Origin of the sequence: Sporosarcina cascadiensis (genome assembly GCF_009650995.1) — a bacterium.
Classification (GTDB): Bacteria; Bacillota; Bacilli; order Bacillales_A; family Planococcaceae; genus Sporosarcina; species Sporosarcina cascadiensis.
In genome coordinates, this window is record NZ_WHVV01000003.1 from 1 (window position 1) to 56,751 (window position 56,751).

Sequence of the window (56,751 nt, forward strand, 5' to 3'; positions counted from 1 at the left end):
GTGGATAGGTCTGGGGTGGAAGTGCGGCGACGCATGCAGCTGACAGATACTAATCGATCGAGGACTTAACCTATTATAAAAAGTAGTTACTTGAACTACCCAATGTCTTTTATTCAGTTTTGAGTGAACAATGAAAAATTTTTCTAAAAACGTTTGACAATTTCACTCAGTTTGGTATAATAATCATGGCTTTAAAAACAGTCTAGTGACGATAGCGAAGAGGTCACACCCGTTCCCATACCGAACACGGAAGTTAAGCTCTTCAGCGCTGATGGTAGTTGGGGGTTTCCCCCTGTGAGAGTAAGACGTCGCTAGTCTGTAACACAAGCTGTAAACCTTGTGCCACAAACCAATTATAATTATTCCGCAGTAGCTCAGTGGTAGAGCAATCGGCTGTTAACCGATCGGTCGTAAGTTCGAGTCTTACCTGCGGAGCCAAATTGGAGAGCTGTCCGAGTGGCCGAAGGAGCACGATTGGAAATCGTGTAGGCGGTTTGCGCTGCCTCAAGGGTTCGAATCCCTTGCTCTCCGCCAGATTTACACTCTCATATACATTATTGCACGGCCCCTTGGTCAAGCGGTTAAGACACCGCCCTTTCACGGCGGTATCACGGGTTCGAATCCCGTAGGGGTCACCATTTCAAGACAATTATTACTCACGTAATGCAAAGCTTATCGCAGCTTCTGTAAAATTGGGAGAAGCGAGCATTACAAGAAAGCAATTGAGAGAAAGAGGGAGCGTACCTAAGTACGTGACTGATTGAGCGATTGCAGCTAACGCAGTAATGCGAAGCTTATCGCAATTTTACCCAGGAGGATTAGCTCAGCTGGGAGAGCACCTGCCTTACAAGCAGGGGGTCGGCGGTTCGAGCCCGTCATCCTCCACCATTTTTCTGAATAGCATTATCGCGGGGTGGAGCAACGAGCATTACGAAGAATGCGAGTAACACCGACAGCGAAGCGTAAGGTGTCCCTTATACTGGATGCGTAGAAGAAAATGCATAGTAAGCATTAATATTATCGCGGGGTGGAGCAGTGGTAGCTCGTTGGGCTCATAACCCAAAGGTCGCAGGTTCAAATCCTGCCCCCGCAACCAATGGTCCCGTGGTGTAGCGGTTAACATGCCTGCCTGTCACGCAGGAGATCGCGGGTTCGATTCCCGTCGGGACCGCCATTTATTTTTTTACATACGCTTTGTATTAAGCGAAGTTCTTAAACATAGCAAATGTGGCTCAGTAGCTCAGTCGGTAGAGCAAAGGACTGAAAATCCTTGTGTCGGCGGTTCGATTCCGTCCTGAGCCACCATTTTAATTTAATATGCCGGTGTAGCTCAATTGGTAGAGCAACTGACTTGTAATCAGTAGGTTGAGGGTTCAAGTCCTTTCGCCGGCATCCTTACTGGTGGGGTAGCGAAGTGGCTAAACGCGGCGGACTGTAAATCCGCTCCCTCCGGGTTCGGCGGTTCGAATCCGTCCCCCACCACCATTTAGGGGCATAGTTCAACGGTAGAATAGAGGTCTCCAAAACCTTTGGTGTGGGTTCGATTCCTACTGCCCCTGTAGCTTTACTAGATATACCTACTAATAAAAATATGGCGGGCGTGGCGAAGTGGTTAACGCATCGGATTGTGATTCCGACATTCGGGGGTTCAATTCCCCTCGTCCGCCCCATGAATATTTTCATTAGTTCTATAATATAATTACTAATACTATGGCGGGCGTGGCGAAGTGGTTAACGCATCGGATTGTGATTCCGACACTCGGGGGTTCAATTCCCCTCGTCCGCCCCATATTTTTTGGGGTATAGCCAAGCGGTAAGGCAACGGACTTTGACTCCGTCACTCGTTGGTTCGAATCCAGCTACCCCAGTTAGATACGCGGAAGTAGTTCAGTGGTAGAATACGACCTTGCCAAGGTCGGGGTCGCGGGTTCGAATCCCGTCTTCCGCTCCATTACAGCGGCGGCATAGCCAAGCGGTAAGGCAAGGGTCTGCAACACCCTTATCACCGGTTCAATTCCGGTTGCCGCCTCCAAATTTTATAATTTATTTTAGAATCTTGCCCGAGTGGTGGAATGGCAGACACGTCGCACTCAAAATGCGATGCCGCGAGGCGTGCCGGTTCAAGTCCGGCCTCGGGTATCTACTGGTCTTTTCCTGTTAATTTAAGAAAGGCCTGAAGCATCTACAACATTGTTTAACAATGTTGTAGATGCTTTTTATTTTGGTTGAATACGATAGAATTCTATGTGTTTTGAAAAAGATCACACAAATTCTTCACAGCCATCTTATCAAAGATTGAAACAGTTCATCTTCATCCTCTTCTCTTATTTCATCTAGAATGTGTGAGTAGATTTTCCAAGTCGTTTTGAAGTCTTTATGTCCGAGTCGTTTGCCATGTGTTCATTGATACTTTTTGGTATAAAAGATGCTGGCATGGGGATGGCGCAATCAGTGTAAATTAATTTTCATTATTTTTAGTAAGTCTAAAAATTTATCCAATAACTTATTCAAATTGGCATTACTTATAACTTTATATTTTGATGCTGGAATAAAAAAACTAGCTGATGAATGTTTATAGATGTCATTTCAAATAATCGTTTGAATAAATACATCGTAAATTTATTTACTTTTATAACTCGAATCGACTCTTCATTTTTCGGAGTGCTGAAACCTCCAGGTGAGTTCTTTGCGTAATCCCAAGTTTTTTCTATATATTTATTGTAACGTCTTCAAAATTGAAGTCCATCCTCGTTAGTCCTACCATTTCACAGAATGCATACCAGTGGATAAACCCAACCCCCAATACAAGTAACCAATTCCCTTGTCCAAACGACTGGAAAGCTCTTTAAAGAGAGCCTGACTATTGTCATAGTTGAGGTGCTTTTCTTCTGCTCTTTTCGCTTTGACTGTCCATGTTAATTTTACTTTTCTGGATGTCTTATTTCTTATTAGTTTGATACAATTAATTTTAGGTATTGTCAGCACTCCTTTCAACCTCCATTGGTTTTGATTCGATACCAATACAGTGGAGAAGTTTAAAGAAGCCGGCAAAAATTTTTTTATTAAAACTTACTTTGCAACGTTATGTACTTTTCCTTTTCAAAATTATGTATTTCCATTTTGGACTAAACAGCTTGTCTCAAATTTCACTTTGGCCGACCATAATGATGGCCATCGGGCTTTGCGCATCCAACTTAAAATTCAAAAGGAAGCGGACCTTGACCAACATCTTTCGATCCAATAGATGAGCCTTATCTACCATGACAACCGGCGTCATACTATGTATCCCTTTCATTAGTTACTGAAGGACGACCAGTCATCCATGAAATCTATTTTATTTTTACCTGCATTTCATGGCTATGAAAAAGATACAGGATAATTAAATGCAAAAACATCATAAAAAACCCCTACTATATAATAAGCAAAAACATTAGCGAATTATCTCGGAAGAATATAGAGGGGATGCCGAAAGAATTTTAAAAAACATATCTTTAAGGATGTTTTATAGTGCTCGGTTACAGCATTGTATGAACTAAAAGTAACTGAGGTTTGTGTAATTGGGCATCATGGGTGCGGTAAAACAATATAAGTTCAGTGGAAACAATTAAGAAAATGCAAAAAGAGCGTTTCTAAACAAACATTTGATACATTAGAGTTTGCGTGAATTAATATTGAATGGCTAACAGGTTTTGAAAATGTAAAAGATAGCGTGAATATGATTAAGGAGCACCCTACTTACAAAGGGAACACCTGTCTACGGCTTAGTGATTAATCCAGAAACAGGAAAATTAGATGAAGTAGTAAAAGGTAATGTTACTGAATAAATCATACTAAATAAGATGGTTTTCCACATAATAATCCGGTGATAGTTTCCGAAAAACGATAAAATAAAAAGGCATTTGGAAATAAGCGGATTCCCAAATACCTATTATATTTAAGATCGTGGTTCTTATTGCAGGAAATCTTCAGTTGAAGTTACAGCACAATACATACCGTTAAGTGCACCGATAAACGCATAATGAACCTGTTCAGCAGGGACGACCTTACCGTCATAGGATAAGTCAAGTGTCGCACATGCATCTTCAATAAGTGTCGTCTCAAAGTCTAGATCCACTGCTGCTCTAACTGTTGCATCAATACACATATGCGTCATCATTCCAACTACGACTACCTTGGTAACGCCATTTTCTCTTAGATTGCTTTCCAAGTCAGTCTGTAAAAAGCTGTTAGGGGAATGTTTGATGATAATGCTTTCGTTTTCCAAAGGTTGAACAGTTTCATTTATTTCGGCACCTTCTGTATCTGGAAGGAAGAATCCCATTGCTGGATCAGCTGCGATATGTTGAACGTGAAAAATATTCTCTTTATTGTTCTGTCTAAACCATTCAAGAACTTTAGCAGCATTAGCCGCAGCTTTATCTGGATTAACTAATTCCATCTTACCGTTAGAAAAATAGTCATTTTGAATATCTACAATAATTAGCGCTGTGCTCATTATTCCTTCACCTCATTGAAAGTATTTTGGTACACTATAATCATATCTTGTCTATTGATCTTTATCGATAAGTTGGCGAAACACTTTCAGCTCAAAAAATTTCACGGTGAAAGGAATGTATTATGGAACTTGATAATATTGATTTTCAAATCCTTCGGTTACTGTCCGAAAATTCACGTATCCAATGGAAAGACTTGGGTGAACAAATTCATATGACGGGACAAGCGGTAGGGAATCGAATAAAAAAACTTGAGGAAAATGGTGTCATTAAAGCTTACTCTCTTTTAGTGGATGAAACGAAGTTAGGTCTTTCTTATACAGCGTTTATTATTTTTTATATGAAAACAACAGACCATGATTCGTTTATTCGATTAATGAATGATCGAAAAGAAGTAATGGAAGTTCATCGGGTGTCGGGAGAAGGATGTTACCATATAAAAGTAAAAGTGAGCTCTCAAGAAAAATTGAATCTCTTTCTAGATAAAATTCTTGAATATGGGAATTATAGTGTACATTTATCTATAAAGGAGATTAAACAACAACATTCGCTGTATGCTACATGAAAAAATGATTATGGTCAGTGATTTGATTATAAAATGAAAATTCACTATCTAGTGGGATAGTGAATTTTTAAGTAGGTTTATTTGAAGTGAGGCTTCTTTAATTTTTTACTTGAAACCACAAATGCAATGCTAAGCACAATTGCGGCAAATACATAAGGCATATCGATATTGAAATCAAATAAAATCCCGCCAATAATCGGTCCTAGTATGATACCTAAGCTAGTGTAAGCAGAGTTCATACCCGCAATATACCCCTGGTTTTCCCCGGCAATTTTTGATAAAAAAGATGTAACGGCAGGGCGTAAAATATCACCAGAGAAAAATACAATGCACGTAATGGCAATCATCGTCCAGTAACCGTCTATTAAAATCGAAATAAAGATAAAAATAGCGGATGACAGTAGGGTTAAATTAATGAGCATTCGTTCTCCAAATACTTTGACCAGCTTATCAAAGAATAAAATTTGAGCAACAACCCCAGCGATTGAGCCGACTGTAATAATGACCGAAATATCACGGATCGTAAAGCCAAGTTTTTCATCGACGAATAAGGCAAACATCATTTCATAAACGGCCAGTCCAAACGCTAGTACAAACACGACCAGTAGTGGTGTGAAGTACTGTGGTTTAAAAGATTTTTTAAACTCCTGCATAAACGCTGGTCGTACAGCCGATGCACGATTTTTTTCTAGCTGCTCTGTTGAAATTGAATCGTCTAATACAAGGGAAATAACAATGGCAGTAATCAATGATACGGCAGTAGCAAAAAAGAACGGTGCGCGTATCCCAAACTCAGCAATAAATCCGCCAATTCCTGGTCCGATGATAAATCCTAAACTAATTGCAGCCGATTGGTAGCCTAATACTTTTGCACGATTTGCTAGCGTCGTTTTATCGGCAATAAACGTAACAACAGCTGGCATAATGAAAGCGGCACCTACACCGCCAAGTAGACGGCTCACAAATAATAGCCACGTTTCATTTGAAAAGCCAAACAGTGCCTCTGAAAATGTAAATAACAGAAGACCGATGATCATCATTTTTTTACGGCCGATTGAATCGACCCATACACCTGTAAAAGGGGAAGCCAGAAACTGCGCAAAGGCCATCGCAGCGAACAAGTAACCGACAATGGCGCCACTCAAGCTTAGGTCTTTCGCAATAGACGGCATAACTGGTGAGGCAAGCCCCATCCCTAGATAAGCAATAAATAAACTAAATAATGCAAGTGCAACAGACACTTTTTCTTTTCGATTCATAATTGATTTCCTCCATTTTTGTGTCAAACAATTCACGGTCCTATTTGTTGGAGGATGAAATGGATGCATTCACTTTCTTCATTGTTTGTAATACATTTCGCAATTGTTCCAGATCGATATCAGCGAAGTGCTTCGTCATAAATTCCTCATCTGCTTCCTCACTCAGTGTCTGATAAGTGACCCCTTCTTCTGCTAATTCGATGAAAAGCTCTCGATGGTTATTTGGGTTGGGCTCACGTTTGATAAAATTCAGTGTTTCGAGCTTCGATAATACTTGGCTCACTGCACTTTTAGAAATCATGAATTTCTTGGCGATTTCATTTGCTGTAATATGTGGATTGTCCTTCAAAAAAAATAAAATCGTATCTTGTTGTGCTGTTAAATTATAAGCATTGAACTTTTGTGCGTTTTTATTATACAAAAGATAATTTAAGTAGTATTCACTAAAAGCAACAGTTAGTTCTTTAAATATTTCTTGATGATTTAAACGCATAATATCCCTCCTGAGTTAAGCACACTTAACCGACGAAATATATCCTATCTGCTTATAGAATTTTTGTCAACATTTTTTTCTTTTCGCATAGAAGAATTAGATGGAAATAATCCAAATAAAAATGATTCCAACCATCAAATACTGATGATTGGAACCATTTTTTCTTTTTGGCTAGTTATATTTGGGAAACCTGTGCAGAATATCCGGTTATCTCCCTTTAGTGTTCTTTATTATGCTCTCCCCATTTGCACATTTCCTGGATAAGAGGCCAGAGAGTTTGTCCCTTTTCAGTAAGGCTATATTCGACCTTTGGAGGGATTTGTGGATACTCCTCACGATGAACTAAGCCGTCACTCTGCATTTCCTTTAATGCGGAACTGAGTGTTTTATAAGTTATCTTCCCTAACATGCGTTGAAGTTCATTGTAACGCACTGTACCATTTTTTGATAAATGGTAAATAATTAATAGTTTCCATTTGCCGCTGATGATGGAAAGGGTGTAGCCGAAAAATGGTTCTTGATTGTCAGCGCCATCAAATATGGATGTTTTCATAAAGATACTATCCTCCTAGATAGTATGCGTCTAAAAAGTGCATACTTGTTTGTGTATCTATACCGACTATATAATATATTTAGATTCAAGTAAAGCATGTTTCAAAACATGAAAATAGTTTCCGCCTCTCAATTTTACAATCGATATTTGTGAGGAGTAGATATCGCTTGAATATTTTCTAGATATATTGACAGGAGGAAAGGTTAAGTATGTTCGATCAACTATATCAAGACCATATAGAAACATTACTTCAGAAAATCGAAGAAGCTGAGGCGGTTGTGGTTGGTGGCGCCGCTGGAATATCTGCTGCCGCTGGATACAACTGGTATCGGAAGGATGAAACCTTTCTGAAGCACTTTGGGAAATTTGCCGATAAGTATGGGATTGAAAGCATTTTTTACGGTTTTTATTACCGTTTTGCAACAAGAGAAGAACGTTGGGCTTATATTGCTACTCTTAACAAGTTTGTCTATGATGCCGAAGCCGGAAAGCCCTACCTTGATTTATTGCAACTGCTTCAAGATAAAAACTATTTCGTTCTGACAACAAATCAAGACACTCAGTTTTCAAAGGTTTTTCCTGAAGAGAAAGTGTCAGCGATTCAAGGGGATTGGCGTTACTATCAATGTAGCAACCGTTGCCATGATCATGTGTATTTCAATAAAAAGCAAGTTGAGGAAATGTACGCAAATATAAAGGGAACTAAAATTCCGACAGAGTTGATTCCTACTTGTCCAGAATGTGGGGAGGATATGGAACCATGGGTACGATCCCGTGTTTTTCTGGAAGGAAGACATTTCAGAAGCGAAATAATGAAATTTCAAGCATACCTTATGAAAAATAAATATAAAAAGATACTATTCCTGGAATTAGGCGTAGGAACCATGACGCCGATGTTTATTAAAGAGCCATTTTGGGAGATGACTCATTGTTTGCCGAATGCACACTATATCAGTATCAATCCTAAAGATGCGGTGGTTCCTCAAGAGATAAGCGAAAAAGGACTCGCAATTAACGAAGATATTGCCCGTGTGCTTGAAGATGCCCTAAATGAAAAGGCGAAAGTAGCTCAATGATAAGAAAGTGAAAAATACGAAGGAGGACAAATAAATTATGTTAACACAACAAAATCAAGACAACATAGTCACATTGAGACAAAAAATTCAAGAAGCTGAGGCGATTGTGGTTGGTGGAGCTGCTGGGATGTCCGAGGCAATTGGACACAGTAGTTTTTATTATGCTGATGAAAATTTTCAGAAGCATTTCGGGAAGTTTGCAGATAAATATGGGTTTCAAAACATGTTTATGGGCTATCATTACCGTTATCCTACAAATGAAGAACGCTGGGCTTTTCTTGCGACTGAAATGAAGTTAATACATGATGCCGAAGCGGGTCGTCCCTACCTAGATTTATTGCAACTTCTTCAAGGCAAAAATTATTTTATTGTTACAACGAATCAAGACGCACAGTTTTCTAAGACTTTCCCTGAAGAGAAAGTTTCACTACTTCAAGGAGATTTGCGTTATTTGCAATGCGGCAACCGCTGTCATGATCAAATCTATTTTAATAAAGAGCAAGTTGAGAATATGTATGCAAACATAGACGGAACCAGAATTCCCACAGAGTTAATTCCAACATGTCCAAAATGCGGGCAGGAAATGGAACCATGGATACGCTCTTTTGTATTTCTGGAAGGAAGCTCTTATCAAAACGAATTAAGAAAATACAATGAGTTTCTTATAAAAAACAAAGATAAAAAGATTCTCTTTCTAGAGTTAGGCGTAGGAACCATGACGCCGATGTTCATTAAAGAACCATTTTGGAATATGACTTACAGTTTTCCGGATGCCTACTACATTACAATCAATCCTAAAGATGCCCTAGTTCCTCAGGAGTTAAGTGAAAAAGGACTTGCCATTAAAGAAGATATCGCGCGTGTCTTACAAGTTGCTTTGAACGGGAAGGAAGAAGAGATGCGGATATTGGATAAGTACTGAGTAATCTGGCTTCGTATTATATTCAAAATTACGTGAAAAACGGAGGGTGTATGACATGGAAAAGAAGTATCAAGAAGTTTTAAGTAAAATCAAGCAGGCTGACAGCATTTTAATCGGCGCAAGTAACGGCCTCGCTATTTCGGGCGGGATTCATATTTTTGCGGAAAATGCGGATTTTATAGAGCAATTTGGCGATTTTTGTGAAAAATATGGTTTCCGTAACATTGTCCAGGGAGCCTTTTATCCCTATCCTTCCGAGGAAGAAAAGTGGGCATTTTTCAGCCGTATGTACGCCTACTTTTTAAAAAACAAGGAAGCCAGTCCGGTTATGAAGGACCTTTATGAACTGGTGAAAGATAAAAACTATCATGTAGTCACCTCTAACACGGATTCTCATTTTACACTGGCAGGATTTCCAAATGAACGTCTTTTCGAAATAGAGGGCAATAGTCGGTATTTGCAGTGTTCTAGTGGATGCCATGATCAAATTTATCAAGGCGACGAAATATTGAGTGATATGGCTCGAAACCAAGAAGATGGAAGAGTTCCTTCACAACTTATTCCTAAATGTCCGAAATGCGGCGGTCCTATGCAAGTCCATGTCGAAGTTGATCGAAACTTTCTAAAGGGCGAAGAATGGCAAATGAGCTTTCAGGCCTATAAGGATTTTATCGAAAAAGCGCACGGAAAAAAATTAGTGCTGTTGGAATTAGGGGTAGGTGCAAGAAATCAATTGATCAAAGCACCATTTATGAATATGACTAATCAGGAAGAAAATGCTACCTATATTACGCTTAATATGGGGAGTGAGGTTTATATTCCAGAGGAGATTGCTGCTAAATCCATTGGTATAGATGGCAATATTGCGGAAGTGTTACATCAATTAGTACAGTTGAAATAGAGGAGGGAATACAAGGTGTTTACAACAAATATTCTGGATAATCGAGACTACCAACCAATTAAAGAAATGTATGAACAATGGCATCAGTACATGGAGAAAAACGTGGAGTTTTGGCTGCCGGATAGCGAATGGCATACGAAAAGCCATTGTTCTCGCGTACTGTTACTGGCGCTTCTCATCGGTCATCAAAAAGGCTTAAGTGCTGAAGAGATGGATGCTCTCGGAATGGCGGCCATTTTCCATGATTCCCGTCGTTTAGATGATGGAATTGATAAGGGACACGGTGGTCGTGCCGCAGAGTATTATAAAGAATATTGCCGTGAGCACGGGCTGCCCTATGATGAGCAAACTTATTACATGACCTATTACCATGATCAGGATGATTCACTTGGTTTATCAGAAATTGCAAAGTCATCTAGCTTAAGCGAGCGGGCCGTGCTGCTGTATCAGATTTTCAAGGATGCTGACGCGCTGGATCGATTCCGTTTAGGTCCAGATGGATTGGATGTGAAATTTCTTCGAACCAAAGAAGCACATGGCCTTGTTGATTTTGCAAAAGATCTTTTGCGGAAAAGCAATGAAACAAATTCGTGAAATATACATCCGGTAGGAGGAAAGTGTGATGAACAACTATATTGATGATAGCTTCGCCTTGCACACAGACTTATATCAAATTAATATGGCAGAAGCATATTGGGAAGACAATATCCATAATAAAAAAGCTATATTTGAATTGTATTTTCGGAAATTGCCGTTTGGAAACGGGTATGCGATTTTTGCTGGATTAGAACGAATCATCGACTATCTTCAAACGTTTTATTTTTCCGATAGCGATATACAGTATTTAAAAGAACTTGGCTATCGAGAAGACTATACTGACTTTCTGCGGACGCTGCGTTTTACAGGATCTGTTCGTTCCATGAAAGAAGGAGAAATCGTATTTGGCAACGAACCCATTCTTCGTATTGAAGCACCGTTAGTCGAAGCACAACTTATCGAGACGGCTTTGTTAAATATTGTGAACTACCAAACACTCATTGCTACCAAGGCTTCGCGGATCAAACAAGTTGTAGGTGACCAGCCCGTCTCGGAATTTGGTACTAGGCGTGCACATGAATTCGATGCCGCATTATGGGGGACGAGAGCCGCATATATTGGCGGGTTCTCTAGTACAAGCAATGTTCGTGCAGGTAAACGATTTGGACTTCCTGTTTCAGGGACACATGCGCATTCTTTTGTTCAAGCATATCAAGATGAATACATTGCTTTTCATAAATATGCGAAAAGCCATAAAAATTGCGTCTTCTTAGTGGATACCTATGACACGCTAAAATCAGGTGTTCCTACGGCAATCAAAGTCGCCAAGGAACTGGGCAACACTATAAATTTTACAGGTATTCGTTTAGATAGTGGAGATTTGGCTTATCTTTCAAAAGAAGCAAGAAAGTTGTTAGATCAAGCTGGATTTGTTGACGCTAAAATTTATGCATCAAATGATCTTGATGAATATACGATTATGAGCTTACATGCACAAGGAGCGAAGATTGATGCGTGGGGGGTAGGTACGAAAGTTATAACCGCCTTCGATCAACCGGCATTAGGCGCAGTGTACAAATTGGTTTCTATTGAGGACGAGAATGGACAGATGCGTGACACGATCAAAATTTCTTCGAGCCCTGAAAAAGTCACGACACCAGGATTAAAAAATGTATACCGTATTATCAATAATCATACGAAAAAATCAGAGGGCGATTATATCACCTTAGCGAGCGAACAACCAGATAAAGAGGCCAAACTACACATGTTTCATCCTGTTCATACGTACATTGGAAAATTTGTCACCAATTTTACAGCCCAAGACTTGCACGCAAATATTTTCGAAGAAGGCATACTTGTGTATGAACGTCCGAGGGTCCAAGAGATTCAATCCTATGCACACCAACGGCTAGACCTTTTATGGGAAGAATACAAACGTTCTTTGAATCCTGAAGAATATCCTGTGAACGTAAGTCAAGCTTGTTGGGATAATAAAATGACTAATATTGATAAAACAAAAAATACAATCGAAAACCTGCGCTTTTATAAGAGAGAAACCATATAAAAGGAATATACTTTTTAGAAAAGCTTTGAAAGTTGGATTAAAATGACAAAAGAAGCTTTATTAATTGTTGATATGAGTAATGATTTTGTAGCTAAAAACGGACCATTAACTGTTGGTGAGCCAGCACAAAAAAATAGTGCCTTATATTAAGGATTTGGCGACCAGATTTTTGGCGGAAGGAAAGGTAGTTGTCGTTTCGATGGATGCACATCAACCTAATGATCCACACTTTGAGTTATGGGCACCCCATAATATTGTAGGCACAGTAGGGCAACAATTATACGGAGATTTATACGATTGGTTTGAAAATGATAATGAGAATTTAATTTATTCGCCTAAAACAAACTATAATGTATTTTTTAAAACAGATTTGGCTGAAACATTTAGACGTGCAGGAGTGGAAAAGGTTCATACTGTTGGGGTAACTACAGATATTTGTGACTTTTTAGCAGTTGCAGGAGCAGACCCAGAAGGATTCAAAACGGCCATTCATAAACGAGGGGTATCAACATTTACTGATCTGGAAGAAACAATGCTAGACCATATGAAACGTTGCTTCCACACTCAAATTATTGAATAAATACAAAAACAATTAGGACGGCGAAAAAACATGTTGGACTTGTTACCACGAATTAATAAATTAGCGAAAAAGCAGCGTGAAGAAGGGTTAACAAATGCAGAAAAAGCCGAGCAGCAAGTACTTCGTGAAGATTATTTAGGTGCTATACGCGGGCAAGTTCTCCATACTTTCTCAGGAATGAAGATAGTGGATTCGCTTTTAAATGATGTAACACCTGAAAAAGTTCGTAAATTAAAAACAAAAGATTTAAAGTGTATAGAAAAGAATGGGACATCAAGGCGTAAGACTATAGGGATTTGTGGATATTCTTCACGATGAACTATACCCTCCGCCATCATTTCCTTTTGCGTAGAACTGACGCTGACGCTCGTTATATCGCGTTACACCATTTATTGACAAATTATAAATAATTAGCAGCTTCCACTTGCCATTAATTCCTTCATCATACTCGCTTCTATCTTTAAAGAGTATCGCTGCTTCTGGAAACATTTCACCTTTGTATTAATGATAGCCATACCCTTCAAAAATACTAACTATCCAGAAATTAAGTGTTGACAGTTGCAGTGTATCCATGTTAAATTTAGTACGAATTCGAGATACTTGAATTAGAGGTAATGAGAGAAGAGTAATTCGCTTAGAAAAGATGGACTATAGATAAATTAAATTCAGCAGAGTTACGCAAAAAAAATTTTGAGTGAATTTACCTCGAATTCAAGATAAATTTATTCAGAGTAATAATTAGGAGGAAATATAATGAACCACTTAAAAGGGATTCACCACGTAACAGCTATAACAAGTAGTGCAGAAAAGAACTACGAATTTTTCACATATGTATTAGGAATGCGTTTAGTAAAGAAAACAGTCAATCAGGATGACATACAAACCTATCACTTATTCTTTGCAGACGATAAAGGCTCTGCGGGTACTGATATGACGTTTTTCGATTTTCCCGGTATTGCAAAAGGAACACATGGAACAAACGAGATTTATAAAACTTCTTTCCGTGTGCCGACAGACATAGCACTTGATTACTGGCTGAAACGTTTTGATAAATATAAGGTGGAAAATAACGGTATTGAAGAAGTGTTTGGTAAGAAAACTATTTCATTCGTCGACTTTGATGACCAACAATATATGTTGGTTTCTGATGAATTTAATGAGGGGATTGAATCAGGAACTCCTTGGCAAAATGGTCCCGTACCATTGGAATATGCAATTACAGGGTTAGGACCTATTCATATTCGCATCGAACACTTTGATTATTTAAAAGAGATTCTAGAAAAAGTGATGTTAATGCGTGAGATCGCACAAGAAGGTTCGCTGTATTTATTTGAAATTGGTGAAGGCGGCAATGGTGCACAAGTAATTGTTGAACACAATACGGCTTTACCAGCTGGCCGACAAGGATTCGGTACAGTGCATCATGCGGCTTTCCGCGTGGAAGATACGAAAGAATTATATGAATGGATTGAACATATGGAAGCCGCTGGTTTCGGTACTTCCGGGTATGTGGATCGTTTCTTCTTTGAATCTTTATATGCAAGGGTTGCACCTGGCATCCTTTTTGAATGGGCAACAGATGGTCCAGGCTTTATGGGAGATGAACCTTATGAAACAGTGGGAGAGATCTTGTCTTTACCTCCATTCCTTGAAGGGAAAAGAGAACAGATTGAGGCGTCAGTGAGACCAATCGATACAGTACGCAGTAGGCTTAATATAGAAAAAGAGAACTTATAAAAGAGGGGATACAAAAATGGGGTTTTTCAATAAACTATTTGGAACAAAACTTGAGGAGGAAAATAGAATGACAAAATCAAATATAGGTATTATTTTAGGATCAACACGTGAGGGGCGCGTAAGTCCACAAGTAGGGGCGTGGGTAAAAGAATTAGCAGATAAACGTGGGGATGCGAACTACACGATTATCGATATTGCAGATTATAAATTAACACTTTTAGGTGAAGCTGACGGCGACGCATCAGGTGCAGCAGCATGGTCAGAAATTATTGCAAAACAAGATGGATTCGTATTCATCGTTCAAGAATATAATCACTCAATCTCAGCTTCGCTAAAAAATGCGTTAGATTACTTACGTGAGGAGTGGAACAACAAAGCAGCAGGTATCGTATCATACGGTTCAGTTGGTGGAGCTCGTGCAGCAGAACATTTACGTGGTATTTTAAGTGAATTACTTATAGCACATGTCCGTGTACATCCAGCATTATCATTATTTACAGACTTTGAAAATGGTTCAGACTTCAAACCAGCTACTGTACAAGCAGATTCAGTAAACCAAATGTTAGACCAAGTCATCCCTTGGACAACTGCATTAAATACAGTGCGTAAATAATTTTCAGCATTCTATGAGTCACAAAATGTGCCAATGCACATTTTGTGATGTTAATAAATAAATTCTGAGCAATACGTTATTAAGTGAATTGAAGGTTTTGCTCAGAATTTATGAAGTCCATTCAAAAGAAGAGGAAATAATAATGAAAAAACAAACAGCGGGTATTCACCATATTACAGCCATCGTTGGTCATCCATAGGAAATTATTGATTTTTATGCGGGTATATTGAGTTTGCGTTTAGTTAAGCAAACCATGAACTTCGATGATCCTGGTACGTACCATCTCTATTTTGGAGATGAAGGCGGAAAGCCAGGAACAATTATTATGTTTTTCCTTTGGGCAGATGCCTATCAAGGAAAAAATGGAGATGGACAGTCGGTGTGATAACGTATGTAGTCCCAAGTGAAGTACTAAGTTTTTGTGAAAACCGACTGATAACATTTTCGATTCCATTTAAAAAAGCAGAAAGTTTTGGAGAACAAGTAGTTCAATTTGACGATCCACATGGCTTGCACATAGAACTTGTTGCACGCGCAGAAGGTGAACAAAATAACTGGACATTTGGCGGAGTAACGCCAGAAGTCGTTATTAAGGGGTTCGGTAGTGCAACTAGTTAAGTCGCTTATTCCGATTCAAGTACGTTCAATTGACTAAATAAGGGAGCTGAAGATATTGATTTCGATCGATCCTCAAAAAAATAGTGAACGGGATAATTATAAACTTCTCATTGGCTCTATTATTCCTAGACCTATTGCGTTTGTTACTACCGAATCTGAGGAAGGTATTATTAATGGCGCACCCTTTAGCTATTTCAATATTGTTTCATCCAATCCACCGATGCTTTCACTTGCTATCCAAAGACCTAATGACCATCTAAAAGATACGGCTCGAAATATTTATAGTAATCATCAATTTGTGGTTCATATTGTGGATGAAGAGAATGTGGCGAAGATCAATGAAACGGCAGCCTCTATACCTGCAACTGAAAGTGAAATCGAATTGGCAAATCTCACGCTTGTAAAAAGTGAAAAAGTATCTGTACCCGGCGTGAAGGAAGCGAAAGTTCGAATGGAATGCAGACTTGTCCAAGCAATTCCACTAGGTGGAGAAGGACCAGGGAGTGACTTGTTTATTGGAGAAGTTGTAAGATTTCATGTGGATGAAGGAATGTATGAAGATGGACGAATCGACCCTAAAGGTTTAAAGGCGGTCAGTCGTTTAGCAGGCTCTAACTATGCAGCAATTGGTGAGGTTTTTTCCATTGAAAGACCTGAATAGTGAGCACAATTAGTGGAGAAAAATATAGGAATTCCTACTTGTATAGAAGACGTGTACTTTAAAGAGTAACCTTTTGAAAGGAGAGAACAATAGTATGCAACATATTTTTAAACAAGGAACAAATAGCGAGAAACCAGTACTGTTACTTTTACACGGTACAGGCGGTAATGAGCATGACATATTGTCTCTAGCGGATATAGTGGATTCGGATGCATCTGTACTCAGTGTACGTGGAAATGTATTAGAAAATGGAATGCCTCGTTTCTTTAAACGCTTAGCTGAAGGTATATTTGATGAGGAGGATTTAATATTCCATACAAATGAGCTTAATGCTTTTTTAGATAAGGCTGCTGCAGAATATAAATTTGACCGCCAAAACATCGTAGCTATTGGTTATTCAAACGGTGCCAATATTGCGGCCAGTCTTTTATTTCACTTTAAAGATGCACTGAAAGGTGCAATTTTACATCATCCTATGGTGCCAAGACGTGGCATAATACTTCCAGATTTAACGGGTATCCAAGTATTTATCGCAGCTGGAACGAATGATCCGATTTGTCCAAAACAAGAATCCGTGGAACTGCAACAACTATTAGAAGATGCAAATGCATCGGTTGGTGTTCAATGGGTAAGTACTGGACATCAACTTACAATGGCAGAAGTGGAAGCTGCTAAACAGTGGTATGAACAAAGGTACTCTTAAAAGAGGAGATTTCATATTTTGAGATAGCATCTTGTGAGGTGTTTATATGAGTGGAAAATGTGAAAATCAACCATATTTAGTGTTGATGAAAACAACCAAGGCAATTCAAGAGCGAATTAAACGGGAAATGATCAGTAATAAGCTGAACATTACAGAGTTTTCTGTTCTTGAGGTGCTCTATCTGCAGGGGAAACAAACGATTCAGCAGATTGGCAATACCATACTCATTTCTAGTGGCTCAATGACTTATGTGATAGATTAATTAGAACGTAAGGAATTATTAAGTCGGAGTGGATGCCCTGATGACCGACGAGTTATACACGTGATATTAACGGAAGAGGGAACTCGCTTAATGAAGGAAATCATGCCTAACCATCAAGATATGGTTAAATATATGTTTGGATCTTTAACTGATAATGAGTCCGAAACCATGGTTAAACTTTTACAAAAAGTACGTACAAGAGTGGGACATAATTTTTTCGATTAAAACTCCCTTAAATTCTAGATGGATAGCACAATAGGGGCGGTTGTTTAATCATTGGTTTGGGAGCACGATTTGTATCCGCACAAAAACTGCTTAATATGGGGCAAGTAGGATAGTGGAGATATGATAGAAGAAGTAGAAAGAACCAATCGATAATTGATTGGTTCTTTTTAGATTGATACTTCCTTCATGGGAATAGGAGTATTAATCTTTTGGTAAGAAGCTTCTTGACGATTATCCCGCCTGATGAATAATATATAGTAAAAACTAGAGGCTCACATTTACAGAAACGAGTTCGACTTTGGTATCCGGAGAGAATAGATCACCAAGGATTTTAATGTTTTTTCCTTTTTAGTACTCAAAAAACTCCCTTAAAAAACACGCTCTTGTCAAATTGACAAAGAGCGTGCCATGGAGGAGAAGCCAGAAAGGGTATTGCTCGTAAGGGTTTATTGCCATAGACATGGTTGGTTATGGGTCATAGGTCAATGTGTAACAGGTGACGAGTCATTGGTTATCACTAAGTTTGAGTTTCTGTTTCTCGCTCCATGCTCCGAAAAGGAGTCTCACCTTTCCGGAGATCAGAAATATTCTGATCCATTGAAATTCAGCGTTATGGTATAGTTTTTCGTATTGATTCGATTAGAAAGCTGGTGAGCGGACTTTTCTGCCAGCAATGCTTTCTGACGGTATGCTTCAGGATCAAATAGCGCGACACGGTAGACGGTTGTAGATTCTGCGTAACCGTATTGGATTTCTTCTTTATTGGCTAAAGAAAGTTCTTTACAGAAGCTAGCTTTTGCTCGCAGCTGAATGGCCAATTCGATTGCTTCGACCAAAGGGATCTGCTGTCCTTCGAAATCTACGGTATGCGTGCTGTTTGCTGTATAGATAAGAAAATCAAGCTTGCGCTGATTCATCCTCGCTAGTTCAATTTCTTTTTCTATGTCTTCAAGCGTGCGTGATACCGGAGGCGGAAGTGTTCCTTTTTCCACGGTCGCAAAAGCGGTTCTGCGCGCTTCGGATTCCAGATCACGTATTTGTTTTGAGAGGATACTTTTTAATTTGACGCCTTCTGCTAATGTGATGGTCATGATCACACCTCTTTCTTAATTGTAAAAGCTGGCCGTTCACCTGTCAGAATAGCGGAAGAGAAGTCTCCTCCATTTATGCTGGTGAACATTTTCCCGCAGGCATTCGTTAATTGGAAAGCTTCTCCCGCGTCTAATGAGGGATGGATGAACAGCAGTTGCAGGATGTTTTCTGATTCCTCTGTGACAGCCGTCCGGACAGAGTCGATGTAGGGACTGCCAAAACTGCTGTAATTGTCGCTTAAGAGCAATTGGTTGGCAAATGTGTTAAATTGGCCGTTGAGTCCTTCAAAGCCATCCTCTGCTGTTCCGATTGACAGTTCTATATTACCTGTCAGTTCGTCCAAGTCGTAAATAGAGGCAGGAATTTCATATTGAAGGGAAAAGAATGTATTTAGATCTTCCGCGCTGTGAAAAGAAGGCACATATTCGCGATTTTTGATTCGTTTCATCAGCACTTCCAAGGCTGGAGGTGTTACTGTGGTGTCGGAGCCTAGTTTCCTCCAGATAGATTGCCATTCCGCCAGTCCGGAAAAGTCGGATAGATCTTTGTCCAGCAGTTCGAAATAAAGCTGTTCCTGGAATAATTGAAGACGCCCTTTCAGCATCTGAGGTGATGCCGAGACGGTTGTTTTGTTATAATAGATCAAGCCTAATTTGAAATCAGGAATTTTTGTAAATATAGAAGGATGGATAGTGAGTTGCATTGATATCACCTATATCTAATTTTTCTTTATCTTATCATAAGGGAGGCGGGGAATGGTGAATGTCGCTCAGTTGCAAGTTGAAGTACGTGAGTTTGCGGCGGCCATTGGAATCGACAAGATAGGTTTTACGACAGCAGCCCCGTTCGTGAAATTGAAGGACAGGCTGAAACAGCAACAGCGTTTGAGCTACCAATCCGGTTTTGAAGAGCCGGATCTGGATAAGCGAACAGATCCATTGCTGCTTATGGATCAGGCGGAGAGCATTATATCCATAGCGGTTGCTTATCCGTCAAAAATGGCAGACAGTCCACGCGGTAAAAAAGGTGAACGGCGGGGAATGTTCTGCCGTGCGTCCTGGGGAGAAGATTATCATACGGTGTTGAGAGACAAGCTGGCGCAGCTGGAACTTTTCATACTGACGAAAGTACCTGATGCACGTCTTCGTTCCATGGTGGATACAGGAGAGCTTGCGGATCGTGCTGTGGCAGAGAGGGCGGGGATCGGCTGGTCGGCAAAGAATTGTGCGATCATTACACCGGAGTTCGGTTCGTATGTCTACCTAGGGGAGATGATCACTAATCTCCCGTTCAGACCGGATGAGCCGATGGAAGATCAATGTCTCGACTGTACGTTATGCCTGGATGCCTGTCCGACAGGCGCGCTTATCCAAGGGGGCCAATTAAATGCCCAGCGCTGTATTGCCTTCTTGACGCAGACGAAACAAGCGGTGCCTGAAGAATTCAGACAGAAAATCGGCAACCGTTTGTATGGCTGTGATACTTGTCAGACGGTATGTCCTAAAAATAAAGGAATGAATCACACCCATCAGCCCGCTTTTAAGCCGGATCCCGAGCTTGTGAAGCCACTATTGGTGCCGTTGCTGTCTTTATCCAACCGGCAGTTTAAAGAGCAGTACGGGCATATGTCGGGCTCTTGGCGCGGTAAGAATCCTATTCAGCGAAATGTGCTGATAGCATTGGGGCATTTTAAGGATGAATCAGCAATCCCTGAAGCAGTCAGAATGCTGGCAGAGGATCCGCGGCCTGTGATCAGGGCAACAGCTGCCTGGACGCTCGGAAGAATTGGTACATCTGAAGCGGCGGAGGCATTACGGCAACAATATCCGGCAGAGGAGGAGGCAATGGTCAAAGAGGAAATCGACCGTGCCATCGAACAGCTGCAAACTAATTGAAGGAAGGTACGAATTGAAATGACGATACATGTAGCTTTATTTGAACCACAGATTCCTGCCAATACAGGAAATATCGCACGTACATGTGCAGGTACCGACACGGCGCTACATTTAATCCGCCCATTAGGTTTTTCAACAGATGATAAAATGCTGAAACGCGCGGGGCTGGATTATTGGGAACATGTCGAAATTACGTACCACGACGGAATAGAAGATTTTTTCACTGCGTATCCGGAAGGGAAATTTTATTTCATTACAAAATTCGGAGAGACGAGTTATGATTCATTTGATTACACGGATCAGGACGAAGATATATTTTTTGTGTTTGGCAAGGAAACAACAGGTCTGCCGAAAGAGATTATTGCAGAACATAAGGAAACCTGTCTCCGCATTCCGATGAATGATGAACATATTCGTTCTTTAAATTTATCGAATACGGCTGCTATTTTAATCTATGAAGCATTGAGGCAGCAAAAATTTGCTCATTTAACGTAAAAAAGGGACCGGCATATGCCAGTCCCTTTTTACTGTGCTTATTTCTTTGATTGGCCCGGCTTGTCTTCGTATCCGCCTGTAAAAATAGCAGAGAGGAATGCGACACAAACAGCCATAATTAAAATTAATCTCATTGTTTGTACCTCCTGTAAAATCAGTAGTCCTTCACACAGTATACCGTAAACGGATGAAAAATGAAATATCCTTCGCTTTAGTTTGTGACAGGTTCTTAACAAATCTTAATGCGGCAGGAATAATAGCTGATAGGCAAACAGGACAGCGAAAATATAAAGCAATAAAGGAACTTGCTTAGCCTGACCTTTGGTAATCTTCAGCAGCGGGTAGGTAACGAAACCAAGTGCGATTCCTGTTGCGATACTTGAAGTAAGCGGCATCGTTAAGATTACCAGGAAAGCCGGGAATGATTCATCGAATGAATCCCAGTCGATATGCTTTACGGCACTGATCATGAGACTTCCTACAATAATAAGCGCAGGCGCAGTGATAGCGGCTACTCCTGATAGCGCACTGACAACAGGGCTGAAGAAAGCCGCAATAATGAACAGCACGGCTACAGTCAGCGTAGTGAGCCCTGTACGGCCTCCTACTGCTACACCTGAAGAAGATTCAACATAAGCAGATGTCGGGCTTGTACCGACCATGGCGCCGACAGAAGCGGCAACTGAGTCTGCAAGAAGCGCATGACGTGCACGCGGCAGAGACTTGCCTTTCATCAGTCCGGCTTGTTTTGCTACACCGATCATCGTTCCTGTCGTATCAAACAGTGTCACGAGCAGGAATGCAAATACGACTCCGTACAGGCCGTGTGTAATGACGTCACTCATTGCCTGAATAGGATTCCAGACTAGGATTCCTTCCGGCAGGTGCGGCATTTTCATAAAGCCTTCAAATTTCAACTGTTTGGTGAAGAAAGCAACAATCGCTGTGGAGATCATCCCAATGAAAATTGCACCATAGACATTCAAGTTCATTAAGATAATTGTTACGATCAAGCCGAAAATTGTCAATAGCACAGGAGGAGACGTTAAATCACCCAATTGAACGATATTGGATTCGTGAGGTGCGACTAAACCTGATAATCGTAACCCAAGGAATGCGATAAATAATCCGATCCCAGCGGTGATTCCGTGTTTGAGATTTTCCGGGATGGATTCGATCAACTTTTCCCGAAATGAAGTCATAGAAAGTAAAACGAAAATCAGTCCTGCAATAAATACAGCAGAGAAGGCTGTCAGATAATCCAGCTGGCCGTCTGAGCCGATCACAACAGAAGCAAAATATGCATTCAATCCCATGCCGGGAGCAATTGCAATCGGATAATTAGCGAATAAAGCCATCCAAACCGTTCCAATGACGGTCGCGATGATAGTGGCTAAAAATACTTGGTCAAAAGGAACACCCGCATCCGACAGAATAATCGGGTTGACAATGACGATATAAACCATCGTCAGAAATGTCGTAATTCCTGCTAATAATTCAGTTTTCACAGTGGTATTATTCTTTTTCAACTGAAACAATATATATTCTCCCCTTAAATAACGAACAAATTAAAGACCAAACACAATAATATTCGTTTTTATTGTAGAAATCAAGCCGTTATATTAAAAAAGTTTATTCGTAAAAGTAAACAAAAAACTGTACAATTAGACTATCAGTTTTTTGAAGGAGGAATTTACATGCCAACTATCTTTGAACATATGGTGTTATTGAGCAATGGTGTACAAATGCCGCAGATGGGTCTGGGCACATATAAAATGACAGACCCTGAAGAAACTGTGACAGCAGTAGAGAAAGCGATTTCACTCGGCTATCGGGCAATTGATACAGCGGCAATTTATCAGAATGAAAAAGAAGTGGGCGAGGCGGTCCGGAATTGCGGCGTGCCGCGGGAAGACCTTTTCATTACCTCAAAAGTGTGGAATGATGAACAGGGATACGATGAAACACTGAAAGCCTTCGAGCGTTCATTGACAGCGCTGAACATGAGTTATTTAGATCTTTATTTGACTCATTGGCCCGTCAGCAGCAGCTATATTGATACATATCGCGCGATAGAGAGATTATATGATGAAAAGTTGATTAGAGCGACAGGTGTCTCGAATCACCATGAATCACATTTGATGGAGCTTTTTACGGTTGCGAACATTCGTCCAATGGTTAATCAGGTCGAATTGCATCCGTTGCTTACACAGGTGCCACTGCGTCAATTTTGCAGTGATCATCAAATTGCTGTGACGTCCTGGAGTCCGCTGGCAAGAGGGACTTTATTGGAAGATCCGATATTGCATGCGATTGGTGAAAGTCACGGGAAAACGGCGGCCCAAGTGATTATTAGATGGCATCTTCAGCATAATCTAATTGTTATTCCGAAATCAGTGACGGAGAGCCGTATTAAAGAAAATAGTGACGTGAGTGATTTTCAGCTGTCAGAAGCGGAAATGGCGCTGATTGACGCAATGAATAAAGATCAGAGAACAGGCACAGATCCGGCTATATTTTAATGTAGCTTAAAGAAAACGAGGGAACTAAAATGGGGATATTCAGACGTAAATCAGAACGGGTTACAGAGGTATTAAAGGAAATTGATTCTGCTACGGTCAGCTCAGAAGAACAGCAGCAGGATCAGGAACGGTATAAACAAGTGGAGCATGAATTAACGGCGGCCGTTACGCAGCACGAGAAAGTAAACGCGCAGCACAATGTATTGGGCGAGGCCGTTTCAGAGATTGAGAGCAGTTTTAATATCATTCAGGATCTCAGCGAGAAAACAACGGAATCCTCAATGATACTGCATGAAAACGGCCGTTCGCTTGAAGAAAAATCCATTTATATGGTGAAGGAAGCGGAAGACGGGGCAGATGAAGTCCGTAAAACTGCAGAAGTAATGAATGATTTAGGCAAGCATATGGAAATGTCAGAAGTAAGTATGACGCAATTAAGTGAACGGTCAGTAGAAATTCAGTCAATTGTTGGGGTGATTGAAAATATTGCCGCCCAGACAAATTTATTGGCTTTGAATGCATCTATTGAGGCAGCGCGTGCAGGAGAATACGGAAAGGGCTTTTCCGTTGTCGCACAGGAAGTTCGAAATCTTGCGGAAAGCACTTCTAGCAGTACGAAAAATATTCAGTCGCTGACCAATTCATTGAAAGAAGAAATTCTGCAGGCATTGGAAGCGACAAAGAAAAGCTCGAAGTTAATTGAACAGGGTGTGACGGTCAGTCTGCAGACTGCTTCAAAAATCGGATCCATTCTGGAAACCGTGCAGGGAAGTCAGGCAGATATTTCTTCTATAGAAAAAATGATTGCCGAGCAGAATGAATTGTCCGCTAAAATGCAGGAGGAATTGAGAAAAGCCAATTCGCTATTCTCAGATGCCCATGAATTGATAGTGGAACATATCGAAGACGCAAAAGAAGTGGATAAACGTTTGGAAAGCGGAATTCAGCAACTGTTAATAAAATAAAAGATGCCCCCAGATCATTGGTCTGCGGGCATCTTTACATTTTATTCAGTTTCTAATAGGACAGCTTCGGAAGTGATCGGATGCTCAAAAGCAACCTTTGAAGCGATTAATTTATAAGGACCTCTGGCAATGGTTTCGCTGCCGTACAGCTGATCACCAACAACAGGATGGCCCATATGCGAGAAGTGGACACGAATCTGATGCGTGCGCCCTGTCTCCAGCTGCGCTTCGACCAACGTACTGTTGGCCAGGCGTTCGAGGACTTTAAAATGAGTGACTGCAGACTGGCCGGAAGGGGACACTCTGCGGCGTGTCGCATGATAGCGGTCTTTGCCGATCGGCATATTGATTGTGCCGCGCGGTTTTCTCAGCTGGCCTTCTACTTCAGCTGTATAGAAACGGTCGATTTTATTCTGTTCGAGCATCCGGTCGAGCATTGTCTTGGCAATCGGGTGCTTGGCGATCAGCAGAATTCCCGCTGTATGCTGATCGAGACGGTGCACGTGCTCAGCGTAAGTGCCGCCTGTAGAAGAGATGTAACCCATTACTTCATTCATCAAGGTGCCTGTGCCCGGCGCTTGTTCCGGGTGAACGGAAACTCCGGCCCGTTTATTCACTGCCAGTAAATGCTCATCTTCCCAAACGATATTCAGCAAATCAAATGGTTCGGGTTTATATGACGACTGTGCATCTGAAAAAGCGAAAGTCAGCTCTGTGCCTTCAGGCAGCGGTTCTTTCCATTCGACAGGAAGGCCTTCAGAATCGGTTACGCTTTTGTCCATACGCATTTGGTGAACCGTCTTTTTACCTCCCTGCCATTGTTCGCGGAGGAGCTGTTCCACTGTTTCACCGGGTTGTATCGTTGTGTAATGAAAACTAGTCATCTGGTCAGCCTCCTTAGTTACTCTCAATTTCATCGAAAAATGCTTTGATGTTTTCGTCGGGGTGTCCGCCGATCATTCGGAACTCTTCTTTACCGTCTTTGTAATGAACAAGCGCCGGCCATTCCATGATATCGTATTTGGAATCCAGCTGTTTGTCCAATTCCAGCATATTATACTGATAGATATGAACACCGTATTCATCGGCAATCGGCATCAGCCGAGGCGTGAATTCCATACAGTGCTGGCAGGCAGGACTGAAATAATAAACAGTAGTCGGTTCACCGCTCTCAATTTGCTTATCTAGCTCGTCGGGCAGCACGATGTTTTGATAATTTTCATTAGACAATAAATCAACTGTCCGCTGATCAAGCTGGTCAGTTCCATACGGGTTATCCGTTAATTTCTTTTCATTCGACTTGTTGTTCAGCACGATGATTAAAATAAAAATCACCACTATAATTCCGCCAATGGCTAATAACTTCTTCAATTAATGTCACTCCTTTGTTTGTTTCAACATTACGAGACTTGCAGCAAAAATGAAAGTAAATGCTATGAATGCCATGAACGGGATGGTGATAAAACCAAAATAATTTACATATTGGCCGGTGCAGGAAGCCCCTTTGCAGACAGGCGCACTGTCCTGCAGAAAGGTGAGCTTTTGAATTCCATAATGATAGAGGGAAATCCCGCCGCCTATCAATGCAAATGCGGCAGTCGTTAACGCGGCAGAAGCATTTTTCTGAATAAGTGCGATAAGGGCAATCAATACAATCGGATACATGAATATGCGCTGATACCAGCAGAGTGTGCAGGGCACATATCCTTTAATCTCGGAAAAATAAAGAGAACCGAGAGTGGCGGTCAATGCCGTTGTCCAAATGAATAGCAGAAGATTTTCTTGCTTTTTTGTCATATCTATTCACTTCTTTCTTTTTACTATCACTCTGTTAATCATGATAAAAGCTTTCCCGGCAGGCAGGAAAGCTTTTCGATTATAACGCAGCGCTGTTATCACTTTCTGGGTTTTGTTCCTCAGAACGCTGTTTTATTGCTTCTAAATAGAGAATGTGGTGGCCATCTACTTCTTTTACGGTGAATTCATAGCCCTGTTCAATAATCTTCTCACCCGGAACGGCTTCAAAACGCTGGTCCATGAACCAGCCGCCGATTGTATCGATATCTTCTTCCAGAATCTCAATTTCAAGCGCATGATTAACATTTTCAATGAGCATTTTGGCGTCCAGAATATAATGATCAGGTCCGATTTTCTGAAGCTCAGGCAATTCATCCAAATCGAATTCATCGCGGATTTCACCAACAATTTCCTCCAAAATATCTTCAATTGTCACAAGACCCGAAGTGCCGCCATATTCATCGAGCAAAATGGCCATATGGATACGTTCACGCTGAATCTTCAGCAGTAAATCCCCAATCGGCATGGTCTCAATCACCCGGATAATCGGCTGCATATAGTTTACGACAGACTTGTCGCCGGTAGTCGGATCTTTAATATAAGCAGTTAACAAGTGTTTCATATTGATCAAGCCGATGACATGGTCTTTGTCCCCGTCGATAATCGGATAGCGTGTATATTGCTCCACATCTATCAATTCAAAGACGTCCGATAACGTCATACTTTTGTCTATAGTCATCATTTCCGTACGGGGCAGCATAATTTCTTTCGCAATCCGGTCGTCAAACTCGAAAATCCGGTTTACATATTTGTATTCTGCCTGATTAATTTCACCGCTGCGCAAGCTGTCTGACAGGATGATACGGAGTTCTTCCTCGGTGTGTGCTACTTCTAATTCAGATATGGATTTGAAGCCAAGTAATCGCGTAACTAGACGGGCAGATACGTTCATCCCTTTGATAATCGGATACATCAACCGGTAAAAGATATTCAATGGTACAGAAAGCGTCAGCGACAATTGTTCCGCTTTATGCAAGGCTATGGTCTTCGGGGCAAGTTCTCCCACGACGACATGGAGATACGTGACAATCGCCAATGCGATACCGAATGAAAGGATGGTTTCCACATTCAGATCGAGCGCAAGCCTGTCAAAAAGCGGCGCGAGCATTAATTTGACTGTCGGCTCACCGAGCATACCGAGACCGAGTGCAGTGATAGTAATTCCGAGCTGACACGCGGACAGGTATTCATCTAAGTTATCAGCAATCTTTTTTGAAAGCACCGCTCGTTTGTTACCTTCAACGATCAGCTGATCGAGTCGGGACGTACGGACTTTCACGATGGCAAATTCACACGCGACAAAAAAAGCGGTGAGTGCGATCAAGGCAGCAAATGCTGCCAAACGTATGGCAATGTCCAAATAATGGCTCCGCGCTTAGACCGAATGGGGAAAAAGCACAAAGCGTACACCTCCTGTAATGTAAAGTTAGTTATCTTTTATAATAATTTATTTATAGAGAAAACACAATTCCTGGCGCTTATTATCGGCGAATATATTATGAAGAGAGTGAAAGGTAACTTGGTCGGCAGTTTGAATTCGGGGTGAGCCGTAGCTCGATACGTAAGGAAACGGTCTTCCGCCACATACTCACTATTAAAAATTTGGTCTGCGCCAAAAACTGTTCTTTACAATCTGTCATGTGCGTATTGCGAAAATCTTTCTGCAGTTTGGCAGTGTGTGGATTTAGTTTGTGTGCGTTTCGTTACTTGACTTTGCAGGAAGTTTTAATGAGGTGTGAGTTTGCAGTTTAAATCCGCTTCGGCGCTGGGGGATTGCCTTACGCCATGAGCCAGCTGGCGAAGACCGTGCCAGTTGGCTCATGGCAACGGCCGACCCCGCAGTTGCGCCTTCGCTGGCGTGGGGAATGTATGTCATGTTGTTTTTTTACTGAGTCCGGATTTAGCTGGTGTATTTTCGTTTCTCGACTTTTCAAATACATTGATCACAAGGACCTGTGTCCCTGGTGAATGCTAAGTATTGCATGAAACACCTTACCTATCGTGCTAGCCTCAAATAGAATGCTCATACTGCCTACTCACACCAAAAATATTGAAAAACCAGCCAGTGTACCGAAGTGGAAGGCAACCTAAGTACGCCGCAAGTGCCTTAATTTCTGCAAAGACCACAGAAATACGGCAAAGCGAACCCTACGCTGTTCGCTTGGCAACGGTTGCCTGACTCACTTCGTGTGAAGCCCGCGGCTAAAGCGACTCCGGGAGGATCAGCTCGACAGGTAAGATAACTTGCGGGAGCGAAGCGACCAAGTTGGCTTACCGCGGGCCCTCCGGAACGCGTCCGCCTGGAACGCAGGGGAACGGTCTCTTCCCCTTTACCCTAATATTGCGCAATTACAGTCAAATCAGAGTCTGTCAAGCACAAATTTTGGTTAGGACTCTTAAAATTCAAACCAAAAGAACCTTCTGAAAAAGCAAGGTTCTTTTGGTTACTCTCCGTATTTGGGCTGGGTTTCTTTGAAGGCATTTTGTTCGTTGGGAATACGGCTTTGGTCTTCGAAAACATTTTCGGTTTTCTGTGCCTGTTTTTGCAGACGCTCTTTCTCCAGCTGCTGTTTGCCTTCGGATTTCTCTTTGCTCATAACAGCACCTCCTCCAGTATAAGGATGGCCGTTCAGCAGAAAAATCATTCATAGACATGGTAAGTCATCAAGTCGTGAACCATTTTCAAGACTTCGGTTTCATTCGGCGGTATGCCTTTTGTCCAATTCACCGAACCGTCTTTATGGTAATCGCCTGCATACTGCTGGTTTTGATAGTAAAAAGAAATTGTCCAGCCCGGGAGATCCGTTCCTTCAAACATTTTTTTATGACTGAAATGTTGCAGCATCTGTAGCATCTCCTTTAATTTTGGTGATATCCTAACCATTCTTTTCATAAAATGAGCAAAAGAGCGAAAGGATGAGTGTGTGTTTGTTACGCAATTACGAAATGCCGTCGAAGATGAATATAGATCTTACTTTTATTATAAGTCGATGTATCAGCTGACCAGTGATCCGCTGTGGCAGGAATTTATCCGACATGCTTATGAAGACGAGAAGAGCCACTATGAAATGTTCCAGCAGCTCCACTATATGATGACGGGAAGCTTCGTGCCGAATCCGAAAAAAATGGCGCCGTGCACAAATTTAAAAGAATGTGCGAAAAATGCGCTGGTTGACGAACTGGAAGCGGTGGAAGTTTACAAAGAAATGCTTTTGAAAGCGCCTTTTGATCAGGCCCATGATCCACTTTTCATTGCGATGAATGATGAGATGGAGCATGCAATTAGAATGTCCACGATCTATAATGGAACGAAATGAATCAAAGATCAAAATCATAAGTCTGTAAATAATTTGCACTCAGCAGCATGCGGGCCCCGTACCAGAACATTTCGCCGTCAATCAGCTGAATCGATGAATCCGGCAGCATGTCTTGGAATTGCTTTTGCTGTTTCTCTTTGAACGGATACGGTTCTGAAGCTAATAAAACGAGATCCAGCTTGGCTTCTTTAAATTGTTCTTCCGTCACAGCGGGGTAGCGGTCAGCCGATTCGGCAAACGGTGTGATGAAGCCGATTCGCTGAAGAAGCGTGTTAATGTATGTACTCCTGCCTGCCACCATATAAGGTTTTTTCCAGATGACGTATGCTACCCGTGCAGCAGGTAATGCAGGGAGTTCTGCAAATGCCTGATTAATATCCGCGGCCAATAAATCTGCCTGCTGCTGACGGTCTGTCAGAGTACCCATGTCCGTGATCATCCGAAACGCATCATCAATCGTTTGGACTTCTGCTACATAGACTGGATAAAATTCTGACAGTGTCTCGACCATTTCCTTTGTGTTTTCTTCTTTTTCCATAATAATCAGATCTGGTTTGACAGCATGAATTTTCTCCAGATTCAAATCCTTCGTCCCGGCGACGGCAGGAACTTGTTTTGCGGCCTCAGGATAGATGCAATATCTTGTTCGTCCGGCGATTTCCTCTTCCAATCCCAATGCGAATAAAGTTTCTGTGATGCCGGGGCACAATGTCACGATGCGCTTTGGAGGAAACTCATACAACAGCGTTCTGCCCAAATGATCGGTAACTTCTTTTTTCATGAATTCATTGACCTCCTTTATATGATAAGAAAGCTGAAATGACGCTACTTGCAACGTACCTGATTCAATCCTGATTGTAAAGCCAAAAATCCCCGCCTCGAATTTCTTTTCATTCAGCTGGTTTTTGTTATAATTGGACGAAGACCAAGTGGAATAAGGTGAAAAGATTGACAATAGTGCTGACAATTTTGTTCATGGCGTTTATTGGAGCGCTGATTGGCGGGGTAACGAACCACCTGGCGATCAAGATGCTTTTCAGGCCGCATGAACCGAAATTTATTGGGAAAACACGCTTGCCGTTTACGCCTGGCTTGATTCCGAAACGGCGCAGCGAGCTTGCGGTGCAGCTGGGAAAGACGGTAACGAATTATTTGCTGACGCCTGATCTCTTCAGGAGAAAGCTGATGACGCCTGTCATGGAAGAGCGTGTGGAGAAGTTTGTTCAGGATAAAATGAATAAATACATCCTGCAATCGGACAAGACATTGAATGACTGGCTTGAAATCGCAGGGGCTGCGGATCTGCCGGAACAAGTGGAAGATAAAATGCTCACATTGATCGACCGTCAATTGACCGAAATGAAATTAAAAGTGACAACTGGAACGGTGGAAGAAGTTGTCCCGCTGCGCTGGCAGCAGCAAGTGGAGGAAAGAATTCCGCTTGCCTCGGATTTCTTGCTGCAGCGTGCAGAACAGTATATTGACTCAACTGAAGGAAGAGAGACGTTCCAAAAGCTGATTGATGATTTCCTTAATTCAAAAGGAACATTCGGCGGCATGCTGAATATGTTCTTCGGAGACTCGGATTCGCTCGTCGGTAAGATACAGCGGGAAGCACTGCGATTTGCGGGAGCACCAGGAACGAAGGAATTGCTCGATAAGCTGATCTGGAAAGAGTGGCGCAATATCCAGCAGCAGCCAATGGAAAAACTGACGGCAGAGTTCGACTTCGACAGTGTCTTTCATTCCGTGAGAAAATATGCGCTGGATCAATTGGCACTTAGAGACCGGCTCGACCACAGTTTAGAGCATTATTGGCCGAAGGGAGCGGAATGGACTGCAGACAATATCACACCGCAGATTGTGAAGTTTGTCTTCAAGCAGGCAGAGCTTCAGTTGGAGCAGTCATTACAGAAATTAAAGCTCGACGAAATGGTGAAAGAACAGGTCGATACATTCCCGGTTGCTGTTCTGGAGGATTTGGTACTCGGTATTTCACGCAGAGAGTTTAAAATGATTACGGTTCTTGGCGCAGTGCTTGGCGGCGCGATCGGAATCATTCAAGGGATTATAGCTATCACATTAAATGGAATCTAGGAGGAATTTACATGACAGTGAATATTTATGACGATATGAATAAGTTGGAATCTACTTTGCGCAAGACAGATCAGTATGTAGAAGTGAAAGCGGCTATGGAAGATGTGAAGAGCGATGAAGAGGCCCGAGTATTGTTTGAAAGCTTCCGTGAAATCCAAATGAATCTGCAGCAGAAACAGATGGCCGGCGAGGAAATTGCAGGAGAAGAACTTGAACATGCACAGAAGACTGCACAATTAGCCCAAGAAAATCCGAAAATCATGGCGATGCTGACTGCAGAAATGAAGCTCAGCGAATTGATTGAAGAAGTAAACCGTGTTGTGTTGAAGCCTGTGCAAGACCTTTATGAAAGCTTCAATTAATAGTATAATTGGAACCGGCCCAGGCCGGTTTTTTTCAATCGATGGAGAGTAGGAGAGAATGATGCAGCAACTAAATGTATTTGAAGAGTTTCCGCAAGACTGGATCCGGATGTTCACCCATCTGGCCAATCTATTTTTTGAACAATCAAAAGTAGGAACTGAAACTGTAGATGACGCCGCTATTGACATACGATTTTCTGAACAAATGAATGGGCCAGAGCCAAGCATTTCAGCGGTATTGCATTGGAATGGCCGGCAATACACTTCTGATTTTGCAGAATCTGCAGCAGAGACAGAAGAAAAAGAGCTGGTGCGTCAGAAAAAAAGAATGTATTCACATGTCCTGCTCGATGTATTAGAACAAGCAACCGGCATGCAGCAGGAATGGGGCATACTGACCGGCATTCGGCCGACTAAGCTTTATCATATGTATAAACAAGATGGTTATACGACTGACAAAGCAAAGCAATTATTACAGCAGCGCCACCGAGTATCGATGCGGAAAAGTGAATTGATCGCACAAATCGCGGACATTCAGCTTAACGCGCTGCCTGACCTTTATTCGCTGAAACAGGAAGTGAGTATTTATATCGGCATTCCGTTCTGTCCGACAAAGTGCGCATACTGTACATTTCCAGCTTATGCCATTCACCGAAAAAACGGCCGTGTGGAAAACTTTCTGGACGGTTTGCATGAAGAGATGCGTGCAATCGGAAGCTGGTTGAAAGAGCGTGATATCCGGATTACGACAATTTATTTCGGCGGCGGCACACCGACCTCGATTGAGGCGGATGAAATGGATGCGCTGTATCAGACCATGGCAGATTCCTTTCCATACATGGAGCAAGTGCGTGAAGTGACAGTGGAAGCGGGCCGGCCTGATACGATTACGGTGCCGAAACTGGAAGTGCTGAAGAAGTGGGGAATCGATCGAATCAGTGTAAATCCCCAGTCCTATACTGACGAAACACTGAAAGCGATCGGACGTCATCACAGCGTGCAGGAAACAATCGACAAGTATTGGCTGTCCCGTGAACAAGGCATGCGTAATATTAATATGGACCTGATAATCGGCCTGCCGAATGAAGGTTTGGAGGAGTTCGAGCATTCATTGGCGGAGACGGAAAAAATGCAGCCAGAGTCGCTGACAATCCATACACTGTCATTTAAACGGGCTTCTGAAATGACGCGCAATAAGGATAAGTATCGTGTGGCAGATCGAGAAACTGTCGGCAAGATGATGCAGCGCGGCGAAGAATGGGCGGAGACGAACGGTTATATTCCATATTATCTCTACCGTCAAAAGAATATCTTGGGTAATCTAGAAAATGTGGGCTATTCAAAGCCGGGAGAAGAGAGTCTGTATAATATCTTAATTATGGAAGAAGCGCAGACGATTATTGGACTGGGCTGCGGAGCTTCAAGCAAGTTCATGGATCCTGAAACCGGCAAGCTCACACAGTTCCACAATCCTAAAGAACCTGCAGCTTATATCCTTGGTTTTGAAGAGTCAATTGATAAGAAAATAGCGTATTTGGAGGAATTGTTTCCTTCCGTTCACTCTATAGATTAATAAAAGTTCCCCGGTCACATTGCTGATTGGGGAATTTTTTTAGAGATGGTTGTGCAAATGCTCAGGTAATTGTGTATAATGTTATGAATGAACGACCATTCATAATAAAGGGGGAAATGATGATGACAAAACAGATCGAAGTGGAAATTCAAGACAGATTGGCAACGGTTACATTTAATCAACCGTCAGCGATGAATGCAATGGACGGAGAAATGATGAGAGAGCTGGCGGATGTCGTCGATGAGTTAAAAGGGAATTCAACTGTACACGTCGTGCTGTTCCGCGGAGCAGGCCGCGCATTCTCTGCCGGCGGTAACGTAAAAGCGATGCTTGACCCGCACGGACCGATGAAAATGGAAGATATTATGGTCGACTTATCAAGACTTGCTCTAGCTTTGTACAGTATGCCTCAAATCACGATTGCATCTGTCCATGGTGCAGCGGCGGGACTTGGATGCAGTATTGCGATTGCCTGTGATATAGTCATTGCAGAAGAATCAAGCAAGATTGCGATGAATTTCATTGGGATTGGTCTGTTGCCGGACGGCGGCGGTCATTTCTTCCTGAAAGAGCGAGTGGGTACAGCGAGAGCGAAGCAGCTGATCTGGTCGGGTGAAGTGATGGACGGTAAACGTGCAGCTCAGATCGGACTTATTGATCAGGTAGTGGCGGACGGCGAAGCTTGGAATGCTGCACAGCAGCGCGCACAGCAGATCCTGCATTCTCCCACAGCTTCCATGGCTGCATCCAAACAGATTTTACATGCAGCCGGAATTGAAAAACTGAAGAGAGTGGTAGAGTTGGAGAGTGAAGGACAGGCAGCGATGCGCAGAACTTCAGACCACCGGGAAGGAATCCAGGCATTCGTTGAGAAAAGAAAGCCCAGTTTTACAGGTCAGTAAGGAAGACTGGTGAATTCCTATTTGTCTTATTTCCCGCGAGTTCTTTAAGTTAATTAGGCATTGACTGCGCCGCAGCAGGAGGCTGTGTGAAATACTCGACTCTGGCCTGGCGTTGTTTGGTTCGGCGGGGACGCGTTTTGGTGCGGTGCTGCGACAGTTTGGTTCGCTGAATCTCGCGTAACGTGCGGTTCTGGCTAGTTTTGGTTCGTTTCCCGCCGGTTTTGGCTCGGTGGGATGACACTTTGGCGCGTTTCTTTATTTACGCTTACACGACAAAGCTGCCGGGAAAGTCAAAAATGACTTTCCCGGCAGCTTTGTTTACTATCATAAACTGTTTTATTGATATTTCGCAGCAGTTTCCCGCCAGGAAAAATACCCTTTTTCAATCGCTCGCAGCAATAGTTCTGCAGAGGCCAGGTTTGTGGCCAGCGGAATACCGTACACATCACATAATCGAAGCAGTGCACTGACATCTGGCTCATGCGGCTGTGCTGTCAGCGGGTCACGGAAAAATAAGATTAAATCCAGTTTTCCAGTGGCGATCATAGCGCCGATCTGCTGGTCACCGCCAAGCGGGCCTGACATAAGACAGTGAATGGAAAGCTCTGTTTCTTCCATGATTCTTTTCCCGGTTGTACCTGTTGCGTAGAGAGTATGTTTTGCGAATATTTGTTCATAGGCAATTGTGAAATTCACTAATTCAGACTTTTTTTCATCATGCGCAATTAAGGCAATGTTCAAACCAGTCACTTCCTTCTACGAGTTATTGACGAGGATAGCTTATCACAAATTAAGAGAAAAATCTCGCTTTTATTAGACTGTATATAAAATTCTCTGATAAAATAATAAATAGTGAAAAATGAAAGGGTTTACATTTTTCTGTGCTGCTGGAAGAATCGTTTTACTGAATTTTTCGTCCCTTTTTATTGATAACATTAATACTGTCTAAAAGAAAAAGTTTCCCGGGAAATAATTTGGAGGAAAAGGAGATATAAAGAAAGGAATAAATACACTTTTAAACAAATCAAACTCGATATTCTGTTCAATTTAGAAGAAGAATGTCGGTTATATGCGGAAAAAGAGACTGTCCCGTTATAAATCGGGAACAGTCTCTTTTTAAACATGAAATAACAATAGCTTTCCAAGCGGGGAAGCCAGTCGGTGTGTGCGCTCCAGCAACTCTTTTTCAGTGAGCAGCTGGCGGCCCTGTTCTTTTGCAGCGTCATCATTTTCTGCAGTAAAAGCTTCATCTGTAATCAGTGTTCCGTCTTTTTCGTATGCAGTCAGTTTGTATGTCTTCATTCAATCTCCTCCATCTTCTTTTTAATCAGTATACTATGAAATACTAGTAATGAATAGCCATTCACTTATATTGCTGTGTAAAGTTTGCTTGACATTAAAAGAAATGTAAAGTAAAGTTTACGTAAAGCTTCCTTTACATTATATTGATCAGAAAAGGGTGATAAAGGTGAACAACCACATTAAAGCCAGGCGGGTTGAAATGGGATGGACGCAAGATGGCTTGGCGGAAAAATTAGATGTGTCACGGCAGACTATTATTTCCTTAGAAAAAGGAAAATATAATCCGTCCTTAGTGCTTGCATTTAAGATTTCAAACTTGTTTGGCTGCAGGATAGAAGAAATATTCATTTATGAGGAGGAATAGATTATGTATGAAGGTTTTAATATTGGTTCATTTTTGCTGGGTTTGCCGCTGGGACTGGCAATTACAGGAATTATACTGTTAATCAGCTGGAGAATCGGCAAGAAACAAAGACGTTATGACGAAAGATACCAGACGATACATCGCCAGGCGCGTTCCTATTCCTGGTTTGCCACAACAGCAGCCGTTTTGATAGGATGGCTGATTGCTATATTAATGGAGGGGCCGGGTCCTGCGTTCTTTATTTTAACAGCAATCTGGGCAGTTCATATGCTGTCTTATACAATCGGTGCAGCCGTTGCCAGCCGAAATAATTAAAGAATCTTGAAACAATTCGAGATGTGGAACGTAGAACTAGATAAAGAGACTGAGAGGAGACTTATATGCATGGCATTACAGCTTGAACAAGTGACCAAACGATTTGGAGACTTTACGGCAGTAGACCATCTGTCACTGACAGTTGAAGAAGGTACGATGTACGGCTTTCTTGGAGCCAATGGGGCTGGCAAGACGACAACTTTCCGTATGATTCTTGGCTTGCTGAATACAACAGAAGGTTCCATCCATTGGAACGGGCAGAAAATAACCTATGCGACAAGCCCGCTCATCGGTTATTTACCGGAAGAGCGGGGACTTTATCCGAAAATGAAGGTGCTGGAGCAGCTTGTTTTTCTTGGACAGCTGCGAGGGATGAATAAAACGGCGGCGAAAAAGGCTGCGCTTCAGTGGCTGGAGCGTTTTGAAGTCCCGCATTATACGGATAAAAAAGTAGAGGAATTGTCTAAAGGGAATCAGCAGAAGATCCAGGTGATTGCCTCCTTGATGCATGATCCGAAACTGCTGATTCTGGATGAACCGTTCTCAGGTCTGGATCCAGTCAATGTGGAGATGCTGAAACGGGCTATCATCGATTTTCGAAACAGCGGGGCGACCATTCTTTTTTCCAGTCACCGTATGGATCATGTGGAAGAATTATGTGAACAGCTCAGCATCATACATCATGGCCAGCAGCTTGTCAGTGGAAATTTACGGGATGTCAAACGGTCATTCGGCAAGCAGAATGTCAGGATACGTGCAGACTTTTCATTGGAAGAATTAGATGCTCTGCCCGGAGTCAATACAGCCCATCATTCATTGGAAGGCGCGGTATTCCAGGTGGAAAATGAAAGCATTGCGAATGTATTGCTGCAGGCTGCTTTATTGAAAGGGCCGATTCGCCATTTTGGAATAGAAGAACCATCTTTGCAAGACATATTTATTGCGAAAGTGGGGGAAGAACATGCGTGAGTTTTGGATAATTTTCAGGCAGAGTTTCGTAACGAAGGCAAAAACGAAGTCATTCTTCATCACAACACTTATTATGGTTGCGGGGATATTCCTCTTTGCCAATTTGCCCGGCCTTATTAATACAGCGAGTAAATGGATAGGTGATGGAGAAGAAGATAAAGTTCTCGTGCTCGATGACAGCGGAGTATTGATGGAACGTCTGCAGCAACAGCTGAAGCTGAATGAGGAAGAAATTACAATAGAGCTTGCAAATGAAACGAAAGAACAGCTGGAGAAGCAAGTGGAAGCTGAAAAAATAGATGCTTTCATTGAATTACATCTTGATGCTTCACAAACAATACAAGCGACCTATACATCAGCCAGTTCAGTAGATCAATATTTGCCGTCTTCTTTGCAAGATGCGCTGCAGACCATACAGACAGAAGTGAAAGCCGAACAGCTCTCATTGTCCGCTGATGAAGTAGCTACGCTGTTCGCGCCCATTCATTTTGAGAAGCAAAACATTTCTGCTTCGGCTAAGTCGGAGGATGAGCTGAATCAGGCACGGGTGCTCGTGTATGTGCTGATGTTCGTCATTTATTTTGCAGTCATCATCTATTCTTCGATGATTGCGACAGAAGTAGCCACGGAAAAGTCTTCACGTGTCATGGAAATTTTAATTTCGAGCGTGTCACCGGTTAAGCATATGTTTGCAAAAGTGCTCGGAATCGGATTACTCGGGATTGTACAGATACTAATTTACGGTGCAGCAGGGTTCATCGCCTATAAAGTGTCTTCAATTGGAGAAGAGAATGACTTTTCGGCATTCTTCAGCTTAGAAAACCTGCAAGTCAGTACGCTGGTCTATGCGGTAATTTTCTTCTTGCTGGGCTATTTTCTTTATGCAACCCTTGCCGCATTGCTCGGTTCGCTTGTCAGCCGGACAGAAGATGTGCAGCAAATGATCATGCCGATGTCCTTGCTGGTAGTCGCAGCGTTCATTATTGCAGCGACGGGCCTTGGTAATCCAGAGTTGGGCTATTTGAAAATCGCATCGTTTGTACCGTTTTTCGCACCGCTGGTTATGTTCTTGCGGGTAGGCATGCTCGATCTGCCATTATGGGAGCCATTGCTGTCCATTGCGATCATGGTCGTGACGATTGCGGTTCTCGGCTGGTTTGGAGCAAAAGTCTACCGCGGAGGCGTGCTGATGTACGGCCCGTCCCGTTCATTGAAAGACTTGAAGAAGGCCATTCAGCTCGGAAAAGAATAAACTTGCAGCCTGTCGCCGAAAGGGGTGACAGGCTTTTTGCATGCACTTTCCAGTTCGAGAGTGCTTATGGTAAAATAGAGAACGAGTATTCGACGAAAGAGGTGCAACTATGGAGGCAATCCGTTTTTTACATACAGCTGATCTGCATCTTGACAGCCCGTTTAAAGGCATGGCAGCAGGTCCGAATGAATTGGCGAGGCTGCAGCAATCTACTTTTTCGGCGTTTGACCGTTTTATTGACTATGCGGTGAAGGTCCGGCCGGATTTCATCGTCATCGTCGGCGATCTTTATGACGGGGAAGACCGCAGCCTGCGTGCACAAATACGATTCCAGCAAGGCATGCAGCGTCTTTATGAAAAGGAAATCCCGGTTTTTATTACATACGGCAATCACGATCATCTGGCGGGCAGCTGGACAAGAGTTTCATTGCCCGCGAATGTACAGACTTTTTCCGAAGAAGTGGAGCAAAAACAGCTGACTATCCGGGGAGAGAAGGTCTTTCTGCATGGATTCAGCTATCCGCAGCGTCATGTGACAGAGCCGATGATAGCGGACTATCCAGTTGCCTCAGATGAGGGAATCCATATCGGTCTTTTGCACGGCAGTGTGGCAGGTGACGCGGAACATGCTGTCTATGCGCCATTTACTGTCAGTGAGCTGCAGGAGAAGAATTATCACTATTGGGCACTCGGGCATATTCACAAACGTCAGCAGTTAGCGGAAGACCCGCCTGTCGTTTATCCCGGAAATCTTCAGGGACGGCATCGTAAAGAGCAAGGTATAAAAGGGTTTTATGATGTATCGATTACCCGCGGGAAAACATCATTGAATTTTGTCAGAACTTCCGATATTGTCTTCAGCCGTCTGACTGTTTCCTGCGAAGGCATTGACTACGCGGATGACTGGGTGACCAGGTGTCAGGAAACAATTGACAGGTTTATCGCAGAGTCGGGCAATGCGGTGGTGGAATTGATCATGGAAGATACGGAAGGGCTGGCCGGCGACTTGCAGCGTGCGTCGTCAGAATGGGAGTGGCTCGACATTTTAAGGGAGCAATACAGCGGGATAGAACCTTTCGTATGGATCACTTCGATTGACTGGCCGGCTGTTTCGAATGAAGAGCTGCCGGCAGCATTGCTGGAACCGGTTGAACAAACACTGGCAAGCTGGCCGGCGGATGAATGGCAAGGACTTGTGAAAGACCTGTACAGCCACCGTGCCGGCCGCTATTTAGAGAGCCTGACCGCGAATGATATGGAACAGCTGAAACAGCAGACTGCGGCTTTATTGGCTGCGGAATTGCTGAAGGAGAGATGATCGAATGAAAATAAAAAAGATTGTCCTTTATGGGTTTGGCCGTCATGAGAATTTGGAAATTGATTTGCATTCAGGCATGAATTTGCTTTATGGACCGAATGAAGCCGGAAAGACAACGATCCAGCAGGCAGTCCTTCATATATTATTTGGTTTCCCGCAAAAGAATCAGCAGGAATTGCGCTATGAACCAAAAACAGGCGGCAAGTACGGCGGTTGTCTGTATATAGCAGACGAAGAATTTGGCAATTGGATGATTGAACGTGTGCGGGGGAAGTCTTCCGGTGACGTGTCGATTCGTTTTGAAGACGGACGTTCCGCTGGAGAAGAAGAGATGAAAATATTGCTGCGCGGCTATGACCGTCAGGCATTTGAAGCGGTCTTTTCTTTTTCATTGTTTCAATTGCAAGGGCTGGAGAAAATGGATGAAGACGATCTGAGCCGGACACTTCTGGCATCCGGCACTACCGGACTGGATTCATTATGGAAAGTGGAAAAGAGAGTAGAGAAGGAAGCTTCCGATCTATTCAAGAAATCGGGCAGAGTGCCGCCGATGAATCAAAAAGTCACCGAAATTAAAGAACTCGAGCAGGCAATGTTAAAAGAACAGCAGAAACTTGCAGCCTATGAGCCGCTAACGGAACGGCAGAGGGAACTGACGCAGCAGGTGAGAGCATTGCGGGAAGAAGAACAGCAATTGCACAGCCAGGCGGATGAACAGATGCTGGCCATGCAGATCGTGCCGCTGCAGCAGAAAGAACGACAGCTGACTGATCAGCTGTCTGCACTGCCGGATGTACATTTTCCTGCTGAAGGCATCCGCCGCTATGAAGAACTGGCCGGCAGACAAGCGGAGCTGGCAATAAGAAAACAGCGTTTATTAAAAGAACAGCAGCAACTCCAGACAGATCTGGTTGAATTGATGCCTGACAGCGAACGCCGGCTGCTCGAACGCTTGACTGCTCAAGAAGCTGAATGGCATCGAATGCGGACAGATACACTTTCAGCTGAACAGGAAATCAGACTGCTCGAGACGAAAAGACAGCAGCTGAAAAACCGGCTGGCATTGACTGATAACCAGCTGGAAGCAATGGAGGATCTGGATATTTCGATTCAGCGCGAACGAAAGCTGGAACCGTTAATCGAGCAGCAGAAAGATGCCGAACAGCAGCTGAAAGCTTTGAATCGCATGCTGGCGGAAGCGGAAAATGAGCGTGAGGATGCAGAGCAGCGAAAACAGCAGCTTGAGCGACAGGCGGTTACACAGCAAGAACTGGAGAAGCTAGAGAAGTGGCCTGAGACTAAACAGCGGCTGGCAGAGGCGAAAGCCATGCTGTCTGTCGCGGATCAACAATCAAATGGCCGTCTGGTCCCTCTGTTTTTACTCGTCATTGGTCTTATTATTGGCGCATATAGTATTTGGCAGCAGCAATGGCTCTTTGCAGCCGCGGGCGCTGTATGTTTAGCCGCAGGTGCATGGCTGTGGAAAAAACGGCCGGCTTCATTGGAAGAGCAGCAGGCATTTATACGGGATAATGAACCGCTGGCTGCTGAAATGGAAAGTTTGAGTGTGCGTTTTGAAGGACAGAAACGGGAACAGCAGCAAGTATTTACAGAGATTGAAAAAATGGAACGCAAATTGGGGAATCTCGTTTCAGAGATGGAACAGCTTCATGAGCGAAAGCAGCAAGCGGCCAGTGAGCTGAAGAAGGCTGTGCAGGATGATCGAATTGATCTGACGTTTACTATTCAGGAGAGCTTCCGGATGCTGCGGGAATTGCAGGATGCTTCGGCAGAGCAGCAAACGTGGCGGCAGCGGCTGCAAGCAGGAAAACAGCAACTACAGGAACGAATGAATGAGGTGGAGGCGCTGCTTGGACCTGTGCCGGAAAATGCGGTCTATGAACGGCTTCGGCAGGAATTGATGAATCAAAAAGAACTTCTCGGGAAATATCGGAGCCGTGAGCAGACATTGCAGAAACTCCAGAGCGATATTCAGGAGACAGATGCACTGCTGCAGACGATTGAAACAGAAATTCAAACATTGTTCGATCTGGTTGAAGTTTCAGAAAAAGAGCAGTTTTATCGAGCGTTTCAAGACGATCAGCAGGCACAGTTGCTGAAAAGGCAGCTGGCAGAAATTTATTCGCAGCTTACTCTGTATGGTGATAAACCCCTGACGGCCGACTGGACGCTGCCTGATCTTGAACGCAGCCGGGGGAATACTGCAGAGCGCCTGACAGCTCTTCGCAATGAAGTGACAGAACTAGTCGATGAACAGGTGAAGGTCGGCCATGAGCTTACACAGATGGGGAAAAGCGGCGCACTCAGTGAACTCCAGCAGTTATTCGAAGTGCGGAAAACTGAGCTTGCCGATCTGGCACAGCAATGGATGGTCCGGAAAGCCGCTGCCGAAGCAATCCGGCAGACAATGAGTGAGTGGAAAGAGCATCAGCTGCCGGCTGTCCTTGAAATGGCGAATGACTGGTTCAGCCGTCTGACAGCCAGTCGTTACCGTACACTCGGTTTGACGGCAGAAGGATATTTTCAAGCTGTAACGCACAGCGGCCAATCTTTTCAGATCAATGAGCTGAGTCAGGCAACAAAGGAACAAGCGTATCTTTCATTGAGGCTGGCATTGGCTTCCGCACTTTCTGACCGCGCGCCATTTCCGATTATCATGGATGATCCGTTTGTTCACTTTGATAATGAAAGACTTTCGCGTATGATAGAAATTATTAAAGAATTAGAGCCGTCTCATCAATTTTTATATTTTACTTGCCGCTCAGATATAGAAGCAAAGTGGTTGAGTGACGTACATAAAGTCGAGATCGGTACAAAAGTTAAAGGAGAGATCGATTGATGAAAAAACTAATGGAACACCAAGCGGGAGAACCGGTGGATATGTATTTATTGATTAAGCAGGCGACGAAAGGCATCACGCAGCAGGGAAGTCCATTCATGACGTTGATTCTCCAGGATAAAAGCGGCGATCTCGAAGCGAAACTGTGGGATACAGGAGAAGAGCAGGCGCGTTTATACAAGGCCGCATCGATCGTAAAAGTTGGCGGCGAAGTTCATGAGTACCGCGGGAAAAATCAGCTGCGCATCAAAGCAATCCGCCCGGTGAAAGAAGAGGAAGGCGTAACGATCGCTGATTTGGTACCCTCTGCTGAAAAAAGCAAAGAAGTGCTGTTTGAAGAACTGATGCAATATTTCTTCGAGATGAAAAATCCGGATATCCAGCGAGTCACCCGTCATCTGTTGAAGAAGCACCAGGCAGATTTCATGCTGTACCCTGCTGCGACTAGAAATCATCATGATTATGTAACCGGTTTGCTGGATCACGTTGTGTCGATGCTGAAGCTTGGGAAAGCAATAGCGGAGCTCTATCCGACGCTTAATAAAGATTTATTGTACGCGGGCATCATCCTGCATGATATCGGCAAAGTCGTGGAGCTTTCGGGGCCCGTCGGCACACAGTATACGATTGAAGGGAATCTTCTTGGACATATTACCATCATGGTAAATGAAATTGCCAAAGCGGCAGATGAACTGGAAATTGAGGGAGAAGAAATCATGCTGCTGCAACATATGGTCCTCTCTCATCACGGTAAAGAAGAGTGGGGCAGCCCGAAACGGCCGATGCTCAAGGAAGCAGAGATCCTGCATTATATTGATAATATCGATGCGAAAATGAATATGCTCAACCGCGTCATGTCCAAGACAGCACCCGGCGAGTTTTCAGAACGCGTTTTTCCGCTCGACAACCGTTCATTTTATAAACCGACATTCGAATAAGTATGTAAATCAAATAAAAATCAGGCTGCTTGCAAGAGGGCAGCCTGCTTTTTTTAGAAGATTTAGTTTGTATGCGTTCCGTCGCTCGACTGTGCAAAAGGTTTAAATGAAGTGTGAATTTGCGGTTTAAATCCGCTGTGGCGCTGGGGGATTGCCTTACGCTATGAGCCTACTGGCGAAGAGCATGCCAGCAGTCTCACAGCCACGGCCGACCCCGCAGTTGCGCCTTCGCTGGTGTTGTAGAAAGGACAATGTACTGATTTTTTTGCAGAGTATGAATTAGCTTGCCTTGTTCCGTTTCTCGACTTTGCAAATGCATTGATCACAAGAATCTAGGCCTTTGCAGAATGTTAAGTATTGCATGAAAAAACTTACCTAATGTAATAGCCCCAAATAGTGTGCTCATACTGCCTGCTTACATAATAAGTCTTGAAAAACCAGCCAGTGTACCGAAGTGGAAGGCAACCTAAGTGCGCCGCGTCCTGCGGCAACGGTTGCATGACTCACTTCGTGTGAGCCCGCGGCAAAACAACTCTGGGAGGATCAGCCCGACAGGTGAGACAACTTGCGGGAGCGAAGCGAAAATAGCGTGTAGAAGAAACTCTGTATTGCCTTAACTTTTGCAAAGAGCGCAAAAATACGGCAAAGCGAACCCTTCGCTGTTCGCTTGGCTCACCGCGGGCCCGCAAGACACGCGTCCGCCTGGAACGCAGGGAAACGGTCTCTTCCCACTTACCCTATACTCCGCAATTACAGCAAAATCTCAAACTGCTCATGAAATAGACTTTCAAGCACACGTTTTGGTGGAGAGGCTTCATTTGATCATGAAAAGCGTGCGGGCGCTCATACAATTCCACTGGTGACCATACATCATCGGTAACCGATCATTGACGTCTTTCAAGTGATCATAGCGGTGGAAAACTTGATCATAGTGTGACTCCCTGTGATCATAGATGCCGTTTCACGCAATAAAAAACTCCCTCGAAACAGCCGAGGGAGTAATGATATCTATTATTTACTTTCTTCTGCTTTTGCATCGTCTTCTTCTACTTCAACAGCAGGAGTTTCTTCTGGTTCTGCAGGCTGTTCCTTGAATAGATCAAGCGCTGATTTAAGATCTTCATCTTTAATCTTGACATCTGCATCTTTCACTAATTTAGAAACTTTCGTCAACAGTTCATTCTCATCAGATTTTTCCATCAACAATTCGTGGCGAATTTCTTCTTTTTCTTCATCTGATGTTTTTGCATCTTCTTTTTTACGCTTTTCTTTCACTTCGATGATGTGGAAACCATGTTCTGATGCAACTGGCTCACTGATTGTACCCGGCTCTAAATTATAAGCTGCTTCCCAGAATTCAGGAACCATAGCGCCGTAACCGAACCAGTCCAGATCGCCGCCTTCTTCTTTAGATCCTGGATCTGTAGAGTATTCCTTCGCTACTTTTGCAAAGTCTTCTCCCTTGTCCAGCTTTTCTTTTACTTCTTTAGCTGTTTCTTCATCTTCTACAAGAATGTGACGCGCGTTAATCTCTGACTGAGATTCTTCAATACGCTTATTCAATTCTTCATCAGATACTTCTACGCCGTCAGTCAATGCTGCTTCTTGCAGCTTCTGCAGGCGAATCATTTTCTTGAAGCTGTCAGGAGTCTGGCCCTGCTGTGCCAAAAATGCTTCGAAGTTATCACCAAGCTGTTCTTTGTTTTTGTTGAATTCTTCGTCTACTTGCTTTTCGTCAACCTTATACTTATCTTCAAGAACTTTTTCGAGAACAATCATCTGCAATGCTTGTTCGCCGACGGAGTCCTTCATTTCTTTGTAGAATTCTTCTTTTGTTACGTCACCAGCTTTGGACGTCATGACTTTTTCGCTGTCTCCGCCACCAGAACAAGCGGATAAAGCTGCAACAGATGCTGCGAGTGTAAAGGCTAAAATTTTCTTTTTCATTAAATAACTCCCCTAATCTAAATATCATTTCAAGATATCACTATAGCATAAAACGTTTGAAAAACAAAAAGGTTCCTTCTTTTCATTCGCCCAACCGTCTTTTTCCTGCTTCGCATAAGATACAGTGTGAAAGGGGGTGCCTTCATGAGCGGTTATAACCAAGGCGGAGCAGGTACATCCGGTTTTGCTTTAATTGTTGTATTGTTCATCTTGTTGATTATTGTCGGTGCAGCGTACTTGTATTAAAAAAAGCCCGTTCCCTATTAAATAGGGGCGGGGTTACATACTGGTTTTATGCACTATAGAAAACTTCCACATATAAGGATAAAATGAGGATTGTGATGAGAATATTCACCGTCCGATAGATTTTCGGCTGCTTCTCCTCAGGTATCTCTTTGGATTGGCAAAGCGCAAATGTCATTTTATTAATTTGGTATAGATAAAACAGTGAAAAAAGAATGGTAATCGTAATAACCATTGTTGACCTCCTCGGTATGCTTTATGTGACTGTACCCATCATAGCAGAATCTCTGCCTAAAAGAAAAAAACAGAATTGCTGATGTTAAGATTCTATTTTTGTCTTTTGAAGATAATCATTTGAATCTTCGTAAGTTTTCTCGATATTCTGAAAACCTTTTTCGAAAATATCCATGAAGTCATCTCCGTAAATATTGCGCAGTACGGACATCACTTCCAGAAACTCTGGGAATTTACCGTAAATGTCTCTGATAGGCAAAGAACCTTTAAGAATGCTGTAATCTTCATTGTGATAATTTGCGTTCATTTCAATCAGCAAGTTTTTCCCTTCCTCGGTTACAGTCACATATGTATTGCGGCGGTCATCATTTTTCTTTGAAAAATATAAAAGCTCCCGCTGTTCAAGTTTCTTCGAAAAATTGAAGGCAGTAGAAACATGCATGACACCGAATTTGGCGATATCCGAAATCGTGGCGCCTTCCATGTGGTAAGCAATCCATAAAATGTGATGCTCATTAATATTCAAGTCATAAGGTTTGATCCATTGCTGCCAATCTTTTTCAACGGCTTTCCATAATGCCTTAGACATTTGGGCGACGCGCTGGTTGAAGATCATGGCGTCTTTGCGTGAAATATTCTGCTCTGCCATCAGGGCACCTGCTTTCTTTCAGTTATTTTTATTTATTATACCAAAAAAGCAACAAATAAAAAAGACGGAATAATAAAATAACTGATACTGGGTGCAAGTGCCTGCAGAACGGTGCCGAACGATCCAGCTGAATTCTGCAGCCTCTCCTTACACATGGATGATCAGTCAGGTGCTTGAACTGATATACAGAGGGGGATGAAGCAGACCTATCGACTGCCTATCGACTTTTCTAAATCGTCCAGGGCATTTTGAATAGCCGAAATTTCTTTTTCTAATCTTTTTTTATTATGTTCTGTTGAACGCTTCCAGTCCGCTACGGAGTCTTTCATTCCTTCGACAGTCTCGGGTACAAGTTCTTTTGCTTCTTTAGATAGGTTGGTTACAGAATCTTTAAGGTCGTCGACTTTCCCTTTCACATCTTTCAGCTTATCTTTCAGATCCAATGAAGCGGTTTTTACGCTGGATCGCAGCTCGCTGCCAGGCTGTGGCGTGGAGTATAGTACGGTGATAGCGGAAGTAACGGCGCCAGCCGCCAGTCCAATAAAGAATGTAGACGCTTTCATGTTGAAAACACTCCTTTTAATTTAGTAGTTTATTTTATTAAAGCACGTGAACCTAAGCTCAGGCAAGAGAACACGTGAAATTATTATATAGACAAAAGCTTTCTAAATATCTATCGGTAAGGAGTTGGAATCCCTTTTTCCGGCGTTTCTATCAAACCCATTATAGTAACTGAACTATCTTATGCTTCCAAACGCTGTTTAATATTCGCAGCCAGTTCGGTAAGTACGTCTGTCGGGAATTGCTCTACTTTTGGCTGGAACTCTAACTGGAAGCCGTCTGTATTGTCATATCTTGGGATCAGGTGCATGTGGAAATGATAGACGGACTGTCCAGCGAAGGAGCCGTTGTTCTGCAGCAGGTTCATTCCGGCTGGCTGAAATTCTTCTTTCAACGCTGCAGCGATCCTTGGGGCTGCTTTAAATAAGTTCGCAGCTTCATCTTCTGTCATTTCATACAGGTTTTCACGGTGTGTTTTAGGTATGAGAAGGACGTGCCCCTTCGTAACAGGCATAATATCCATAAAAGCGATGACATGCTCGTCTTCGTACACTTTTTCTCCAGGGATCGAGCCTTCAACAATATTGCAGAAAATACATGATGTCATTTCTACACTTCCTTTCATGTTTGGATGTATTGTAGCATATTTTCAAATAGTTCACTAAGGCAGACTAAGCAATTTTATAAATTCTTTGGTAAAATGAAAAAGTGGATTGGAGGAAATACAATGGCGATTTTAGAATTAGAACATGTAACAGGCGGTTATACGCGCAAGCCTGTTCTGCACGATCTTTCCTTTCAGATTGAAGAAGGCGAACTGGTCGGTTTAATTGGACTGAACGGCGCGGGTAAAAGTACTACAATCAAACATATTATCGGGCTTATGAATCCTCTCGAAGGTCAAATAAAAATCGATGGCGCCACGTTCAGCGACAAAGCGCATTATCGGCAGTCATTCAGCTATATTCCTGAAACTCCGGTGCTTTACGAAGAATTGACGCTACTCGAGCATTTGGAAATGACGGCGATGGCTTACGGATTGGACAAGCAGCAATTCGAGGCACGTACAGAACAGCTGCTGAAAGAATTCCGGATGGAAAAGCGGCTGAAGTGGTTTCCAGCTCATTTCTCGAAAGGGATGCGTCAGAAGGTCATGATCATGTGCGCCTTTCTAGTGGAACCAAAACTGTATATAATTGATGAACCATTTGTCGGTTTGGACCCGCTTGCGATCCGTGCATTGCTGGATCAGATCATCGAGCGGAAGAATGCAGGTGCTTCCATCCTGATGTCTACACATGTCCTCGCGACAGCTGAAAGATACTGTGACCGTATTATCCTGCTGCATGAAGGCCGTGTGCGTGCAAACGGAACGATGGATGATTTGCGCAAGGCATTCGGACGCCCGGATGCCACGCTGGATGATTTATATATTGCGATGACCGAGGAAACTGAAAATGAACAATATGTATGATATTTGGGGCAAACGCTTCTTTCATTACATCAATGAACTGCAGAAGTATATGCGCTATGTATTCACGGGACATCTGGCCATAGTCTTCATGTTCGCAATCGGGGCAGGGGGGTATGCATACAGTGAATGGCTGAAAGAAGTGCCGGTCAATTTTCCGTCTGCTCTGATCGTGTCGGGTATCATTGCGTTATTACTAATGAAATCAGCGCCGACGACGCTGCTTGAGCCTGCTGATATTGTCTACTTTCTGCCTTTGGAAGACAAGCTGCCTGGTTATATGAAGCGGGCGGTTACGTGGTCGACTTTTGCACAGCTTCCGCTTCCATTGGCTGCAGCTATCGTGTCCCTGCCTTTATTGAAGGCAACAGAAATAGGAACGGGCACTGTTTATATACTGCTAATCCTGTTGATCATCGGAATGAAAGGATTATTTGTCGGCGCAGAATACAGTGTGAGAATTGCGGAGCATAAATTTGTCTGGCCTGACCGGATCATTCGCTTATTGCTGGCATTTGTGACAGTTTACTTCACGCTAGTGTGGAGTCCGATTGCATTTTTCATTGGTTTACTGGCTGCTATACTTTATATGAAGTGGTGGGAAAAACAGGCGAGTCAAAAACCATTCCCGTATGAGCAATTCATTGAGTTGGAACAAAACCGTATGATGCGTTTCTATCGGTTTGCTAACTATTTTACGGAAGTGCCGCATCTGGTCGGTTCTGTCAGCAAACGCAACTGGCTGAAGTTTGCGATGAAAAAAGCTGCGTTCAATAGAGGGGATGTACAAACTTATTTAGTAGGACGTACATTCATACGGACAGATGACACATTTTGGCTGTGGGTGAGATTGACAGCATTATCTGCTCTTGGGGCATTCTTGATTCCTTTGCCGATCGTGTCATTCATATTCGTCGGAGCACTGGCATTCGCAACGGCTGTTCAACTAATTTTGGCGCTGGAAGGCAAAGTGGAATTCACAATGGATCAGTTATTCCCTAAAGAAACAGGGGCATCTCAAGTGAAAGCTGTCCGTTCGCTCGTCAGAAAACTTATTACATTACAGGCAGTTATCTTGCTGGCGGCCGCACTGCCGCAGTACGGATTTAGTCTGAACCCTGTGCTGATTGCAGCGGTTGCATTGATCGTAGGGGAAGCGACGATTCGTTTGACGAAAGAGCAGGAAACCCCGTGACACTTCAACTGTGGTGGATTACAATAGACAGAACTGAATTATCTGAATATATATACCTATCACCCGGCTTACTGATTAAATAGAAATCATCCAAAAGTTCGAATATTTAGTATTGTGGTTGCATTCCGGGTTTCTTTGCATATATAATTACTAAAAGGTAACAGGGGTGAGAGAGATGAACAATAACAACTCATATGCTGAATTTTTAAAAGCCGTAGGGAACAACAGCACTTCTCTCCAGGCGGAAAAGTTGCTGAATGAAATTTATTGGGATCTTTTTTTACAGCACATTCATTGGGAACAGACGCAGACCCGGATTATGAAACTTATTGACGATGCTCTGGATTGCCGCGATGAAGAGGCATTTGACAGGTATACGCAGCAATTAGCAGATTTTAAGCAGGAGCAGGGATATGAATATAAAGTGAAATAATAGAAAGACACTATGCAGATATTCTGTTTAGTGTCTTTTTTATATGTGCGCATGGCTGGAGTTTCTTTAACTTCTGAAAGGGTAAAGTACTATACATAACATAGTCCGTTTAAAACGTACGTTCGTTAATTCTTTTGAAAAACTGCATCCTGTGGTAAAATAGAAGGACGATCTATTTAGGAATAGGAGTGGAATTGTGTGAATGAAACTTTTCAATTACAGGCGCCTTATACACCGCAGGGAGATCAGCCATCCGCGATCGCAAGTCTTGTCGGCGGCCTGAAAGAAGGAAAAAAGCATCAAACTTTATTAGGTGCCACAGGAACAGGCAAAACGTTCACCGTTTCGAATGTCCTGACTGAAATAAATAAACCTACACTGGTCATTGCCCATAATAAAACATTGGCCGGTCAATTATATAGCGAATTTAAAGAGTTCTTTCCAGATAATGCAGTAGAGTACTTTGTCAGTTTCTATGATTTTTATCAGCCGGAAGCCTATGTGCCGCAGACGGATACTTATATTGAGAAAGATTCTTCCATCAATGATGAAATCGATAAGCTGCGCCACTCCGCAACCAGTTCCTTGTTCGAGCGTAATGATGTGCTGATTGTAGCGTCTGTATCATGCATTTACGGATTGGGATCGCCGGAAGAATACAATGAGATGGTCTACTCAATCAGAACCGGTATGGAAATTCCCCGGAATGAACTGCTGCGCAAACTGGTGGATATCCAATATGAACGAAATGATATCAACTTTACACGGGGAACGTTCCGCGTCAGAGGCGATGTGGTAGAAGTATTTCCGGTGGCCCGCGATGAGCGCTGTATCCGTCTGGAATTCTTCGGGGACGAAATTGAGCGGATTCGTGAAGTCGATGCCCTGACAGGTGAAGTGATCGGCGACCGGGAGCATGTCGCAATCTTCCCGGGTTCCCACTTCGTTACACGGGAAGAAAAGTTATTGAAGGCAATTGATAATATTGAAATAGAGCTGGCGGAACAGCTGAAATATCTCCGTGAAAATGATAAGCTGCTCGAAGCTCAGCGACTGGAACAGCGTACGAACTATGATTTAGAAATGATGCGGGAAATGGGTTTCTGTTCAGGAATCGAAAACTATTCCAGGCATTTGACACTGCGTGAAGCAGGCGCAACACCTTACACGCTGCTCGATTATTTCCCTGATGATTTCTTGATCGTGGTGGATGAAAGCCACGTTTCCCTTCCTCAGATCCGCGGAATGTATAATGGTGACCAGGCCCGCAAGAAAGTACTTGTGGAACATGGTTTCCGCCTGCCTTCTGCGCTTGACAACCGCCCGCTGATGTTTGAGGAATTTGAGAAACATATTAGCCAGGCGATGTATATATCTGCAACGCCGGGTCCTTATGAGATTGAACATACAGATAAAATGGTGGAACAGATCATTCGTCCGACAGGTCTTTTGGATCCAGTGATCGAAGTGAGACCGATTGAAGGGCAGATTGACGATTTATTGGATGAAATTCAGTTGCGTATCGAGCGTAATGAACGGGTGCTCATCACGACGCTGACGAAGAAGATGTCGGAAGATCTGACGGATTACCTGAAAGATATCGGAATCAAAGTCCAGTATCTTCATTCGGAGGTCAAGACACTGGAACGTACAGAAATTATTCGTGATCTGCGAATCGGAACGTACGATGTCCTGATCGGCATCAACTTGCTGCGGGAAGGAATCGATATACCGGAAGTTTCATTGGTGGCTATTTTGGATGCGGATAAAGAAGGCTTCCTGCGTTCAGAGCGCGCACTGATCCAGACGATCGGGCGTTCAGCGCGGAACTCTGAGGGACGTGTCATCATGTATGCGGACAGAATGACCGATTCCATGGCAAAAGCAATCAGTGAAACCGAACGCCGCCGTGAAATTCAGATGGCGTATAACCTGGAACATGGAGTGACTCCGAAAACAATTATAAAACCGATTCGTGAGGCAATCCGCGCGACTCAGGTGGCGGAAGAAACGGAATCCTATTTGCAGCGTATTACGGAAGGAAAGAAATTGTCGAAAGACGAGAAAGGCCTGCTGATCGTCAAAGTAGAAAAAGAAATGAAAGATGCGGCGAAAGCGCTGGACTTCGAAAGAGCTGCTGAGCTGCGCGACACGCTGATAGAACTGAAGGCAGAAAGGTAGAATCTGGATGAAAAATAAAGAACTTGTGATACAGGGAGCGAGAGCCCACAACCTGAAAGATATTACCGTCAAAATTCCGAGAGATCAGCTGGTTGTCATTACCGGTTTGTCAGGCTCGGGCAAGTCCTCACTTGCGTTTGATACGATCTATGCGGAAGGACAGCGAAGGTATGTAGAATCATTATCTTCCTATGCGCGGCAGTTCCTCGGACAGATGGATAAACCGGATGTGGATTCCATTGAAGGGCTGTCACCGGCTATTTCAATTGATCAGAAGACGACGAGTAAAAATCCGCGTTCAACGGTAGGCACCGTCACGGAAATCTATGACTACTTGCGTTTACTGTACGCCAGAGTAGGGAAGCCGGTTTGCCCGCTGCACGGAACAGAAATTTCCACGCAGACGGTTGAACAAATGGTGGACAGAATTATAGAACTGCCGGAACGGACCCGCATTCAAGTGCTGGCTCCCATTATTTCGGAACGAAAAGGCACCCACGCAAAGTTAATAGAAGATATTAAGAAACAAGGCTACGTCCGGGTCCGTGTCAATGGGGAAACAATGGACCTCGACGATAATATTGATTTGAATAAAAATAAAAAGCATACGATCGAAATTGTCATCGACCGAATTGTCATGAAAGAGGGCGTAGAGACCCGTCTCAGTGACTCGTTGGAATCAGCACTGCGTCTAGCGGACGGCAATGTGATCGTAGATGTTATTGGAGAGGAAGAACTGTTCTTCAGTGAACATCACGCCTGCCCGATTTGCGGATTCTCCATCGGCGAACTTGAACCGAGAATGTTTTCATTCAACAGTCCATTCGGTGCCTGTCCGGAGTGTGACGGTCTCGGAATGAAATTGGAAGTAGATCCTGATCTGGTGATACCGAATAAAGATCTGACTTTAAAGGAGCACGCCATCGCGCCTTGGGAGCCGACAAGTTCGCAATACTATCCGGAGCTGCTTAAGACGGTGGCAAAGCATTACCATATTGACATGAATGTTCCGGCGGGCGAACTGGCAGATTCAGATATAGAGAAACTGCTGAAGGGATCAACGAAAGAAAAGATTCATTTCCGCTATACCAATGAGTTCGGCAGCACACGTGACAGCAATATTTATTTTGAAGGCGTCTTGCGTAATGTAGAACGCCGCTATCATGAAACGTCTTCTGATTATATCCGCGAACAAATGGGCAAGTATATGACAGAGAACCCCTGTCCTGCATGTCTTGGCTATCGCTTGAAACCCGAGTCGCTGGCGGTTCTCGTCAACGGCCGGCATATCGGACAGATTACCGAGCGTTCCATCGTAGAAACTGTGAAGTTTTTTGACGGGCTGGAGCTGTCTGAGAAGGATGCCCAGATTGCAGACATGATTTTAAAAGAAATACAGGAACGTCTCGGCTTCCTGATTAATGTGGGACTTGATTATCTGAACCTGTCCCGTTCAGCAGGTACATTATCGGGCGGTGAAGCGCAAAGAATCCGTCTGGCAACGCAAATCGGGTCCCGTCTGACAGGTGTACTTTATATTTTGGACGAGCCTTCCATCGGACTGCATCAGCGGGATAATGACCGGCTGATCGCAACGCTGCAGAGCATGCGGGACATCGGTAATACGCTGATTGTCGTAGAGCATGATGAAGATACGATGATGGCCGCGGATTACCTGATCGATATTGGCCCGGGAGCCGGCGTGGCAGGCGGTGAGATCGTTGCTGCCGGCACACCGGCCAAAGTAATGAAAAATAAAAAGTCATTGACGGGTAAATATTTGAGCGGGGAAAAATTCATTCCACTGCCGACGGAACGCAGACAGCGGGAGGACAGAAGCATTGTCATTAAAGGAGCCTCAGAAAACAATCTGAAAAGCCTGGACGTCGCTTTCCCGCTTGGCCAGTTTATTGCGGTGACGGGTGTTTCAGGATCAGGGAAAAGTACATTGGTCAATGAAATTTTGCATAAGTCCCTGGCACAAAAGCTGAACCGTTCAAAACAGAAGCCGGGTAAATTTGATGAGATCAGCGGTGTGGAGCAGCTTGAAAAAGTCATCGACATTGATCAGTCTCCGATCGGGCGCACGCCGCGTTCCAATCCGGCTACTTATACAGGTGTGTTTGATGATATCCGTGATGTCTTCGCCATGACCAATGAAGCGAAAGTGCGCGGCTATAAAAAAGGCCGGTTCAGCTTTAATGTCAAAGGCGGACGTTGTGAGGCCTGCCGCGGTGACGGGATCATTAAGATTGAAATGCATTTCCTGCCTGACGTCTATGTACCTTGTGAAGTTTGTCACGGCAAACGTTATAACCGTGAAACACTGGAAGTGATGTACAAAGGCAAAAACATCGCGGATGTACTGGCCATGACTGTGCAAGATGCGGTCGTGTTCTTTGAAAACATTCCCAAAATTCACCGTAAATTGCAGACGGTAGTTGACGTCGGCCTTGGCTACGTCCAATTGGGCCAGCCGGCTACGACATTATCAGGCGGTGAAGCGCAGCGTGTGAAACTGGCTTCAGAACTTCATAAACGTTCAACCGGCAAGTCATTCTATATTTTAGATGAACCGACAACCGGCCTGCATGTGCACGACATCGCGAAATTGCTGGAGGTTCTTCAGCGTCTGGTAGACGGCGGCAACACCGTTCTCGTCATCGAGCATAATCTCGACGTCATCAAAACTGTTGACTATATTATCGACATCGGCCCGGAAGGCGGCGACAAAGGCGGGCAAATCGTCGCAACAGGAACACCGGAAGAAGTCGCAGAAGTTCCTGAATCATACACAGGCAAGTACTTAAAAACCATTCTCGAACGCGACCGTAATCGTATGAAAGAGCTGATTGCAAAAACAGGGAAGAAATAATTTTGGTGAATATCGTGGATTTAATATGTGTAGATTTCGTTGCTCGACGTTGCAGGAAGTTCGAATAAGGTATGTGTTTGCAGTTTGAACCCGCTTCGGCGCTGGGGGATTGCCTTACGCAATGAGCCTACTGGCGAAGAGCGTGCCAGCAGTCTCATTGCCACGGCTGACCCCGCAGTTGCGCCTTCGCTGGTGTTATAGAAAGTATGTCATACTGTTCTTTTGTAAAGTGTGAATTTAGTTGGTATGGTTTTCGTTTCCTGGCTTTGTAAACGCATTGATCAAAAGAATTTTAGCCTTTGCAGAATATTAAGTATTGCATGAAACACATTACCTATCGCAATAGTCTCAGATGTTATGCTCATACTGCTTACTCACACAAAAAGTACTGAAACACCATCCAGTGTACCGGAGTGGAAGGCGGCGACTCTGGGAGGATCAGCCCGACAGGTGAGACGACTTGCGGGAGCTTGCGACCAAGTCGGCTCACCGCGGGCCCTCCAGAACGCGTCCGCCTGGAACGCAGGGAAACGGTCTCTTCCCACTCCCCCTATATTGCGCAGTAACAGTCAAATATCAAACAGCTTATGAAATAGACTGTCAAGCACACGTACAGTGCAAACTTATTTCTAGATGAAACTTTTACAGCGCACAGCCGTATAAATAGTTAGGAAAAGAAAAGTACGCTCATAATGAGGAGGAGTCTTAAGATGCAAAACGAACGCAGACGAATACTTACTTTGCTTGAAGAAAGTAAAATCACAGCAGACGAAGCATTGAGATTATTGGAAGCCCTTGGGAAACA

The 56,751-nt window shown here is 43.2% G+C and carries 58 protein-coding genes, 16 tRNA genes, 1 rRNA gene and 1 pseudogene (1 of these 76 only partly in view); 54 read left to right on the forward strand and 22 right to left on the reverse strand.

Annotated elements, in window-relative coordinates:
- Positions 1-201: 201 nt before the first annotated feature.
- The 17 genes from rrf to GDZ68_RS03930 all read left to right on the forward strand — a co-directional run bounded on the left by rrf (position 202) and on the right by GDZ68_RS03930 (position 2,139).
- A 5S ribosomal RNA gene (gene rrf, locus GDZ68_RS03850) occupies positions 202-317 on the forward strand.
- Between the two features lie 46 nt (positions 318-363).
- Positions 364-438, forward strand: a tRNA-Asn gene (locus tag GDZ68_RS03855).
- Between the two features lie 4 nt (positions 439-442).
- Positions 443-534 (forward strand) — tRNA-Ser (locus GDZ68_RS03860).
- Between the two features lie 29 nt (positions 535-563).
- Positions 564-638: transfer RNA gene (locus GDZ68_RS03865), tRNA-Glu, on the forward strand.
- Positions 639-812: 174 nt separating this feature from the next.
- A tRNA-Val gene (locus GDZ68_RS03870) sits at positions 813-888 on the forward strand.
- A 133-nt stretch (positions 889-1,021) separates the two neighbouring features.
- A tRNA-Met gene (locus GDZ68_RS03875) sits at positions 1,022-1,096 on the forward strand.
- 2 nt (positions 1,097-1,098) lie between these two features.
- Positions 1,099-1,174, forward strand: a tRNA-Asp gene (locus GDZ68_RS03880).
- A gap of 55 nt (positions 1,175-1,229) precedes the next feature.
- Positions 1,230-1,305, forward strand: a tRNA-Phe gene (locus GDZ68_RS03885).
- Between the two features lie 14 nt (positions 1,306-1,319).
- Positions 1,320-1,392: transfer RNA gene (locus tag GDZ68_RS03890), tRNA-Thr, on the forward strand.
- Between the two features lie 8 nt (positions 1,393-1,400).
- Positions 1,401-1,485 (forward strand) — tRNA-Tyr (locus GDZ68_RS03895).
- A gap of 3 nt (positions 1,486-1,488) precedes the next feature.
- Positions 1,489-1,559, forward strand: a tRNA-Trp gene (locus GDZ68_RS03900).
- A 35-nt stretch (positions 1,560-1,594) separates the two neighbouring features.
- Positions 1,595-1,670, forward strand: a tRNA-His gene (locus tag GDZ68_RS03905).
- A gap of 43 nt (positions 1,671-1,713) precedes the next feature.
- Positions 1,714-1,789 (forward strand) — tRNA-His (locus tag GDZ68_RS03910).
- 7 nt (positions 1,790-1,796) lie between these two features.
- A tRNA-Gln gene (locus GDZ68_RS03915) sits at positions 1,797-1,868 on the forward strand.
- An 8-nt stretch (positions 1,869-1,876) separates the two neighbouring features.
- Positions 1,877-1,951 (forward strand) — tRNA-Gly (locus tag GDZ68_RS03920).
- A 7-nt stretch (positions 1,952-1,958) separates the two neighbouring features.
- Positions 1,959-2,032 (forward strand) — tRNA-Cys (locus GDZ68_RS03925).
- Between the two features lie 26 nt (positions 2,033-2,058).
- Positions 2,059-2,139 (forward strand) — tRNA-Leu (locus GDZ68_RS03930).
- A gap of 618 nt (positions 2,140-2,757) precedes the next feature.
- Here the strand turns inward: GDZ68_RS03930 and GDZ68_RS03935 are convergent.
- Both GDZ68_RS03935 and GDZ68_RS03945 read right to left on the reverse strand, forming a co-directional pair.
- Positions 2,758-2,985, reverse strand: a complete 228-nt coding sequence (locus GDZ68_RS03935; protein WP_153720973.1) for a hypothetical protein — start codon at positions 2,983-2,985, stop codon at positions 2,758-2,760.
- Positions 2,986-3,949: 964 nt separating this feature from the next.
- Entirely contained in the window at positions 3,950-4,495 is a 546-nt protein-coding gene (locus GDZ68_RS03945; protein WP_153720974.1) for a cysteine hydrolase family protein, read from the reverse strand.
- Positions 4,496-4,617: 122 nt separating this feature from the next.
- Between GDZ68_RS03945 and GDZ68_RS03950 the strand changes: the two genes are divergently transcribed.
- Positions 4,618-5,058: an Lrp/AsnC family transcriptional regulator gene (locus GDZ68_RS03950; protein ID WP_153720975.1), complete on the forward strand. Its 441-nt coding sequence runs from the start codon at positions 4,618-4,620 to the stop codon at positions 5,056-5,058.
- 77 nt (positions 5,059-5,135) lie between these two features.
- Here the strand turns inward: GDZ68_RS03950 and GDZ68_RS03955 are convergent, their stop codons facing one another.
- The 3 genes from GDZ68_RS03955 to GDZ68_RS03965 form a co-directional block, all read right to left on the reverse strand.
- Positions 5,136-6,317: an MFS transporter gene (locus GDZ68_RS03955; RefSeq protein ID WP_153720976.1), complete on the reverse strand. Its 1,182-nt coding sequence runs from the start codon at positions 6,315-6,317 to the stop codon at positions 5,136-5,138.
- 40 nt (positions 6,318-6,357) lie between these two features.
- Positions 6,358-6,810, reverse strand: a complete 453-nt coding sequence (locus GDZ68_RS03960; RefSeq protein ID WP_153720977.1) for a MarR family winged helix-turn-helix transcriptional regulator — start codon at positions 6,808-6,810, stop codon at positions 6,358-6,360.
- A gap of 217 nt (positions 6,811-7,027) precedes the next feature.
- A complete protein-coding gene (locus GDZ68_RS03965) occupies positions 7,028-7,363 on the reverse strand; it encodes a winged helix-turn-helix transcriptional regulator (protein WP_153720978.1) in 336 nt (111 codons plus the stop codon).
- Between the two features lie 209 nt (positions 7,364-7,572).
- Between GDZ68_RS03965 and GDZ68_RS03970 the strand changes: the two genes are divergently transcribed.
- The 13 genes and pseudogenes from GDZ68_RS03970 (at position 7,573) to GDZ68_RS18180 (ending at position 17,537) form a co-directional block, all read left to right on the forward strand.
- The gene (locus tag GDZ68_RS03970) at positions 7,573-8,439 is read left to right on the forward strand and encodes an SIR2 family NAD-dependent protein deacylase (protein WP_153720979.1); all 867 of its coding nucleotides are present in this window, start codon (positions 7,573-7,575) and stop codon (positions 8,437-8,439) included.
- A gap of 37 nt (positions 8,440-8,476) precedes the next feature.
- Complete coding sequence (locus GDZ68_RS03975; protein ID WP_153720980.1) at positions 8,477-9,361, forward strand: SIR2 family NAD-dependent protein deacylase; 885 nt, start codon at positions 8,477-8,479, stop codon at positions 9,359-9,361.
- 55 nt (positions 9,362-9,416) lie between these two features.
- Positions 9,417-10,262, forward strand: a complete 846-nt coding sequence (locus GDZ68_RS03980; protein WP_153720981.1) for an SIR2 family NAD-dependent protein deacylase — start codon at positions 9,417-9,419, stop codon at positions 10,260-10,262.
- A gap of 15 nt (positions 10,263-10,277) precedes the next feature.
- On the forward strand, positions 10,278-10,856 hold the full coding sequence (locus GDZ68_RS03985; RefSeq protein ID WP_228551003.1) for an HD domain-containing protein: 579 nt from the start codon (positions 10,278-10,280) through the stop codon (positions 10,854-10,856).
- 28 nt (positions 10,857-10,884) lie between these two features.
- Entirely contained in the window at positions 10,885-12,363 is a 1,479-nt protein-coding gene (locus tag GDZ68_RS03990; RefSeq protein ID WP_153720982.1) for a nicotinate phosphoribosyltransferase, read from the forward strand.
- Positions 12,364-12,532: 169 nt separating this feature from the next.
- Complete coding sequence (locus GDZ68_RS03995) at positions 12,533-12,943, forward strand: cysteine hydrolase family protein (protein WP_255425129.1); 411 nt, start codon at positions 12,533-12,535, stop codon at positions 12,941-12,943.
- A gap of 30 nt (positions 12,944-12,973) precedes the next feature.
- Entirely contained in the window at positions 12,974-13,261 is a 288-nt protein-coding gene (locus GDZ68_RS04000) for a DUF896 domain-containing protein (RefSeq protein WP_153720983.1), read from the forward strand.
- A 435-nt stretch (positions 13,262-13,696) separates the two neighbouring features.
- Complete coding sequence (locus GDZ68_RS04005; protein WP_153720984.1) at positions 13,697-14,680, forward strand: ring-cleaving dioxygenase; 984 nt, start codon at positions 13,697-13,699, stop codon at positions 14,678-14,680.
- Between the two features lie 16 nt (positions 14,681-14,696).
- The gene (locus GDZ68_RS04010; protein ID WP_194841050.1) at positions 14,697-15,293 is read left to right on the forward strand and encodes an NADPH-dependent FMN reductase; all 597 of its coding nucleotides are present in this window, start codon (positions 14,697-14,699) and stop codon (positions 15,291-15,293) included.
- Positions 15,294-15,495: 202 nt separating this feature from the next.
- Positions 15,496-15,905: pseudogene (locus GDZ68_RS04015) on the forward strand (ring-cleaving dioxygenase); the annotation flags it as partial.
- Between the two features lie 61 nt (positions 15,906-15,966).
- Complete coding sequence (locus GDZ68_RS04020; protein WP_153720986.1) at positions 15,967-16,572, forward strand: flavin reductase family protein; 606 nt, start codon at positions 15,967-15,969, stop codon at positions 16,570-16,572.
- Positions 16,573-16,666: 94 nt separating this feature from the next.
- Positions 16,667-17,275, forward strand: a complete 609-nt coding sequence (locus GDZ68_RS04025) for an alpha/beta hydrolase (RefSeq protein WP_153720987.1) — start codon at positions 16,667-16,669, stop codon at positions 17,273-17,275.
- Between the two features lie 46 nt (positions 17,276-17,321).
- The gene (locus tag GDZ68_RS18180; protein ID WP_228551005.1) at positions 17,322-17,537 is read left to right on the forward strand and encodes a MarR family transcriptional regulator; all 216 of its coding nucleotides are present in this window, start codon (positions 17,322-17,324) and stop codon (positions 17,535-17,537) included.
- Between the two features lie 803 nt (positions 17,538-18,340).
- Here GDZ68_RS18180 and GDZ68_RS04035 read toward each other — a convergent pair.
- The gene (locus tag GDZ68_RS04035; protein ID WP_153720988.1) at positions 18,341-18,853 is read right to left on the reverse strand and encodes a hypothetical protein; all 513 of its coding nucleotides are present in this window, start codon (positions 18,851-18,853) and stop codon (positions 18,341-18,343) included.
- Between the two features lie 2 nt (positions 18,854-18,855).
- Positions 18,856-19,557 (reverse strand): B3/B4 domain-containing protein, encoded by a 702-nt coding sequence (locus GDZ68_RS04040; RefSeq protein ID WP_153720989.1) that lies wholly within the window; start codon positions 19,555-19,557, stop codon positions 18,856-18,858.
- Positions 19,558-19,612: 55 nt separating this feature from the next.
- On the opposite strand from GDZ68_RS04040, the gene queG reads away from it, so the two are divergent.
- Together queG and trmL are read left to right on the forward strand one after the other, a co-directional pair.
- Positions 19,613-20,749 carry a tRNA epoxyqueuosine(34) reductase QueG gene (queG, locus tag GDZ68_RS04045; protein WP_153721233.1) on the forward strand — a complete coding sequence of 379 codons (1,137 nt, stop codon included), beginning with the start codon at positions 19,613-19,615 and terminating at the stop codon, positions 20,747-20,749.
- A gap of 18 nt (positions 20,750-20,767) precedes the next feature.
- Positions 20,768-21,244 (forward strand): tRNA (uridine(34)/cytosine(34)/5-carboxymethylaminomethyluridine(34)-2'-O)-methyltransferase TrmL, encoded by a 477-nt coding sequence (gene trmL / locus GDZ68_RS04050; RefSeq protein ID WP_153720990.1) that lies wholly within the window; start codon positions 20,768-20,770, stop codon positions 21,242-21,244.
- Between the two features lie 239 nt (positions 21,245-21,483).
- Here trmL and GDZ68_RS04055 read toward each other — a convergent pair whose 3' ends face one another.
- Positions 21,484-22,782 (reverse strand): NCS2 family permease, encoded by a 1,299-nt coding sequence (locus GDZ68_RS04055; RefSeq protein ID WP_153720991.1) that lies wholly within the window; start codon positions 22,780-22,782, stop codon positions 21,484-21,486.
- A gap of 159 nt (positions 22,783-22,941) precedes the next feature.
- Between GDZ68_RS04055 and GDZ68_RS04060 the strand changes: the two genes are divergently transcribed.
- Complete coding sequence (locus GDZ68_RS04060) at positions 22,942-23,766, forward strand: aldo/keto reductase (RefSeq protein ID WP_153720992.1); 825 nt, start codon at positions 22,942-22,944, stop codon at positions 23,764-23,766.
- 29 nt (positions 23,767-23,795) lie between these two features.
- Entirely contained in the window at positions 23,796-24,731 is a 936-nt protein-coding gene (locus tag GDZ68_RS04065; protein WP_153720993.1) for a methyl-accepting chemotaxis protein, read from the forward strand.
- A 41-nt stretch (positions 24,732-24,772) separates the two neighbouring features.
- On the opposite strand, the gene GDZ68_RS04070 is transcribed toward GDZ68_RS04065, so the two are convergent.
- From GDZ68_RS04070 to GDZ68_RS04095, 6 genes are all read right to left on the reverse strand, one after another.
- Positions 24,773-25,615 carry an RluA family pseudouridine synthase gene (locus GDZ68_RS04070; RefSeq protein WP_153720994.1) on the reverse strand — a complete coding sequence of 281 codons (843 nt, stop codon included), beginning with the start codon at positions 25,613-25,615 and terminating at the stop codon, positions 24,773-24,775.
- 13 nt (positions 25,616-25,628) lie between these two features.
- Entirely contained in the window at positions 25,629-26,102 is a 474-nt protein-coding gene (locus GDZ68_RS04075; RefSeq protein ID WP_153720995.1) for a thioredoxin family protein, read from the reverse strand.
- Between the two features lie 6 nt (positions 26,103-26,108).
- Positions 26,109-26,528 carry a disulfide oxidoreductase gene (locus GDZ68_RS04080; RefSeq protein WP_153720996.1) on the reverse strand — a complete coding sequence of 140 codons (420 nt, stop codon included), beginning with the start codon at positions 26,526-26,528 and terminating at the stop codon, positions 26,109-26,111.
- Positions 26,529-26,607: 79 nt separating this feature from the next.
- Positions 26,608-27,948 carry a hemolysin family protein gene (locus tag GDZ68_RS04085; RefSeq protein WP_194841051.1) on the reverse strand — a complete coding sequence of 447 codons (1,341 nt, stop codon included), beginning with the start codon at positions 27,946-27,948 and terminating at the stop codon, positions 26,608-26,610.
- 1,084 nt (positions 27,949-29,032) lie between these two features.
- Positions 29,033-29,185, reverse strand: a complete 153-nt coding sequence (locus GDZ68_RS04090; protein WP_153720997.1) for a hypothetical protein — start codon at positions 29,183-29,185, stop codon at positions 29,033-29,035.
- A 44-nt stretch (positions 29,186-29,229) separates the two neighbouring features.
- A complete protein-coding gene (locus tag GDZ68_RS04095; protein ID WP_153720998.1) occupies positions 29,230-29,433 on the reverse strand; it encodes a DUF5342 family protein in 204 nt (67 codons plus the stop codon).
- A gap of 79 nt (positions 29,434-29,512) precedes the next feature.
- Here GDZ68_RS04095 and GDZ68_RS04100 point away from each other — a divergent pair, with 79 nt between their 5' ends.
- Entirely contained in the window at positions 29,513-29,905 is a 393-nt protein-coding gene (locus tag GDZ68_RS04100; RefSeq protein WP_153720999.1) for a ferritin-like domain-containing protein, read from the forward strand.
- 1 nt (position 29,906) lies between these two features.
- On the opposite strand, the gene GDZ68_RS04105 is transcribed toward GDZ68_RS04100, so the two are convergent.
- Complete coding sequence (locus GDZ68_RS04105) at positions 29,907-30,686, reverse strand: helical backbone metal receptor (RefSeq protein ID WP_153721000.1); 780 nt, start codon at positions 30,684-30,686, stop codon at positions 29,907-29,909.
- 158 nt (positions 30,687-30,844) lie between these two features.
- On the opposite strand from GDZ68_RS04105, the gene GDZ68_RS04110 reads away from it, so the two are divergent.
- The 4 genes from GDZ68_RS04110 (at position 30,845) to GDZ68_RS04125 (ending at position 34,839) form a co-directional block, all read left to right on the forward strand.
- A complete protein-coding gene (locus GDZ68_RS04110; RefSeq protein WP_153721001.1) occupies positions 30,845-32,002 on the forward strand; it encodes a DUF445 domain-containing protein in 1,158 nt (385 codons plus the stop codon).
- A gap of 11 nt (positions 32,003-32,013) precedes the next feature.
- Entirely contained in the window at positions 32,014-32,364 is a 351-nt protein-coding gene (locus tag GDZ68_RS04115; RefSeq protein ID WP_153721002.1) for a YlbF family regulator, read from the forward strand.
- A 61-nt stretch (positions 32,365-32,425) separates the two neighbouring features.
- A complete protein-coding gene (locus GDZ68_RS04120; protein ID WP_153721235.1) occupies positions 32,426-33,937 on the forward strand; it encodes a coproporphyrinogen III oxidase in 1,512 nt (503 codons plus the stop codon).
- A gap of 119 nt (positions 33,938-34,056) precedes the next feature.
- The gene (locus GDZ68_RS04125; RefSeq protein WP_408020116.1) at positions 34,057-34,839 is read left to right on the forward strand and encodes an enoyl-CoA hydratase; all 783 of its coding nucleotides are present in this window, start codon (positions 34,057-34,059) and stop codon (positions 34,837-34,839) included.
- Positions 34,840-35,175: 336 nt separating this feature from the next.
- Here the strand turns inward: GDZ68_RS04125 and mgsA are convergent, their stop codons facing one another.
- Both mgsA and GDZ68_RS04135 read right to left on the reverse strand, forming a co-directional pair.
- On the reverse strand, positions 35,176-35,580 hold the full coding sequence (gene mgsA / locus GDZ68_RS04130) for a methylglyoxal synthase (protein WP_153721004.1): 405 nt from the start codon (positions 35,578-35,580) through the stop codon (positions 35,176-35,178).
- A 375-nt stretch (positions 35,581-35,955) separates the two neighbouring features.
- Entirely contained in the window at positions 35,956-36,141 is a 186-nt protein-coding gene (locus tag GDZ68_RS04135) for a YhzD family protein (protein ID WP_153721005.1), read from the reverse strand.
- A gap of 166 nt (positions 36,142-36,307) precedes the next feature.
- Here GDZ68_RS04135 and GDZ68_RS04140 point away from each other — a divergent pair, with 166 nt between their 5' ends.
- The 7 genes from GDZ68_RS04140 (at position 36,308) to yhaM (ending at position 44,157) form a co-directional block, all read left to right on the forward strand.
- Positions 36,308-36,505, forward strand: a complete 198-nt coding sequence (locus GDZ68_RS04140) for a helix-turn-helix transcriptional regulator (RefSeq protein WP_153721006.1) — start codon at positions 36,308-36,310, stop codon at positions 36,503-36,505.
- Positions 36,506-36,508: 3 nt separating this feature from the next.
- Positions 36,509-36,820 (forward strand): hypothetical protein, encoded by a 312-nt coding sequence (locus GDZ68_RS04145; RefSeq protein WP_153721007.1) that lies wholly within the window; start codon positions 36,509-36,511, stop codon positions 36,818-36,820.
- Positions 36,821-36,889: 69 nt separating this feature from the next.
- A complete protein-coding gene (locus GDZ68_RS04150; RefSeq protein WP_153721008.1) occupies positions 36,890-37,789 on the forward strand; it encodes an ABC transporter ATP-binding protein in 900 nt (299 codons plus the stop codon).
- The gene (locus GDZ68_RS04155) at positions 37,782-39,041 is read left to right on the forward strand and encodes an ABC transporter permease (protein WP_153721009.1); all 1,260 of its coding nucleotides are present in this window, start codon (positions 37,782-37,784) and stop codon (positions 39,039-39,041) included. The genes GDZ68_RS04150 and GDZ68_RS04155 overlap by 8 nt, the downstream gene beginning before the upstream one ends.
- 109 nt (positions 39,042-39,150) lie before the next feature.
- On the forward strand, positions 39,151-40,359 hold the full coding sequence (locus GDZ68_RS04160; protein WP_153721010.1) for a metallophosphoesterase family protein: 1,209 nt from the start codon (positions 39,151-39,153) through the stop codon (positions 40,357-40,359).
- Positions 40,360-40,363: 4 nt separating this feature from the next.
- On the forward strand, positions 40,364-43,219 hold the full coding sequence (locus GDZ68_RS04165) for an ATP-binding protein (protein ID WP_153721011.1): 2,856 nt from the start codon (positions 40,364-40,366) through the stop codon (positions 43,217-43,219).
- Entirely contained in the window at positions 43,219-44,157 is a 939-nt protein-coding gene (gene yhaM, locus GDZ68_RS04170; RefSeq protein WP_153721236.1) for a 3'-5' exoribonuclease YhaM, read from the forward strand. The genes GDZ68_RS04165 and yhaM overlap by 1 nt, the downstream gene beginning before the upstream one ends.
- A 1,011-nt stretch (positions 44,158-45,168) precedes the next feature.
- Here yhaM and GDZ68_RS04175 read toward each other — a convergent pair.
- Positions 45,169-46,104, reverse strand: a complete 936-nt coding sequence (locus GDZ68_RS04175; RefSeq protein ID WP_153721012.1) for a peptidylprolyl isomerase — start codon at positions 46,102-46,104, stop codon at positions 45,169-45,171.
- A 144-nt stretch (positions 46,105-46,248) separates the two neighbouring features.
- On the opposite strand from GDZ68_RS04175, the gene GDZ68_RS04180 reads away from it, so the two are divergent.
- On the forward strand, positions 46,249-46,350 hold the full coding sequence (locus tag GDZ68_RS04180) for a YjcZ family sporulation protein (protein WP_153721013.1): 102 nt from the start codon (positions 46,249-46,251) through the stop codon (positions 46,348-46,350).
- Positions 46,351-46,396: 46 nt separating this feature from the next.
- Here GDZ68_RS04180 and GDZ68_RS04185 read toward each other — a convergent pair whose 3' ends face one another.
- The 4 genes from GDZ68_RS04185 to GDZ68_RS04200 all read right to left on the reverse strand — a co-directional run bounded on the left by GDZ68_RS04185 (position 46,397) and on the right by GDZ68_RS04200 (position 48,398).
- Entirely contained in the window at positions 46,397-46,582 is a 186-nt protein-coding gene (locus GDZ68_RS04185) for a hypothetical protein (protein ID WP_153721014.1), read from the reverse strand.
- Positions 46,583-46,666: 84 nt separating this feature from the next.
- On the reverse strand, positions 46,667-47,230 hold the full coding sequence (locus tag GDZ68_RS04190) for an HTH-type transcriptional regulator Hpr (RefSeq protein WP_153721015.1): 564 nt from the start codon (positions 47,228-47,230) through the stop codon (positions 46,667-46,669).
- Positions 47,231-47,436: 206 nt separating this feature from the next.
- Entirely contained in the window at positions 47,437-47,793 is a 357-nt protein-coding gene (locus tag GDZ68_RS04195; RefSeq protein WP_153721016.1) for a YtxH domain-containing protein, read from the reverse strand.
- A gap of 179 nt (positions 47,794-47,972) precedes the next feature.
- The gene (locus GDZ68_RS04200) at positions 47,973-48,398 is read right to left on the reverse strand and encodes an HIT family protein (RefSeq protein ID WP_153721017.1); all 426 of its coding nucleotides are present in this window, start codon (positions 48,396-48,398) and stop codon (positions 47,973-47,975) included.
- A 120-nt stretch (positions 48,399-48,518) separates the two neighbouring features.
- Here GDZ68_RS04200 and GDZ68_RS04205 point away from each other — a divergent pair, with 120 nt between their 5' ends.
- The 6 genes from GDZ68_RS04205 to GDZ68_RS04230 form a co-directional block, all read left to right on the forward strand.
- Entirely contained in the window at positions 48,519-49,265 is a 747-nt protein-coding gene (locus GDZ68_RS04205; RefSeq protein ID WP_153721018.1) for an ABC transporter ATP-binding protein, read from the forward strand.
- A complete protein-coding gene (locus GDZ68_RS04210) occupies positions 49,249-50,457 on the forward strand; it encodes an ABC transporter permease (protein WP_153721019.1) in 1,209 nt (402 codons plus the stop codon). Before GDZ68_RS04205 ends, GDZ68_RS04210 begins: the two co-directional genes overlap by 17 nt.
- A 175-nt stretch (positions 50,458-50,632) precedes the next feature.
- The gene (locus tag GDZ68_RS04215) at positions 50,633-50,890 is read left to right on the forward strand and encodes an IDEAL domain-containing protein (protein ID WP_153721020.1); all 258 of its coding nucleotides are present in this window, start codon (positions 50,633-50,635) and stop codon (positions 50,888-50,890) included.
- A gap of 198 nt (positions 50,891-51,088) precedes the next feature.
- Positions 51,089-53,071, forward strand: coding sequence for an excinuclease ABC subunit UvrB (gene uvrB, locus GDZ68_RS04220; RefSeq protein ID WP_153721021.1), 1,983 nt, complete (start codon positions 51,089-51,091; stop codon positions 53,069-53,071).
- 7 nt (positions 53,072-53,078) lie between these two features.
- Positions 53,079-55,946 (forward strand): excinuclease ABC subunit UvrA, encoded by a 2,868-nt coding sequence (gene uvrA, locus GDZ68_RS04225; RefSeq protein ID WP_153721022.1) that lies wholly within the window; start codon positions 53,079-53,081, stop codon positions 55,944-55,946.
- A 710-nt stretch (positions 55,947-56,656) separates the two neighbouring features.
- Positions 56,657-56,751, forward strand: the 5' portion of a protein-coding gene (locus GDZ68_RS04230) for a DUF4097 family beta strand repeat-containing protein (RefSeq protein ID WP_153721023.1). Its footprint extends 1,111 nt past the window's final position; only the first 95 of its 1,206 coding nucleotides appear in the window; its start codon is at positions 56,657-56,659; its stop codon lies off the right edge, out of view.

Excerpts from the sequence above, each read along its gene's own strand:
- GDZ68_RS03945 (WP_153720974.1), bottom strand. The coding sequence starts at position 4,495 with ATGAGCACAGCGCTAATTATTGTAGATATTCAAAATGACTATTTTTCT.
- GDZ68_RS03950 (WP_153720975.1), top strand. The coding sequence starts at position 4,618 with ATGGAACTTGATAATATTGATTTTCAAATCCTTCGGTTACTGTCCGAA.
- GDZ68_RS03955 (WP_153720976.1), bottom strand. The coding sequence starts at position 6,317 with ATGAATCGAAAAGAAAAAGTGTCTGTTGCACTTGCATTATTTAGTTTA.
- GDZ68_RS03960 (WP_153720977.1), bottom strand. The coding sequence starts at position 6,810 with ATGCGTTTAAATCATCAAGAAATATTTAAAGAACTAACTGTTGCTTTT.
- GDZ68_RS03965 (WP_153720978.1), bottom strand. The coding sequence starts at position 7,363 with ATGAAAACATCCATATTTGATGGCGCTGACAATCAAGAACCATTTTTC.
- GDZ68_RS03970 (WP_153720979.1), top strand. The coding sequence starts at position 7,573 with ATGTTCGATCAACTATATCAAGACCATATAGAAACATTACTTCAGAAA.
- GDZ68_RS03975 (WP_153720980.1), top strand. The coding sequence starts at position 8,477 with ATGTTAACACAACAAAATCAAGACAACATAGTCACATTGAGACAAAAA.
- GDZ68_RS03980 (WP_153720981.1), top strand. The coding sequence starts at position 9,417 with ATGGAAAAGAAGTATCAAGAAGTTTTAAGTAAAATCAAGCAGGCTGAC.
- GDZ68_RS03990 (WP_153720982.1), top strand. The coding sequence starts at position 10,885 with ATGAACAACTATATTGATGATAGCTTCGCCTTGCACACAGACTTATAT.
- GDZ68_RS04000 (WP_153720983.1), top strand. The coding sequence starts at position 12,974 with ATGTTGGACTTGTTACCACGAATTAATAAATTAGCGAAAAAGCAGCGT.
- GDZ68_RS04005 (WP_153720984.1), top strand. The coding sequence starts at position 13,697 with ATGAACCACTTAAAAGGGATTCACCACGTAACAGCTATAACAAGTAGT.
- GDZ68_RS04010 (WP_194841050.1), top strand. The coding sequence starts at position 14,697 with ATGGGGTTTTTCAATAAACTATTTGGAACAAAACTTGAGGAGGAAAAT.
- GDZ68_RS04025 (WP_153720987.1), top strand. The coding sequence starts at position 16,667 with ATGCAACATATTTTTAAACAAGGAACAAATAGCGAGAAACCAGTACTG.
- GDZ68_RS18180 (WP_228551005.1), top strand. The coding sequence starts at position 17,322 with ATGAGTGGAAAATGTGAAAATCAACCATATTTAGTGTTGATGAAAACA.
- GDZ68_RS04035 (WP_153720988.1), bottom strand. The coding sequence starts at position 18,853 with ATGACCATCACATTAGCAGAAGGCGTCAAATTAAAAAGTATCCTCTCA.
- GDZ68_RS04040 (WP_153720989.1), bottom strand. The coding sequence starts at position 19,557 with ATGCAACTCACTATCCATCCTTCTATATTTACAAAAATTCCTGATTTC.
- trmL (WP_153720990.1), top strand. The coding sequence starts at position 20,768 with ATGACGATACATGTAGCTTTATTTGAACCACAGATTCCTGCCAATACA.
- GDZ68_RS04060 (WP_153720992.1), top strand. The coding sequence starts at position 22,942 with ATGCCAACTATCTTTGAACATATGGTGTTATTGAGCAATGGTGTACAA.
- GDZ68_RS04065 (WP_153720993.1), top strand. The coding sequence starts at position 23,796 with ATGGGGATATTCAGACGTAAATCAGAACGGGTTACAGAGGTATTAAAG.
- GDZ68_RS04070 (WP_153720994.1), bottom strand. The coding sequence starts at position 25,615 with ATGACTAGTTTTCATTACACAACGATACAACCCGGTGAAACAGTGGAA.
- GDZ68_RS04080 (WP_153720996.1), bottom strand. The coding sequence starts at position 26,528 with ATGACAAAAAAGCAAGAAAATCTTCTGCTATTCATTTGGACAACGGCA.
- GDZ68_RS04090 (WP_153720997.1), bottom strand. The coding sequence starts at position 29,185 with ATGAGCAAAGAGAAATCCGAAGGCAAACAGCAGCTGGAGAAAGAGCGT.
- GDZ68_RS04095 (WP_153720998.1), bottom strand. The coding sequence starts at position 29,433 with ATGCTGCAACATTTCAGTCATAAAAAAATGTTTGAAGGAACGGATCTC.
- GDZ68_RS04105 (WP_153721000.1), bottom strand. The coding sequence starts at position 30,686 with ATGAAAAAAGAAGTTACCGATCATTTGGGCAGAACGCTGTTGTATGAG.
- GDZ68_RS04115 (WP_153721002.1), top strand. The coding sequence starts at position 32,014 with ATGACAGTGAATATTTATGACGATATGAATAAGTTGGAATCTACTTTG.
- GDZ68_RS04120 (WP_153721235.1), top strand. The coding sequence starts at position 32,426 with ATGCAGCAACTAAATGTATTTGAAGAGTTTCCGCAAGACTGGATCCGG.
- GDZ68_RS04125 (WP_408020116.1), top strand. The coding sequence starts at position 34,057 with ATGATGACAAAACAGATCGAAGTGGAAATTCAAGACAGATTGGCAACG.
- GDZ68_RS04135 (WP_153721005.1), bottom strand. The coding sequence starts at position 36,141 with ATGAAGACATACAAACTGACTGCATACGAAAAAGACGGAACACTGATT.
- GDZ68_RS04145 (WP_153721007.1), top strand. The coding sequence starts at position 36,509 with ATGTATGAAGGTTTTAATATTGGTTCATTTTTGCTGGGTTTGCCGCTG.
- GDZ68_RS04150 (WP_153721008.1), top strand. The coding sequence starts at position 36,890 with ATGGCATTACAGCTTGAACAAGTGACCAAACGATTTGGAGACTTTACG.
- GDZ68_RS04155 (WP_153721009.1), top strand. The coding sequence starts at position 37,782 with ATGCGTGAGTTTTGGATAATTTTCAGGCAGAGTTTCGTAACGAAGGCA.
- GDZ68_RS04160 (WP_153721010.1), top strand. The coding sequence starts at position 39,151 with ATGGAGGCAATCCGTTTTTTACATACAGCTGATCTGCATCTTGACAGC.
- GDZ68_RS04165 (WP_153721011.1), top strand. The coding sequence starts at position 40,364 with ATGAAAATAAAAAAGATTGTCCTTTATGGGTTTGGCCGTCATGAGAAT.
- yhaM (WP_153721236.1), top strand. The coding sequence starts at position 43,219 with ATGAAAAAACTAATGGAACACCAAGCGGGAGAACCGGTGGATATGTAT.
- GDZ68_RS04175 (WP_153721012.1), bottom strand. The coding sequence starts at position 46,104 with ATGAAAAAGAAAATTTTAGCCTTTACACTCGCAGCATCTGTTGCAGCT.
- GDZ68_RS04180 (WP_153721013.1), top strand. The coding sequence starts at position 46,249 with ATGAGCGGTTATAACCAAGGCGGAGCAGGTACATCCGGTTTTGCTTTA.
- GDZ68_RS04185 (WP_153721014.1), bottom strand. The coding sequence starts at position 46,582 with ATGGTTATTACGATTACCATTCTTTTTTCACTGTTTTATCTATACCAA.
- GDZ68_RS04190 (WP_153721015.1), bottom strand. The coding sequence starts at position 47,230 with ATGGCAGAGCAGAATATTTCACGCAAAGACGCCATGATCTTCAACCAG.
- GDZ68_RS04195 (WP_153721016.1), bottom strand. The coding sequence starts at position 47,793 with ATGAAAGCGTCTACATTCTTTATTGGACTGGCGGCTGGCGCCGTTACT.
- GDZ68_RS04200 (WP_153721017.1), bottom strand. The coding sequence starts at position 48,398 with ATGACATCATGTATTTTCTGCAATATTGTTGAAGGCTCGATCCCTGGA.
- GDZ68_RS04205 (WP_153721018.1), top strand. The coding sequence starts at position 48,519 with ATGGCGATTTTAGAATTAGAACATGTAACAGGCGGTTATACGCGCAAG.
- GDZ68_RS04210 (WP_153721019.1), top strand. The coding sequence starts at position 49,249 with ATGAACAATATGTATGATATTTGGGGCAAACGCTTCTTTCATTACATC.
- GDZ68_RS04215 (WP_153721020.1), top strand. The coding sequence starts at position 50,633 with ATGAACAATAACAACTCATATGCTGAATTTTTAAAAGCCGTAGGGAAC.
- uvrA (WP_153721022.1), top strand. The coding sequence starts at position 53,079 with ATGAAAAATAAAGAACTTGTGATACAGGGAGCGAGAGCCCACAACCTG.